This is a genomic window from Pseudomonas sp. ANT_H12B (genome assembly GCF_008369325.1).
Lineage (GTDB): Bacteria > Pseudomonadota > Gammaproteobacteria > Pseudomonadales > Pseudomonadaceae > Aquipseudomonas.
In genome coordinates this window covers 1-57,671 of sequence record NZ_VOBI01000026.1, presented here as the reverse complement: position 1 = coordinate 57,671, position 57,671 = coordinate 1, and the positions used below count along the sequence as shown (strand labels likewise).

Genomic DNA, 57,671 nt, shown 5'->3' with positions numbered 1-57,671 from the left:
TGATGGTACCGCTGCAGTTGGCGGTGGTATTGGCGGTGCACTGGGCAATGTGGTCGGCCAGCAAATGGGCGGCAGCACCGGGGCAGCGATTGGCGCAGGCGTTGGCGGCGCGGCAGGTAGCGCGGTCGGTGCAAATAAAGGCAGTCGCACAGAAGCGGCCATCGGCGGTGGTTTAGGGTCGGCGGGCGGTTCGGTGATCGGCAATAGCCTCGGCGGCTCAACCGGTTCAACCATTGGTGCAGGTCTGGGCGGTGCAGCCGGCGGTGCTGTGGGTAATAACCTGGGTACTGACAGCGGCAAATCCCATTCCGGTGGCGGCCACAAACATAAGCATAAAAACAAGCACAGGAACAAAGGTCACTGATTCGACATCGAGTCCCACCAGAAACCCGGCCAAGCGCCGGGTTTTTCGTATCTGCGTGTAGGACTCCGGAACGTTTGGTCACAGGCCGGCTCGAACTTCGTACACCCCTGAATGTTGTGAGGCATGCCATGACTCCTGAAACCGAAGGCAAGGAAGAAAAAGGCCCGAGCGGCCTGCCGTTCATTAACGATCCTGGCAACGAAGACCCAGGCTCGCTGATGGATGACGCAACAGTGCCGCTCAACGATGCCGATGACGCAGGCGATGTGGGCCAAACCGAATTTGAAGACGAAGTTGATGAAGACGACGATTGATCCGGAGTGACCGATCGTCCCTTTGATCGAACGCCCGGCGTCCGCCAAACCTCGAAACTTCAGGGCCTGCTTTTCAGGCCCCTCCAGAGGTGGTTTATGAACACTGACCCGAAAGACTCCGACATCGACGAAACCCCTGAATATCCGTTGCCTTCACCGACCGACTCACTGAGTCGCGACCAACGTCCACCTGATGATGACGCCGGTGTAGAGCAAGTGCCAAACGACGATGTAAGGCGCACTGATACGGATGTTGAAGCACTCCCGGATGATCCGGATATTGCCGGAAATGATGGTTCTGACGAACCCAGTTGATTCATGGCCAGTGGCGCATCGCCGCTTGTCGAATGAGCGGCACCTTCAAAAAGCGATCACTGCCAGAAATCAGGTAAGCAGCCTTTAAAGGAGATGCACCATGATCAGGTCAACATTTACGACCCTGACATTGGTCGGCTTTTTGTCGGTCAGTTCAATGGCGGCGTTTGCTCAGTCTTCCGGTAACGATGCGCCGGTCGACAAGGGCGGCATGCCTCCTTCCTCTGAAATGAATGCGGATTCCGCGGACGGGAATGCGCTGCCGCCAGGCACGATTAATCGCGGCAATGGCGGTGATGCGAACGGGAGTAGCACCAGCCCGGGGGCGGGGAGCGGGTCAATGAGTGGTGGGAGTTCGATGGGGAGCGGTTCTGGGAGTGGGTCTGGAGGATCCGGTAGTTCTGGTGATTCCGGGATGAATGGAAGTGGTGGGAGTTCGGGAGGCGAGACGAGTGGTTCGGGTGGGTAACCTCCTCGTTACTGATGATTCAAAGCCCGGCTTCTCGCTGGGGCCACCAAACTGATTTGGCTTGGACTGCGCAATATCACTGCAAACGGGGGCTCTGCGGCCCATGACTGGAAAAGTGCGATGAATCAGTTCGCGATTCTGTACGGAGATCGATTTATCAGGCCTACCTGGTAAAAGCACGGCCTGCCTGCCGGCAGGCCGTTAAGGGCCCGAACACAAAAAATCTGACAGTCCCTACTGTCTCCCAAGGGCTCAAACCCTGCCTCAAAAATCTCCCACGACTCTCTTGAGTCTCCGCGGTACAAATACCGATTATGTTGTTTTGGAGATGGAACATCGGGCGTTCCCTCGTCAATCCTGACACCTACCGCCGGATCCTCATCCCCAAACGACGGCCTCTTACACCCATCCCCTCCCGGACACTCACTCAACCCCAACGGATCAACCCACCCCGTCGGACTCCGCGCGTACCGATATCCGTTTAACCCACCGGCCAGCTTGATCGGATCTTGCGTCAGATACCGTCCGACGTCCGGATTGTAGTAGCGATGCCGGTTGTAATGCAGGCCCGTTTCCGCATCGAAATACTGCCCCTGAAACCTCAAGGGTTGATCAAGCACCTGATGAGTGTCGCGATTGAGGCGGGTCAGGCGGCCGTACGCTGTGTATTGCGCAGCCCAGACGATGTCGCCGCTGTAGTCGGTGAGTTCTTGCGGTGTGCCGAGGTGGTTGAGTTGGTAGTAGAACGGGAACGCCTGGCGTGGGCCTTTGCCGTCGAGCATGGCTAGCGGGCAGAAGGTGCCGGGTTCGTAGACGTAGCTGCGGTAATGCTCGCGACTGCTTTCAGCGACGAGGTGGTCGCCCTGCCAGAAAAACTCGGTGATTTTACCGTCGACGGTTTTGCTGATGCGGCGGCCGAAGGCGTCGTAGCGGTAGGTTGCCTGGCTGCCGTTGGGCAGGGTGACGCCGATCAGTCGATGCTGGCAGTCGTAACGGTACTCTGTGACGAGTTTTTGCGCGGTGCCGCGGCGTTCGCGGATGAGGTTGCCGAAGGCGTCGTAATCGTAGTGGCGGTCGCCTTGCACGAGCAGGCGATTGCCTTTGACGGTGGCGGGGCCTGGACGGTCCTGCATCAACAGGTTGCCCGCTGGGTCGTGGGCGAAGCTTTCCGGTTGGTGATCGCGGGAGTGGCGGACGCGGATCAGGTGGTCGAGTGGGTCGTATTGATAGCTGCGTTGGCCATGTCGCGTGTCGGAAATGGCGTCGAGGTTGCCGTTGGCGCTGTAGGCATAGTCGCGGCGATACAGCGGTTGTTGCTTTTGGCTGACGGCGTGGGCCTTCAGGCGGCCCTGTTCGTCGTATTGGTAATCGCTGAGCAGCAGACCCTGCTGACGGTTTTGTTCGCGACCGGCCTGGAATGTATGCGACGTCAGTCGGGTGCCATTGAGGTCGATGGCCGTCAGCGTGCCGCCCTTGGCGCGGTGATAATCGAGTTTGCTGCCGTCCGGCAGGCCCATGCGGCTGAGGTGACCACAGGCGTCGTAGCCATAGCGCAGGGTGGCCCAACTCTGATGCTCGGTGATCAACCGGTCCTGTTGGTCGTACTCGAATCCCAGCGGATGGTCGTGACCGTCGTCAACACTGAGCAGTCGACCGAGTTGGTCGTACCGGTATTGCACCTTGAAGCCATCGGGCAGGGATTTGACCAGCAACCGCCCAGCCGAATCCCGCTGATAACCCGTAATTAACTGCGAGCCGTCGTCGCCGAACTCGATTTTCTCCAGCAGGCGACCCTTGAGATCGTAGGCGTACGCGATGCGTCGTCCATCGAAGCCGGTTTCCTGTCGGATCAATCCATTGGCGGTGTAGTCCAGCCGATATTTTTCGCCGGATTCGTTTTCAATCTCGGTCAGCAATAGCTGGGCATTGTCGTAGCGATAACGCAGTTGGGTGCCGTCAGGATTGATCCGGCGACTGACCAGGTGCAGGTCTTCGGCGTACTCATAACGGGTGATGCGGCCCAGCTCATCACGTTCGGCGGTGATTTTTCCGTAGGCGTTGTAGCTGAAAGCGCGGCTGGCACCGGTAGCAACCGTCGTCTGGATCAGTCGGCCGACGGCATCCCACTGATAGTGAGTGACCGCACCGTGTTCGTCCTGACGGGTAATCTGTCGGCCCAAGGCGTCGTAGGAAAAGCGGCGCTGACCACCATCAGGCAAGGTTTCTTCGAGCAGTTGTCCCAAGGCGTTCCAGCCGAAGACATGCCGGCAGTTGTCCGGGTAGCGGATCGACAGTAGTCGTCCTTGGGCATCGTGGTGGTAATGGGTTGCGTGACCGTCGAGATCAGTGACCTCAGTCACATCTCCCTGAACATTGCGCTGATATTTCCACACCGCTTTACCGCGATACCGTGCATGCAGGAAACCATTTCTGTACTCGTAGGAAGTCGGTTCACCTTCGGACGGAATCAGCGCGATCAGCCGCCCGATCTCGTCGTATCGGTATTGAGTAATCGCCCCTAACGGGTCCTGTTCGGCAATCAGCCGGCCTTTGTCGTCGTAGGCCTTGAGGTGTTCGGCCCCATCAGGTTCGACCTGGCGCATCAGCCGCGCCTGATCGTCGTGCTCGTAAACCTCTTCGCTGCCGTCGGCGTTTTTAACCACCACACCGCCGTTGTCGTCCCAGACATAGCATGTATCCATTTGCGAAAAACTCGCCCAGTGCCGCACGCATCGGGCAGCCTTGCCGGACCTTTCCCATTCCCAGAAGAAACTCGCCCCACCGGCCAGTTGCCGCTGCAGGATCACCTGCTGCTCGTCGTAGTCGTACCGTTCGCTTTCGTTGGCGGCGTTGGTCGCTTCAATCAAGCGATGACAGGCGTCATAGCGGTAGGCAACCAGTGTCTGTTCGGTACGCCAGGCGTCTTCGAGAGTGTCGGCGGGATGAAAGCTCTGATACTCGACGGCGACAATGTGCCGGCGCTCATAGCGCAACAGCAAGGAACGTCCGGCGCCATTGTCGAGGCGCTTGATCCTGTCAGAAGAGTCGCGCTGCACGGTCAGTCGGTTGCCATAGGCATCGCTGATCGCCGTCAGTCGCCCTGTACGAAAGTGGTAAAACCGTGCTGTTTCACCCGTCAGTGCAAGGACCAGCTCCTCGGGTTGATCGCCCAGATATATCGCCGCTCGGGACAGACTGTTGTGAATCGTAGGGCGCTCGACACTCGGTAGGGGAAAGGTCGTACGGCGGTTTTCGTGATCGGTCCAGACGACCTGCGTTTCATCGATATCCAGCCGATGGGCGAGGGAGTGACTCCAGCCGAATCCGAGTCCGCAATCGATCTGCGCCGCGCTGGTGCGGTAGAGCCGGGCAAAGTCGAATGGCAAAATCCCGTCCAGCGAACCATCGGTCAGGGTCAGTAGCTCTTCGCCGGTGACCATCGACACCGGGCAACCGTTGGTGGCGGTTCTGTCTGCCGAATCGGCACTGTCGCCGTTCGGGTTTTTCGCCGGAGTAGAGACATCATCGTAATGTTCCTGCCTGCTAATCCTGGTCATGGCCGCGGATTTGTCGCGAGCGATCGCGACCGGGTTCTTCACCAGAACCGCAGGAAAGACACCGGCGGTAATCTGCAACGGCACGACAGGCGCAGGTTTCAACAGGACATTTCGAGCGCTGACCACGAGCGGTTTGAGCGCGCCAGCGTGGCCTGTAAAGTCGGACTTCGCCGTACGCTCGGCCAGTCGCATACTCGCGGCTGCCAGCCAGTCTCGCGCCCGATCAGACTTGATCTTGACCAGCACTTTGGCGCTTATGCCGAGTTTTACACCTAGAGGAGCGGTGAAGCTCGCCAGCAGGAATCCGATCAATACACCTGTGCGAATTTCCGCCACGACTTCAGCGACGTACTGCGGCGGCAACATCCGCAGCCAACTGGTGAACGCCGCAAGATGTAAGAACATCAACGGCTCGTCGCTCAGCATCAGCAACACATTGGCGATGGCTTCAGCCGAAGCGTTCAGCAACGTCTCAAGTTCGCCTTGGGTCAGGTATTCAAGGAGCTTTTCGCTATTGGCTTGCAGGTCCGCCACCAGGGCATAGATCTGCCTCACGTCATCCCACAAACTGTTCAGCGAATTCTCGAGGCCGCGCCAGTCAGCCTGTTGCAGCATGCCGTGGCGTTTGATGAATCCTGCCTCGCAGAACCCTGCCCACGACGGCTCGAACTCGGTGGTCCACTCGTTACGCAGCCAACCTTCAAGTTCACCGATCACGCCCTGATAGGAGGCATAGAGCGTTTTGACGTGATCAGCGCCAACATTGGGGAAAAAGGTGATGCGGTAACGCAGACTGCGCTGGCAATCGAGAATTTCCAGGATGCCGCCGGGGCCGATGTCACGGTAGATCGGCTCGCCAAACTCCTGTTGGCCTGCAACCTCGGAAATCAGAGGCTCAAGCATCACCGGTGTATCGCCAATCGGAACGAAACGCGCGGTGTCGAACATATGCACCAGCGTCAAAGAACCGCTGACCGGGCACGTGGCGACTATTGAACTGACCGGAGTCGTGGAGTTTTTTGGTGCGCTGAGGCGAACTTCGTTACCGACCTTGAACACCTGCTCGACATCCAGCGCCCGCCCGGTCCAGAAGCTTTCGGCCCAGGACTCGTAGTCGTTCAGACAAAGCCGAAAATCACCGAGCAGTGCTTCGACGTCCGGCTGATCAGGGTTCATGGCGGCGACCACCAGCATCCCGATGGTGTTGTTCAAGGCCAGGACCTTGTCAGGTACGAACATTCGCAGTCTCTCGCACGGATCAATTTGGAACGGGAGACTGTGCGGGGGATCAACGGGGAAAGAAGTCGGGAAAGGAGGTAATTGGTGTAGGGATAATCGCTAAATCATGTTGAACACATCGGCAGAGGTTTTTGTATCTGCCGGGCATTGACCGTTGATCTATGCCAGCCGCGCTCGTTATGCTGCTGAAACCTTTAATCGATCGCGGATCCGGCCGAACCTGAGCCGCCTGGGATGTCATTAGAAAACGGATCAGATGTGATGAATGCACCGCTGGATGGGCTCGGCCCGATCAAGGCCGTGATTTTCGATATGGACGGCTTGCTGCTGGACACTGAGGGCATTTACACCGAAGTCACGTCCATCATTGCCGCGCGTTATGGCCGGACCTTCGACTGGAGCGTCAAACAGAACATCATCGGCCGTGGCGCGGGTGATCTGGCGCGTTATGTGGTCAAGGCGCTGGACCTGCCGATTACCGCCGAAGAGTTTCTGGTGATCCGCGAGCCGCTGATGCGTGAGCGTTTTCCTGCCGCACTGGCGATGCCTGGTGCAGAGGAACTGGTTCGGCACCTGAAAGCCAGCAACATACCGATCGCGGTGGGCACCAGTTCTTCGCGTCAGTCGTTCGGCCAGAAAACCACCTTGCACGGTGACTGGTTTGCGCTGTTCGACTTCATCGTTACGGCCGATGATCCTGAAGTGGGTGCGGCCAAACCGGCGCCGGATATTTTCCTCACAGCGGCTCGACGTCTGGGTGTCGCGCCCGAGGATTGCCTGGTATTCGAAGATTCGCCATTTGGTGTCACGGCGGCGAAAGCGGCGGGCATGACGGCGATTGCAATCCCGGACGCGGCGATGGCCGACGAAAAGTACGCACACGCCGATGGCATTCTTCGTACGCTCAAAGCATTTATACCGAGCGCTTGTGGTTTGCCAGCGCTCGAATGGGCTTGATACAGAAAATGTGGGAGCGAGCCTGCTCGCGAAGGCGGTGTGTCAGGCGACATTGATGTCAACTGAACTAGCGCTTTCGCGAGCAGGCTCGCTCCTACATTTGGATGACGTCTAACTATCAAGCGCCGAAGCCACCGTCGATGGTCAGGCTGGCACCGGTGATATAGCCGGCTTCCGGGCCGACGAGGTAGGCGACGAAGCTCGCGATTTCTTCGGCTTTACCATAGCGACCCACGGCCATCAGCGGGATCAGGCTTTCGGCAAAGTCGCCACTGGCCGGGTTCATGTCGGTGTCGACCGGGCCCGGTTGCACGTTGTTGATGGTGATGCCGCGTGGACCGAGGTCGCGGGCCAAACCTTTGGTCAGGCCTACCAGCGCCGATTTGCTCATGGCGTACGGGCCACCACCGGCGAAGGGCATGCGGTCGGCGTTGGTGCTGCCGATGTTGATGATGCGACCACCTTCGGTCATGTGTCTGGCGGCGGCCTGGGTGGCGATGAACACACTTCGCACGTTGATCGCGAGGGTCTGGTCGAAGTCTTCGAGTTTGAATTCTTCCAGTGGTGCAACGGCCAGTACGCCGGCATTGTTGACCAGGATATCCAAGCGCCCAAAGGTTTCTACCGTGGTGGCCACGGCGTTGCGAATGGCCTCGGCATCAGCGCTGTCAGCCTTGATGGCGAGCGCTTTGCCGCCGTTACCGGTGATGCTGTTCTGCAATTCTTCGGCTTTGGCTGTGGAGCTGACGTAGGTGAAGGCGACCGTCGCGCCTTCAGCGGCCAGGCGTTTGACAATGGCTGCGCCGATACCGCGGGATCCGCCCTGAATCAAAGCCACTTTGCCGCTGAGGTTCTGAGTAGTCATATCGATCTCCAAAGTTCCGAGGCGGGATGCGTCGGTTGATAGAGCCTAGTATCGATTCGGAAGACCGATGTTGCCTAGATCATGGTCAAAACTACCCTGCTGTGGGGTCTATTTGACCGGGCTGTCGTGGTTGAAAATACCCTGATAATTTCAATCTGTTGATAAATAGCCAGTTAAGGGTTGGCATGAATAATGACTTACATAAGTTCAAGCGTTCCTTCAGCGAAACCGATTGAAATCGTCTTTCGCTGATGGCCATACAGCACCAACAGGGGCGATTCTTATGTTAGAAGTTTTCGGTGGCAATCTTGAACAAAGTGCCGAATGTTTTTCGGCGCTTCTGGTCGAATCGCGCTGCTCGATCAACGCGGACTGTGCTCGTTCAGGTACGAAAGGCCGTTGGTCGATGGCCGGTTTGTTGTGCTCGGGCATAGTTGCCAGCGTGCTGACGATGCTTGATGTATGCAGTGTTTAATATTGTGTGCGTTAATCGCGTGTCGATAATAATTATATGTGTGCCTTCGTTTTGTTCTTGCGTGAGTTGTTGATCTTGGGTGTGCGCCGTCATTAGCCCTCTGCGGCTGGGTTCTGCGTGGACTGAGGATCAATTTTGCCGCGAAACTTCCTGCGATTGAGCACCCTGTATGGTCAAAGTCACTTCAATTCCCTGTGTGCAACACACCCTGCTAGAAGATGTTCTGGCCGTGCTGGTCGGAACGCTGATGGTTTCGTTCGGGATCATGCTGCTACGCCAGGCGGGTGCACTCACCGGCGGAACGGCAGGGGTGGCCTTTCTCATCCACTACGCGTCGGGTGTTTCATTCGGCACTGCCTTCTTCTGCATCAACCTGCCGTTCTATTACCTCGCCATTCGGCGCATGGGTTGGGCGTTCACCCTCAAGACTTTTTGTGCCGTCGCCTTGGTCTCGATATTCACTGACCTGCATTTGCGTTTTATCCATATCGATCAACTCCAGCCGATCTATGCCACTTTGTTCGGCAACCTGATCATGGGGCTGGGGTTCATTGTGTTGTTCAGGCATAAGGCGAGCCTGGGAGGGGTCAACATCCTCGCACTCTACCTGCAGGACCGATTCGGTATCCGTGCAGGTAAACTGCAATTGATCGTGGACGTTGTGGTCATATTCGCTTCGCTGTACGTAGTCAGTGTGCCAGCGCTGATCATTTCAATAGCAGGAGCGGTGGTGTTGAACCTGATCATTGCGATGAATCATCGGCCCAACCGCTACGCAGCGTGAGCAAACTCAGCGCCCCAGCCGCCCCGGCCAACCAATGATCTTCTTCGGCCGTGGCGTCGCATACGTCCGCACCTTGGAAGTCGACAGCCCCAACCGCACCAACGATTCGGCAATGGTCACCGCCGCCGTCACGCCATCCACCACCGGCACGCCGGTGCGCTGACGAATCTGCTCGTCCAGCCCGGCCATCCCGCCGCAGCCCAGGCAAATCACTTCGGCTTTATCTTCAAGCACCGCCAACTCCGCCTGACGCACGATTGCCTCAAGGGCACGCTGCGGATCGGATTCCAGCTCCAGCACCGCCAAGCCACTCGCTCGCACGGACGCGCAGCGGTCCCAGAGCCCGGACAGTTTGAGGCGGTCTTCAATCAGCGGTACGGTGCGGTCTAGCGTGGTGACCACCGAGTAGGCATGGCCGAGGAACATGGCAGTGCTGGCCGCCGCGTCGGTGATGTCCACCACCGGCACGTTGAGCAACTCCTGCAAACCTTCGCGGCCGTGCTCGCCGTAACCGGCCTGGATCACTGCATCGAAGGGTTGGTCGTAGGACATTACCCGGTCCATCACCGCGATGGCGGCCAGGTAGCTTTCGAAATTGCCTTCGATGGAGTCGGCACCGAAGTAGGGCGTCAGGCCGATGATTTCAGTCCCCGGCGCGGCCACGGCTTGAGCCGAACGTGCGATAGCCTGGGTGATGGATTCGGTGGTGTTGACGTTGACCACGAGAATTCGCATGGGAAGTCCTTAAATAGCGGGGTGGTTCTGCGGCCCGACGGTGCCGGGCCGTCATGGGTTAATGGCTGACGTTGTCGACCGCGATGGCTTCACCGCTGACATCCGCGTACCAGGGCTGCCGCTTGGCGATGATCAGGTAAAGCATCCCTGCGATCCCGGCGCCAATCAGCCAGGAGAAGGGTGATACGCTGTCGAAACCCGGTACCAGCGCCAGGACGATGGCGATCAACGCGGCAGGAATGAACGCCGCTACAGCGCGTAAATTGACCCCGCGGCTGTAGTAATAAGGACCGTTGGGGTCTTCGCTGTACAACTGCGGCACGTTGACCTGACCTTTTCGTACCAGCCAGTAGTCGACCATGATCACGCCGTACAACGGGCCAAGCAGGGCGCCGAGGCCGGACAGGAAGTACACGATCACCAACGGGCTGTTGTAGAGGTTCCACGGCAGGATCAGCACCGCGATGGTCGCGCTGATGAGGCCGGCGCGGCGGAAGGTCAGGTATTTCGGCGCCAGGTTGCTCAGCACGAAGGCCGGGGCGACGAAGTTGGCCATGATGTTCACCGCCACGGTGACGATCAGGAACGCCAGGCAGCCAAGTACCAGAAAGAAGGTGTTGGGGATTGAAGCGATGATTTCCGTCGGGCTTTCGATGATCCGTCCATTGATCTGAAATTGCGCGCCGCAGAGTAGGACGGTGATGCTGGCGAACACCAGAATATTTACCGGCAAGCCCCAGAAATTGCCGACCTTGATGGTTTTGCGGCACGGCGAAGAGCGGGCGAAGTCGCAGAAATTGAGGATCAGCGTGCCGTAGATCGACAGCCACAACGCACCACCGGCAAAGATGTTGCGCCACATCTCGCCGCCGGTCAGCGGTTCGCGGATCGACCAGGCGATGGTCGCGTTGGCCTGGAAGTACATCCACGCAGCGAGGGCGGCGACGGTCAGCAGAATCACCGGCCCGGCGAATGCTTCGTAGCGCCGGACCATTTCCATGCCATAGGCGAGGATCGCCAGTTGCACGAACCAGATCGCCACGAAACACACCCAACCCAGGCTCGACAAACCGAGGATCGAGTTGTGGTCGTAGTCGGCGAAGCCTGGATGAACGGCTGTCAGCAGTACACGAAAGACCACCGAGGCCAGGTACGTCTGAATTCCGAACCAGGCGATGGCGATAACGGCCCGGATCAGCGCAGGAATTTGCGCCCCGTGAATGCCGAAGCTGATGCGGCTGATCACCGGAAACGGCACGCCGGTCTTCTGGCCCATGTAACCGGAAAGGTTCATGAAGCAATACACCAGCGCCGCGCCGATCCCCAGGGACAGAAGAATCTGCCAGCCGCCCAGGCCCAAGGCATACAAGCCGATGGCGAAGGAATAGTTGGCGATGTTGTGCACGTCGTTGGTCCACAAGGCGAAGATGCTGTAGCGGCCCCAGCGTCGACCTTCGGCCTTGGTCGGGGCCAGGTCTTTGTTGTGCAGACGAGGGCTGAGCACTACGGGTGTTTGAAACGTTTGATCGTGAGTGGTGGGTGTGGGGTGAGAGGAGGGCAGATCCAGCGCGATGTTGTTATTGGAGAGGCTAGTACGCATTCCGGCAGGCTCCGAGCTTGGCGTCGCGATGACTGTGCATGAGCGTGGGCTCGACAAATCTTCGTCGCGGGCAATAAGCATCATTGGTTACGGGGCATCTGCAGCCTGTACGGGATAGGGCGCTTCAGGCTTGCGGATCTAAAGTGTGTGTATGTTTTGATTATGATTGTATACAAAACATGCATGCACTTAAGCCAGAACTATGCCAGTTCCCGATCTGTGAATATAAAGGCTAATTTCGTTTTTCTATCTGTTGTCGATAAGTAACTGAAATTAAGGTGATATAAATTGACCGATTAAACAGGTATTTATTTTCCAGCGGAATTTGCAGAAAGGATCAACTGAGGGAATCAGGAAAGGAGGATGTAACTTTTTGGGGCGCAGAAACAAGAAGTGCACACACAACTGGCACTTATGGTGACATTCGTGTGTACACATTTTGTAAGGCGTTCATCAAACCTGTGGGAGCGAGCTTGCTCGCGATAACGGTGTATCTGTCGACATGAATGTTGAATGTCAGTCCGCAATCGCGAGCAAGCTCGCTCCCACAGGGGATCTCCACAAGGCTGGAGGTTATGCCTTGGATTTGCTGATGATGTTACCCGCATGCAACCCGCATTCTTTCTGCGTTGCTTCTTCCCACCACCAGCGGCCTTCGCGCTCATGCTGGTTCGGCAACACCGGGCGGGTGCACGGCTCGCAGCCAATGCTGATGAACCCGCGTTCGTGCAGGCTGTTGTACGGCAGCTCGAGCATGCGGATGTAACCCCAGATCTCTTCACTGGTCATTTGTGCCAGCGGGTTGAATTTGTACAGGGTGCGTTCCGGGGTGGAAAACGCGGTGTCGATTTCCAGCACAGCAACGGCGCTGCGGGTGCCGGGGCTCTGGTCCCGACGCTGGCCGGTCGCCCAGGCGGTCACACTCGAAAGCTTGCGCCGCAACGGCTCGATCTTGCGGATGCCGCAGCATTCGCCATGGCCATCCTTGTAGAAGCTGAACAGACCCTTTTCCTTCACGAACGGTTCAAGTTTCGTGTAGTCCGGCGATACCAGTTCGATGTCGATCTTGTAGTGCTCGCGCACCTGATCGATGAAGCGGTACGTCTCGGGGTGCAAGCGGCCGGTGTCGAGGCTGAACACTTTGACGTTCTTGTTCAGCTTCCAGGCCATGTCCACCAGCACCACGTCTTCGGCGCCGCTGAAAGATATCCACAGGTCATCGCCGAACTCGGCGAACGCGAGTTTCAGGATGTCCTGGGCGGATTTATTGGCATAGGTCGTGGCGAGTTCCACGACGTCGAACGTTGGGCTCATCAGGGCGGCTTCCTACAGGTCGGTGGCGCTGGGCGCTCTATATGGGGCTGATGGTAACAAAATCCTGCAGCCGCTGGCGCGCCCTCTGCGTTGCACCCGCCAGTCTGAGTCGCTAGAGTTCGGCAATTCTTTTGCTCGCTCGACTCAATAATCAATACAAATGGGAGTGTCTTGTGGAAATTGCCTGTCTGGATCTTGAAGGTGTACTGGTCCCGGAAATCTGGATCGCCTTCGCTGAAAAAACCGGGATCGAATCCCTGAGGGCTACCACCCGGGACATCCCCGACTACGACGTGCTGATGAAGCAGCGCCTGCGGATTCTCGACGAGCACGGCTTGAAGCTCACCGACATCCAGGAAGTGATCGCTACCCTCAAGCCGCTGGACGGCGCCATCGAGTTCGTCAACTGGCTGCGCGAGCGCTTTCAGGTGGTGATTCTGTCCGACACGTTCTACGAGTTCTCGCAGCCGTTGATGCGTCAACTGGGCTTCCCGACCTTGCTCTGCCATCGTCTGATTACCGATGATGCCGGGCGGGTGACGAGCTATCAGTTGCGTCAGAAAGATCCCAAGCGTCAGTCGGTATTGGCCTTCAAGAGTCTTTACTATCGGGTGATTGCGGCGGGTGATTCCTACAACGACACCACGATGCTGGGCGAGGCGGATGCGGGGATTTTGTTCCATGCGCCGGACAATGTGATTCGCGAGTTTCCGCAATTTCCGGCGGTGCACAGCTTTGAGGACTTGAAGCAAGAGTTCATCAAGGCTTCGAATCGGGCGTTGAGTTTGTAACTACGCTAACTGATCGCGGAGCGTCCCGGGCTGCATTCCCACGCGGAGCGTGGGAACGATCAACGATGCTTTTAGAGGTTTTGCAGGGTATCGAGCAGTACCTTCACCTTGGTGATTGATTCCTGATACTCGGCCTGCCACTCCGAGTCTGCGACAATCCCGCCGCCACCCCAGCAACACACCTGCCCATCCTTGACCAACAAACTGCGAATGGCGATGGAGCTATCCATCTCGCCACGCACATCCAGATACAGCAACGAACCGCAGTACAACCCACGGCGCGTCGGCTCTAGCTCATCAATGATCTGCATCGCGCGGATCTTCGGGGCGCCGGTAATCGAACCACCGGGGAAGCTGCCTGCGATCAGGTCCAGCGCGTCCCGGTCATCCGCCAATTCCCCGGTAACGCAGCTCACCAGGTGGTGCACGTTCGGATAGCTTTCCAGGCTGAACAACTCCGGCACCTGCACCGAACCGACGCGGCACGTACGACCGAGGTCGTTGCGCAGCAGGTCGACGATCATCAGGTTTTCCGCGCGGTCCTTGGGGCTGGCCAGCAGTTCGGCGGCGTTCGCCGCATCTTCGGCGGCGGTGAGACCTCGAGGGCGGGTGCCTTTGATCGGGCGGGTTTCTACATGGCGCTTGCTGACTTTGACGAAACGTTCCGGCGACAGGCTCAGCACCGCGCCGCCGTCAGGCAGGCTCTGGAAACCGGAAAACGGCGTTGGACACGCCGCCCGCAGCGCGCAATAAGCGGCCCACGGATCGCCCTCGCATTGCGCGCGAAAACGCTGGGCAAAGTTGACCTGGTAGCAGTCGCCGGCCTGGATGTACTCCTGAACGCGTTCGAGCGCTTGGCGATAGTCATCAGCGCTCAGGTCGGCATTCATCGGGGCTTTCAACTTGAAAGGCTCGACCGCTTCAACGGCTGGCTGACTGAATAACGCGATCAGACGCTGACGCTCGCTGTCGATCAACGTCGGGTGAAACACCAATTGGCTGGTGGCCAGTTGGTGATCGCTGATCAGTGCCCAGTCGTACAGTCCGAAACGTGCGTCGGGCAATTGCAGGTCGTCTTGCGCCTGACTCGGCAGGTTTTCCAGATGCCGACCGAAGTCGTAGCTCAGGTAACCGATCAAGCCGCCAGCGAAGGGCAGGTCACAAGGAACAGTCGCTTCACCGAGTCGGGTCAGGTTATCGCGCAGGCGTTGCAGGAAATCGCTGCCACTTTCGTCAGGCAATACCGCCAGTTGCTCCAGCGGCCAGGCGCTGAGCATGTCATATCGCCCGCGTTCGGCACTCGGCCGCCCACTGTCGAGCAGCACGGCACCGGAGGCATGACGAATCGCCGCGAAGTACTCGGCGGGGTTGGCGCGATAGGGGAGCGGGTGTACGGAACAGATCAACATGGGCGGGGCAGATCAGCCATCGAGGCGGGGTGGCGATTGTAGTCTCCTCGGGGAATTGCTCCTAGAGGGGATGTCGGAGATTGGCAGATTGGCGGCCATTGATCGTTCCCACGCTCCGCGTGGGAATGCATCCCGTGACGCTCTGCGTCACAGGCGGACGCAGAGCGTCCGTGGCGGCGTTACCACGCGGAGCGTGGGAACGATCAATGCGGGGGGATCAGCCCTCAACCGCAGGAATATGCCCAAACATTTCCTGAACAAACTCAACCCGTTCCTGCACCGTCTCAACAACCCCGCGAGCCTTCAACTCTTCCAGCCGCGCTTCAACCGCATGGGTGCGCAACGTCAGCCCGCAATCATTGGCAATCTGAATGTTCAACCCAGGCCGGGCGTTGAGCTCAAGAATCAGCGGCCCTTTCTCCTGGTCCAGGACCATGTCGACACCGATATAACCCAGCCCGCACAGCTCATAACAGCCCGCGGCGAGTTTCATGAAACCATCCCAGTAGGGCAGTTGCACGCCATCCACCGCGTTGGTGGTGTCCGGGTGTTTGGTGATGATGTTGTTCAGCCACGTGCCGCGCAGGGTCAGGCCGGTGGCGAGGTCTACACCGACGCCGATGGCGCCCTGGTGCAGGTTGGCCTTGCCGCCGGACTGGCGGGTGGGCAGCCGCAGCATGGCCATGACCGGGTAGCCCATCAGCACGATAATCCGGATGTCCGGCACGCCTTCGTAACTGATGCTCTTGAAGATCTGGTCCGGGGTCACGCGGTACTCGATCAGCGCCCGATCCCGGTGACCGCCCAGGGAGTAGAGGCCGGTCAGGATGCTGGAGATATGGTGCTCGATTTCCTCATGGCTGATGATCTTGCCGGACACCGTGCGATAGCGGCCCTCAAAACGGTCGGCAATCACAATGATGCCGTCACCGCCAGCGCCCTGGGCCGGTTTGATCACGAAGTCGTTGCGCCCGCCGATGATGGCGTCGAGGTTGTCGATTTCTTTCTCGGTGGAGATCACGCCATACAGCTCTGGCACATGAATGCCGGCGGCAATGGCGCGCTCTTTGGTGATGATCTTGTCATCGACGATCGGGTACAGGCTGCGCTTGTTGTACTTGAGCACGTAGTCCGCGTTGCGCCGATTGATCCCCATGATGCCCCGGGCTTCCAGGGCCTTCCAGGTCTTCCAGAAGCCGAACATCAGACGTCAGCCTTCTTCAGGAAAGCCTTGAAACGCACCAGTTCGGTCAGGCGGTAGCCGCGATAACGTCCCATCGCCAGCATGAACCCCACCAGTATCAACAGGATCGCCGGGAAGGTGAACACGAAGTACACCAGCTCCGGCACGCTCATGATCAGGTGCGCCAGGGCCGCGGCGAACAGTGTACCGATCGCCACTTTCATGGCGTGGCCGGAACCGCGTTCTTCCCAGGTAATCGACAGGCGTTCGATGGTCATGGTCAGAATCACCATCGGGAACAGCGCCACCGACAACCCGCGTTCCAGACCGAGCTTATGGCTGAACAGGCTGATCGCCGCGATCAGTACCACCACGAACGTCAGCACCACCGACAGCCTCGGCAGCATTTGCAGCTTCAAGTGTTCAAGATAGGAGCGTAGCGACAGGCCCAGCGCCGTGATGACCGTAAACAGCATGATGCCGAAGCCGAGCTGGGTTTCCCGGAATGCCAGGGCGATCAGCACCGGGGTAAACGTACCGAGGGTCTGAATGCCGATCAGGTTGCGCAGGATCAGGATCACCAGCACGCCGATCGGGATCATCACCATGATCATGAAGGTCTGCTGGGTTTGCAGCGGCAGGCCGTACAGCGAGTATTCGAGGAAGTTGGCGTCGGTGTTTTCGTCGGTCAGCTTGGCCAGGCGAATCGCGTTCATTTCGCTGTTGTTCAGGCTGAAGGTCACGTTGGCTTTCTTGCCGCCATCGACGGTGATCAGGTTTTCGTCGCCGGTCCACCACAGCAGGCGGTCGGTCGGCAGGCCCTGTTCACCGGTTTCCGGGTTGAAGTACAGCCAGTCGGTGCCGTTGAAACTGCGCAGCCAGAGCTCCGGCATTTGCGGCTGGTCGGCTACCAGACGAATGGTGTGGACCTTTTCCACCGGCACGTGCGCGATGGACAGCACCAATTCGACGATTTTTGCCTTGTGCCCGGGGGACGGATCGCCGCCCAGCAGCAGTTTCACGTTGTCGTCGTTGAGATTGTTGACACGTTTGATGGCTTCGCCGATGAAGGTTTCGACGTCGGCCGAGTGCTGGCGGATCGGTGCGAGCAGGGCTTCGGCGGCGACTTTTTCCGCGCCTTCGACGGCGATGCTGTCGCGGAAGGTCGGCCCTTTGACCTTGGATTTCTCACCGGTGTAGCGCTTGGTCAATACCAGGCGGTAATAAAGCGTTTGATTGCCCTTGGCCCGACGTGCCGACCAGGTGACTTTGCGGTTGCCGTCGACACGGTTCACGGCCACGCCGTAGTTATTGGAAATGAAGCTCTCGTTGAGGCTGACGTAATCGCGGCTCAGCGGCGGCACGAACATCTGGATCTTGACCGGGTCCTTGGTACTGGCGACGAACTCGACTTTGGCGTCGATGTTCCACAAATCGTCGGTGGCGTCTTCGGTCACAGGGATGCCGAGCACGAAGATCTGATAGGCCGTGACTGAAATACCCAGCACCACCAAGATGGCGATCAGGAATTTCAGGTGGAGGGTAAGAGAGCGCATTGGAATTACTCTGCGGTATGTGCGTCGGTGGCGCAGGCGGGTTTGCCAGCAGCGTATTTAAGGCTGGGGTCGACCAGCGCATCGAAGCGTTTCAGCGCTTCGGAGCCGATCAGGAGCGGGTATTGGAAGGCGCTGCGGTCGGTCAAGTTCACTTCGATACTGCGTAAAGCCGAACCCATGCAGATATTCAGCTCGATCACCGGACGGGCGGTGTACTTCTTGCCTTCGTCCGGGTCGTAGTCGCCGGCCCGGCGTTTGATCTTGCTGACGCGGGCCAGTGGCCGTTCGATCGGGTGCGAGTGCGCAGCGTCGATGGCCAGATAGAAGCGCACCCAGGACTCGCCATTGCGTTTGAAGCGTTTGATGTCACGGGCGCTTAAAGAGGCGGTTTTCGCCCCGGTGTCGAGTTTGGCAGCAACTTCAAGGTCGATGCCGTTCAGGGAAGCGTATTCATTGAGGCCGTATACGGTCTTTTCCCCCGCCGCGGCGACACCGGGCAGGCAAAGTAAATAAAGGAATACGGGGAAGGGCTTGAGTCTCATAAATCCTGGTGCGCGGCGGTCCGTGTTTCGATTCAAGGCCCTGGCATCGCTGCGCAAGCTCCCTCGTATGCCTATCAACTGTTTATGACAAGCCGTGCAGATGTCACAGACAAATGCGGGCGGCATTCTAGCACGGTGGTTTTGTGGCGCCACCGCTGGCAGGCGGCTATAAACAATGATGCTGCGTCGTTATGGTGCAGTCGGTTATTAGACGATTGTCGACAATACCTAATTATCCTTTGACTAAAAGGCCTGTATTCGTTAGTTTTTTCGGCATCAGCTTTCAAGGTGTCGACAATATGCTGGATCAACTCGATCCCCCGGTCATTGCGCAAGACGATTCGGAGACGCTTTCCGAGAATGTCTTCCGGCGTATTCAGGCGGCCATCGTCAAGGGCGAGATCGCCCCGGGCAGCAAGATCTCCGAGCCGGAACTGGCGCGCACTTATGGCATCAGCCGCGGGCCGCTGCGTGAGGCGATCCACCGTCTGGAAGGCCAGCGCCTGCTGGTTCGCGTACCGCACGTCGGGGCGCGGGTGGTTTCGTTGAGCCATGCCGAGCTGCTGGAACTCTACGAAATCCGCGAATCCCTCGAAGGCATGGCCTGCCGTCTGGCGGCCGAGCGCATGACCCTCGAAGAAATCGACGAACTGCGCCGGGTCCTCGAAACCCATGAGCGCGACGCCGCGTTCCAGGCCGGTGTCGGTTACTACCAGCAGGAAGGCGATTTCGACTTTCATTACCGAATCATCCAGGGCAGCGGCAACCGCACCCTGACCCAGATGCTCTGCGGCGAGCTCTATCAATTGGTGCGCATGTACCGCATCCAGTTTTCCACCACGCCCAATCGTCCGCGTCAGGCGTTTGCCGAGCACCACCGAATTCTCGATGCCATCGCCGACCGTGACGGTGAACTGGCCGAGTTGTTGATGCGCCGCCACATCGGCGCCTCCAAACGCAATATCGCCCGTCACTATCAGGACGGCGCTAATAAGACAGCCACTGAACGAGGTGAGTCATGAGTTTGAACAAGAGCACTCCAGGCCAGCGTTTCCGCGATGCGGTCGCCAGCGAACATCCGCTGCAAGTGGTCGGCGCGATCAACGCCAACCACGCGCTGCTGGCCAAGCGCGCCGGTTTCAAGGCTATTTACCTGTCTGGTGGCGGGGTGGCTGCCGGCTCCCTCGGCGTGCCGGACCTGGGCATCACCGGCCTGGATGACGTGCTGACCGACGTGCGCCGCATTACCGACGTTTGCGACCTGCCGCTGTTGGTGGACGTGGACACCGGTTTCGGTTCCTCGGCGTTCAACGTGGCCCGTACCGTCAAGTCGATGATCAAGTTCGGCGCGGCGGCGATTCACATCGAAGACCAGGTCGGCGCCAAGCGCTGCGGTCACCGTCCTAATAAAGAGATCGTGTCCCTGCAGGAAATGGTCGATCGGATCAAGGCTGCTGTTGATGCGCGCACCGATGACAGCTTCGTGATCATGGCCCGTACCGACGCCCTCGCAGTGGAAGGTCTGGAATCCGCTTTGGATCGCGCCGCCGCGTGCATCGAGGCCGGCGCCGACATGATCTTCCCGGAAGCCATCACCGAACTGGACATGTACAAGCTGTTCGCCAGCCGCGTGAAAGCCCCGATTCTGGCCAACATCACCGAATTCGGCGCGACGCCGCTGTACACCACCGAGCAACTCGCCGCCGCCGATGTGTCCCTGGTGCTATACCCATTGTCCGCGTTCCGTGCCATGAACAAGGCTGCGGAAAACGTCTACACCGCGATCCGCCGCGACGGTACGCAACAGAACGTCATCGATACCATGCAGACCCGCATGGAGCTTTACGATCGCATCGACTACCACACCTTCGAGCAGAAGCTCGATGCGTTGTTTGCCGCGAAGAAGTAAGTCGCGACTCCTACAACTTGCAGATTCCCTAACAAATTCAAGATTGGAGACAGCAATGGCCGAAGCAAAAGTACTCAGTGGCGCCGGGCTCCGTGGCCAGGTTGCCGGGCAAACCGCACTGTCCACCGTGGGTCAGTCGGGCGCAGGCCTGACCTATCGCGGCTACGACGTTCGTGAACTGGCGGCTGACGCACAGTTCGAAGAAGTGGCCTACCTGCTGCTTTACGGTGAACTGCCGACCAACACCCAACTCGCCGCTTACATCAGCAAACTGAGCAAGCTGCGCGACCTGCCGCAAGCGCTGAAAGAAGTGCTGGAACGCATCCCCGCCGACGCCCACCCGATGGACGTGATGCGCACCGGTTGCTCGTTCCTGGGCAACATCGAACCGGAGAAAGACTTCTCCGAACAACACGACGTGACTGACCGTCTGCTGGCCGCGTTCCCGGCGATCATGTGCTACTGGTATCGCTTCAGCCATGACGGCAAGCGCATCAGCTGCGTGAGCGACGAACAATCCATCGGCGGCCACTTCCTGCACCTGCTGCACGACAAGAAGCCGAGCGAGTTGCACGTCAAAGTGATGAACGTTTCGCTGATCCTCTACGCGGAACACGAGTTCAACGCCTCGACGTTCACCGCACGGGTTTGCGCTTCGACCCTGTCGGACATGTATTCCTGCGTCACGGCGGCCATTGGTTCGCTGCGTGGTCCGCTGCATGGCGGCGCCAACGAAGCGGCAATGGAAATGATCGAGCGCTTCAGCTCGCCGGAAGAGGCGATCAAAGGCACCCTCGGCATGCTCGAGCGCAAGGACAAGATCATGGGCTTCGGTCACGCGATCTATAAGGACAACGACCCGCGCAACGAGGTGATCAAGGGCTGGTCGAAAAAACTTGCCGACGAAGTGGGTGACACGGTGCTGTTCCCGGTTTCCGAAGCCATCGACAAGACCATGTGGGAACAGAAGAAACTGTTCCCGAACGCCGACTTCTACCATGCGTCGACGTACCACTTCATGGGCATTCCGACCAAGTTGTTCACGCCGATTTTCGTCTGCTCGCGCCTGACCGGCTGGGCAGCGCATGTGTTTGAACAGCGTGCCAACAACCGCATCATCCGCCCGAGCGCCGAGTACGTCGGCGTCGAACAGCGCAAGTTCGTGCCAATCGAACAACGCTGACCGGGAGGGCACTGACGCTGGTTACTGAAGGAACCGGAAACCCTGTGGGAGCGAGCCTGCTCGCGATGACGGACTGACATTCAACATCAATGTCGACTGATACACCGCTATCGCGAGCAGGCTCGCTCCCACAGTGGAATGTGTTTACTTCAAGTCCGCGCCGGGTGCCCCACCTTCTGAAATTACCGTGACCGAGTCCTGACGATGAACACTGAATTCCGCAAACCGCTGCCCGGCAGCCATCTGGATTACTTCGACGTCCGTGCGGCTGTCGAAGCCATCCAGCCCGGCGCCTACGACACTCTGCCGTACACCTCCCGCGTGCTGGCGGAAAACCTGGTGCGTCGCTGCGACCCGGCCACGCTCATCGATTCCCTGAAGCAATTCATCGAGCGCAAGCGCGACCTCGACTTCCCGTGGTTCCCGGCACGTGTGGTGTGCCACGACATTCTCGGCCAGACCGCGCTGGTCGACCTCGCCGGCCTGCGCGACGCCATCGCCTTGCAAGGTGGCGACCCGGCGCAAGTGAATCCGGTGGTGCCGACGCAACTGATCGTCGACCACTCCCTGGCCGTCGAGCGCGGTGGCTTCGATCCGGAGGCGTTCGAGAAGAACCGCGCCATCGAAGACCGTCGCAACGAAGACCGTTTCCACTTCATCAACTGGACCAAGAAGGCGTTCAAGAACGTCGACGTGATCCCGCCGGGCAACGGCATCATGCACCAGATCAACCTGGAGAAAATGTCTCCGGTGATCCAGGTGCGCGACGGCGTGGCGTTCCCCGACACCTGCGTCGGCACCGACAGCCACACCCCGCACGTCGATGCACTGGGCGTGATCGCCATCGGTGTCGGCGGCCTGGAAGCGGAAAGCGTGATGCTTGGCCGTGCGTCGTGGATGCGACTGCCGGAAAGCGTTGGCGTCGAACTGACCGGCAAGCTGCAACCGGGCATCACCGCCACCGACATGGTGCTGGCGCTGACCGAGTTCCTGCGCAAACAGAAAGTCGTTGGCGCATGGCTGGAATTCTTCGGCGAAGGTGCATCAAAGCTGACCCTCGGCGACCGTGCGACCATCTCCAACATGGCCCCGGAATACGGCGCCACCGCGGCGATGTTCTACATCGACCAGCAAACCATCGACTATCTGAAACTCACCGGCCGTGAAGACGAGCAGGTGCAGTTGGTCGAGAGCTACGCCAAGCAGACCGGCCTCTGGGCTGACAGTTTGAAGAATGCACAATATGAGCGCGGGTTGACCTTCAACCTGTCTTCGGTAGTGCGCAACATGGCCGGCCCGAGCAACCCGCACGCTCGCGTTGCGACCTCGGATCTCGCCGCCCAAGGCATCTCCGGTCAGTGGACCGAAGTGCCCGGCCAGATGCCGGACGGCGCAGTGATCATCGCTGCGATTACCAGCTGCACCAACACCAGCAACCCGCGCAACGTCATCGCCGCCGGCCTGCTGGCGCGCAATGCCAACAAGCTCGGATTGACCCGCAAGCCTTGGGTCAAATCGTCCCTGGCACCGGGTTCGAAAACCGTCGCGTTGTACCTCGACGAGGCCGGCCTCACCAGCGAACTGGAGCAACTCGGTTTCGGCATCGTCGCCTTCGCCTGCACCACTTGCAACGGCATGTCCGGCGCGCTGGACCCGGTGATCCAGCAAGAGATCATCGACCGTGACCTGTACGCCACCGCTGTGCTGTCGGGCAACCGCAACTTCGACGGCCGGATTCACCCGTACGCCAAAAACGCCTTCCTCGCTTCGCCGCCGTTGGTGGTTGCTTACGCGATCGCCGGCACCATCCGTTTCGATATCGAAAAAGATGTGCTGGGTCTGGACACCGAGGGCAAGGAAATCCGCCTGAAAGACATCTGGCCGAGCGACGAAGAAATCGACGCAGTGGTCAAGGCATCGGTCAAACCTGAGCAGTTCCGTCAGGTCTACATCCCGATGTTCGCCATCCATGAAGACACTGGTCCGAAAGTCACGCCGCTGTACGACTGGCGCGAGATGAGCACCTACATCCGCCGTCCGCCGTACTGGGAAGGCGCGCTGGCCGGGGCTCGTCCGCTCAAGGGTATGCGCCCATTGGCAGTGCTGCCGGACAACATCACCACCGATCACTTGTCGCCATCGAACGCCATCATGCTCGACAGCGCCGCCGGCGAATACCTGGCGAAAATGGGCTTGCCGGAAGAGGACTTCAACTCTTACGCGACTCATAGGGGTGATCATTTGACTGCGCAGCGCGCAACCTTCGCCAACCCGAAACTGTTCAACGAAATGGTTCAGGAAAACGGCAAGGTCAAACAGGGTTCGCTGGCTCGCGTCGAGCCGGAAGGCAAAGTGATGCGCATGTGGGAAGCCATCGAAACCTACATGGAACGCAAGCAGCCGCTGATCATCATCGCCGGCGCCGACTACGGTCAGGGTTCGTCCCGCGACTGGGCGGCCAAAGGCGTGCGTCTGGCGGGTGTGGAAGCGATTGCAGCCGAAGGCTTCGAGCGCATTCACCGCACCAATCTGGTGGGCATGGGCGTGTTGCCGCTGGAGTTCAAACCGGGCACCGACCGCCACACCCTGGCCATCGATGGCAGCGAAACCTACGACGTGATCGGTGAGCGCACCCCGCGTGCCGAGCTGACGCTGGTGATCAACCGCAAGAACGGCGAACGCGTCGAAGTGCCAGTGACCTGCCGCCTCGACACCGCCGAAGAAGTGTCGATCTATGAAGCCGGCGGCGTGCTGCAACGCTTCGCTCAGGACTTCCTCGAAGAATCGGCGGTTGCCGTTTAACACACGCTGTGCGGGCACGGGACTTTAAGTCCCGTGTCTGCTTATAGGGAACACTATGGCTCACGCACCTCAAATCAAAATCGCCGCCACCTACATGCGCGGCGGCACCAGCAAAGGCGTGTTCTTCAGCCTGAAGGACCTGCCGGAAGCTGCACAGGTTCCAGGCCCGGCGCGCGATGCTTTGTTGCTGCGCGTGATTGGCAGTCCCGACCCGTACGACAAACAAATCGACGGCATGGGCGGCGCGACCTCCAGCACCAGCAAAACCGTGATCCTGTCGAAAAGCACCAAGGCCGATCACGACGTCGACTATTTATTCGGTCAGGTGTCCATCGACAAGCCTTTCGTCGATTGGAGCGGCAACTGCGGCAACCTGTCGGCGGCGGTCGGTTCGTTTGCCATCAGCAATGGTTTGGTGGACGCCAGCCGCATTCCGCAGAACGGCGTTGCCGTGGTTCGCGTGTGGCAGGCCAACATCGGCAAGACCATCATCGCCCACGTGCCAATCACCAACGGTGAAGTGCAGGAAACCGGCGATTTCGAACTCGACGGCGTGACCTTTCCGGCCGCTGAAGTGCAGGTCGAATTCATGGACCCGGCGGCGGACGAAGAGGGTGAAGGGGGTTCGATGTTCCCTACCGGCAACCTGGTGGATGATCTGGAAGTGCCCGGTGTCGGAACCTTCAAGGCGACCATGATCAATGCCGGCATCCCGACCATCTTCGTCAACGCTGAGGACATCGGTTACACCGGTACCGAGTTGCAAGGCGCGATCAACAGCGACCCGAAAGCGTTGCTGATGTTTGAAACCATTCGGGCTTACGGCGCATTGCGCATGGGCCTGATCAAGGATCTGGACGAAGCGGCCAAGCGTCAGCACACGCCTAAGGTTGCCTTTGTGGCCAAGCCTGCGGACTACGTTGCTTCGAGTGGCAAAGCGATTGCGGCGGGTGATGTCGATCTGCTGGTGCGGGCGCTGTCCATGGGCAAATTGCACCACGCGATGATGGGCACGGCGGCGGTGGCTATCGGTACGGCGGCGGCGATTTCCGGCACGCTGGTGAACCTCGCGGCGGGCGGCATCGAGCGCAATGCCGTGCGCTTCGGGCATCCGTCCGGCACGTTGCGCGTGGGTGCTGAAGCCAGCCAGGTGAACGGTGAATGGACCGTGAACAAAGCCATCATGAGCCGCAGTGCGCGGGTGTTGATGGAAGGGTTTGTTCGCGTGCCGGGCGATTCGTTCTAAACCACACGCCAAACCACTGTGGGAGCGAGCCTGCTCGCGATGACGGACTGACATCCAGCATTGATGTCGACTGAAACACCGCCATCGCGAGCAGGCTCGCTCCCACAGTTTTGATGGCATTACCAAAATAAGAGTCTTGTAACTGACTGAGATTTACCCTGAACCGAGGTCCCATCAACGAACCACTTCAAGAGTGAATCGAACATGAGCACCAACGTCGACCAGAACAACCGCCCCGACTACGACACGGTCCTGCAGGACATTGCCGACTACGTCCTCAATTTCAAGATCCAATCCGCCGAAGCCCTCGACACCGCGCGCAACTGCCTGATGGACACGTTGGGCTGTGGCCTGCTGGCCCTGCGCTTCCCCGAATGCACCAAACACCTGGGTCCCATGGTCGAAGGCACCGTCGTCCCGTTCGGCGCGCGCGTCCCAGGCACCCGTTATCGCCTCGACCCGGTCAAGGCTGCGTGGGACATCGGCTGCATCGTTCGCTGGCTCGACTACAACGACACCTGGCTCGCGGCCGAATGGGGCCATCCGTCCGATAATCTTGGCGGCATACTCGCGGTGGCCGACTATCTGTCGCAAAAACGCCTGGCCAACGGTGACGCACCGCTGACCCTTCGCGCCGTGCTCGAAGCCATGATCATGGCCCACGAGATTCAAGGCGTCATCGCGCTGGAAAATTCCTTCAATCGTGTAGGCCTCGATCACGTGATCCTGGTGAAAGTCGCCTCGACCGCTGTCACCGCCAAGCTCATGGGCGCCAATCGCGAGCAACTGCTGTCAGCGTTATCCCACGCTTTTGCCGACGGACAAGCGTTGCGCACTTACCGCCATGCACCGAATGCCGGGTCACGAAAATCCTGGGCCGCAGGCGACGCGTCCAGCCGTGGCGTGCGTTTGGCGGACATCGCAATGCGTGGCGAAATGGGCGTCCCCGGCGTATTGACCGCCAAACAATGGGGCTTCTACGACGTGTTGTTCAGCCACACCAACAACAATCTCGCGCTCAAGCCTGGAGACAAACGCACGTTCAGCTTCTCCCGGCCGTACGGCAGCTACGTGATGGAAAACGTACTGTTCAAGATCAGCTTCCCCGCCGAATTCCACGCGCAAACCGCTTGCGAAGCGGCAGTGGCCCTGCACCCGCAGGTCAGAAATCGTCTGCACGAAATCGCCAAAATCGTCATCACGACTCACCAATCGGCGATCCGCATCATCTCCAAGGTCGGCCCGCTGGCCAACGCCGCGGATCGTGATCACTGCATTCAGTACATGACCGCCGTGCCGCTGGCGTTCGGCAATCTGGTGGCCGAGCAGTACGAGGACGACTTCCACGCGGCGCATCCGATCATCGATGTGCTGCGCGAAAAAATGGTCATCGTCGAAGAGCCGCGCTACACCCGCGAATACCTGGAAGCCGACAAGCGCTCCATCGCCAATGCGATTCAGGTGTTCTTCAAGGATGGTTCCAGCACTGAGAACGTGGCGGTGGAATACCCGATCGGCCATCGTCGGCGCCGCACCGATGGCATCCCGTTGCTGGAAGACAAGTTCAAGGCCAACCTCGCGACGCGCTTCACCGTCCAGCGCAGCGCCGAGATTTTTGCCTTGTGCAAGGATCAGGCTGCGCTGGAAGCGACACCGGTGAATCGGTTTGTGGATTTGTTTGTGATCTGACGGCGTTCTGCGGGGTTGCCGTTCAGCCTTTGAACCACTTTCCCACTGGCAATTTGGTGATGGCAAACCCCGTTAGCAAAATGGCGGAATACACCATCAGTTCCCGGGACAGGGCTTGCCCTTCGTACCAGGCGCCGATGACGACCGCGAACACCGGGAAAATGATGAACACGAACGACAGAATGATCGGACTCAGCCGTTTGAGCAGCAAAAAGTAAACGATAAATCCACCCACCGACGCCACCAGTCCCAAATAGAGCAGGGCACTCCACGACCGCGCGGTAATGTCAGAGAACGCCGGCGCCTCAATGCTCAACCCCGCGCCAAACAGCATCAACCCGGCGATGCCGATCGGCAGTGTGTTGTAGGTGATCACACTGATAGTGCTGCCGTGCTTCTTGGTCACCACGTAACACAACGCATGCATCACGGCCGCGCAAAGGATCGCCAGCACTCCGAACAATTCGGCATGGTCCAGATGCAATCCCTGGCTGCGGATAATCATGAACAGACTGGCGAAGCCGATGGCGATGCCGAGTACTTGCGAGGGGTAGATTTTCTCTCGCAGGAACAGCGCAGAAAACATCAGGATGAACACCGGCATGCAGCTGAACAGCAGCGCCGTCAGACCGGACGAAACGTGCATCTCCCCGTAGTTGAGCAAGTAGTACGGCAGGCTGAAATACGACAGCGTGACGAACACAAAAAACCAGCGATTTTCCTTGGGAAACAGCAGTGGCTCGCGGCGCAACAGGGCGAAGCTGAGGAACAGCGGGAAGGCGATCAGGAACCTCAGGCCGGCGGCGGTCAGTGGCGGCACGCTTTCAACGGCAATTTTTATCCCCAGCCACGTCGTGCCCCAGCTCAGGCAAACGATCAGAAACAACATGCTGGTGACCAGTGCGGCCAACCAGGGTTTTCGAACGCTTGAAGACGTACTGATGGCGATGGACATGATCGAACTCCTGTCGTCTGAATTGACCTGTTCGTTGAATAGGTCTATTCCTGATTGAACCTGTTTACAGCACGCTATTCGGGACGTTAATGACTGTCAAAGTAAGTATTGCCATGGTGTCAATCCTGCGCGACGGCCTCGCCAATGGCTTGGGCGTGAAGTACAAACGCCTCGCCACTGCTGTGGAAAAAGGCATCGCCGAGGGTCTGATCGAGCCGGGCAGTAAATTGCCACCGCATCGATTACTGGCCGACAGCCTGGGCGTCACCATTGGCACCATCAGTCGCGCATATGGCGAACTGGAGCGTGTGGGATTAGTGGTCGCTCGTGTAGGAGACGGCACTTATGTGCGTCAGCGCGGGATGGAACGCCCGCGCGACGCTGGTTTTCGCAACGTCAGCGATGAGCCGCAGGCGTTTTTTGACATGAGCCGCAACCAACCGATACCGGGGCAGGAGGCGGTCTTTTTGAGCCAGAGCCTGCAAGCGTTGTCCCTTGATTCTGAATCCTTGCAGCACATCAGCGGCTACACCGCCGAGGCCGGATTGCTGCGCTACCGTACGGCTGGCGCTCACTGGCTGCGGCACAAAGAGTTCGCTCCGAACGCCGATCAGATCGTTTGCGTGGATGGCGGCCAGCACGGCCTGTTATGTGCCTTGATGGGGTTACTCAAGGCTGGCGATACCGTGGTGACCGAACACTTGACCTACCCGGGACTGATCAGCGTCGCACGCCTGCTGGGGATAAAACTCATCGGTGCGCCGATGGATGACGAAGGACTATTGCCGTCGGCGCTGGAGGACATTTGCCGTCAGCATCGTGTGTCCGCGCTGTATTGCACGCCGACGATCCAGAATCCTACGGCGGCGGTGATGTCGGTCGCACGACGCGAGGCGATCGCCGAATTGTGTCGGCAGCACAATTTATTGATTTTCGAAGACGAAGCCCATGCCGTATTGGCGCAACAGCGCCCGTTACCGCTCAGCCATTTGGCACCGGAGCGATCGGTGCTGATCGGCAGCCTGAGCAAGGCGGTATCGGCTGGCTTGCGGGTCGGGTATCTGCATGCGCCGCAACCGTTGGTCGGTCGCTTGAGCGCAGCCGTGCGCGGGACGTGCTGGATGGCCAGCCCGCTGGCGCTGGAGGTGGCGAGCCTGTGGATAGAAAACGGAATTGCCGAGCAGTTGCTGGGACAGCAGATTGTTGAGATCAGTCGGCGCAAGGCGTTGGTCAGTGGGTTGTTGGAGGGTTTGGCGTACAAAACCCATCCCAATAGCCCGCACTTCTGGATCGAAGTCCCCGAACCGTGGCGGGCGTCGCAGATTGCGGCGGAGCTCAAGGAGAATAATTATCTGATCGCTACCGTCGAGGCGTTTGCGGTCGGGCATGGGGCGGTGCCGCAGTTCATCAGGGCGAGTGTGTGTAATTCGGCGGGGGATGATCGGTTATTGCTTCAAGGGTTTGAAGCGTTGGCGGGGGCATTAACTGAAACCGTGTAATCGTTCTTCGCGAGCAGGCTCGCTCCCACAGGGGATTTCCGTCGTACACAAATGTCGTGTCCACTGAAGGTCCCTGTGGAAGCGGGCTTGCTCCGGGCGGCGTTCCGACGATAGCGGTGTGCCTGTCGCCAAAAAACTACTTGAACCGCCGCTCCACACCTTTCTCCACAAGGATCTTCGCCGAGATCTCTTCCACCGAAAAATGCGTGGAATTGATGTGCGGGATGTTCTCGCGACGAAACAGGTTCTCCACCTCGCGCACTTCGAATTCGCACTGGGCGTAGCTCGAATAGCGGCTGTTGGGTTTGCGTTCGTTGCGGATCGCGGTGAGGCGGTCCGGGTCGATGGTCAGGCCGAACAGTTTGTGCTGGTGGGCACGCAGGGTTGCTGGCAATTGCAGGCGTTCCATGTCGTCTTCGGTCAGCGGATAGTTGGCCGCGCGGATGCCGAATTGCATGGCCATGTACAGGCACGTCGGCGTCTTACCACAACGCGACACGCCCACTAGAATCAAGTCCGCCTTGTCGTAATAATGCGTGCGCGCACCGTCGTCGTTGTCGAGGGCGAAGTTGACCGCCTCGATGCGCTCCATGTAATTGGAGTTGCTGCCAATCGAGTGGGACTTGCCGACAGTGTAGGAAGAATGCTCGGTCAATTCCTGTTCGAGAGGGGCCAGGAAGGTCGAGAAAATGTCGATCATGAAACCATTGGACGTTGCGAGGATCTCACGGATGTCCTGGTTGACAATGGTGTCGAAGATGATCGGCCGAAAGCCGTCGGTTTCGGCGGCTTTGTTGATTTGTTGTACCATGGCCCGCGCTTTATCCGCGTTGTCGATGTATGGCCGCGTGAATTTGCTGAAGGTAATGTTTTCGAACTGCGCCAGGAGGCTTTGGCCGAGGGTCTCGGCTGTGATGCCGGTGCCGTCGGAAATAAAGAAAGCAGATCGTTTCATTTGCACCTTGGGCCTTAAGCTAGTTACGAATCTTGGATATGATAGGCGCGATTTGCCGGCCGCCAGTGGCCCGCATTCTCACTTATTTTCCAGGTCCAGGCCATACAGCTGGCAAACGCTCCTTAGAGCAGCCGGCTTCTGAGCTTTTCCAACACAGTTAGTGGAGAGATCACCTTGGTAGAGTACGTAGTTTCCCTCGATAAGCTCGGCGTCCATGATGTAGAGCACGTAGGGGGCAAGAACGCATCCCTGGGCGAGATGATCAGTAACCTTGCAGGTGCCGGTGTATCGGTGCCCGGTGGCTTCGCCACGACAGCTCAGGCTTATCGTGATTTTCTCGAGCTGAGCGGCCTGAACGATCAGATCCATGCCGCCCTCGACGCCCTGGACGTCGACGATGTCAATGCCCTGGCCAAGACCGGCGCCCAGATCCGTCAATGGATCATGGAAGCCGAATTCCCCGAGAAGCTCAACGCCGAGATCCGCACCGCGTTCGCCACGCTGTCGGCCGGCAACCCTGACATGGCCGTGGCCGTGCGCTCTTCCGCTACCGCCGAAGACCTGCCGGACGCTTCCTTTGCCGGTCAGCAGGAAACCTTCCTGAACATCCGTGGTGTCGAAAACGTCATTCGTGCCGCCAAAGAGGTGTTCGCTTCACTGTTCAACGACCGCGCGATCTCCTACCGCGTGCACCAGGGCTTCGACCACAAGCTGGTTGCCCTGTCGGCTGGCGTGCAGCGCATGGTCCGCTCCGAAACCGGCACCGCCGGCGTGATGTTCACCCTCGATACCGAATCGGGCTTCCGTGACGTGGTGTTCATCACCGGCGCCTACGGCCTGGGTGAAACCGTCGTACAAGGCGCGGTGAACCCGGATGAGTTCTACGTCCACAAAGGTACGCTGGAAGCCGGTCGTCCGGCGATCCTGCGTCGCAACCTGGGCAGCAAAGCCATCAAGATGATCTACGGCGAAGTCGCCACGGCCGGTAAATCGGTCAAGACCATCGACGTGGACAAGGCTGATCGCGCCCGTTTCTGCCTGAGCGACGCCGAAGTCAGCGAACTGGCCAAGCAAGCGATGATCATCGAAAAGCACTACAAGTGCCCGATGGACATCGAATGGGCCAAAGACGGCGACGACGGCAAGCTCTACATCGTTCAGGCCCGTCCTGAAACCGTGAAGAGCCGCACCCAGGCCAACGTCATGGAACGTTACCTGTTGAAAGAAACCGGCACCGTGCTGGTTGAAGGTCGCGCCATCGGCCAGCGCATCGGCGCCGGCAAGGTCCGCATCATCAAGGACGTGTCCGAGATGGACAAAGTCCAGCCAGGCGACGTTCTGGTCTCCGACATGACCGACCCGGACTGGGAACCGGTCATGAAGCGCGCCAGCGCCATCGTCACCAACCGTGGCGGTCGTACCTGCCACGCGGCGATCATCGCTCGCGAGCTGGGCATCCCGGCCGTGGTCGGTTGCGGCAACGCCACCCAGCTGTTGAAAGACGGCCAGGGCGTGACCGTTTCCTGCGCTGAAGGCGACACCGGTTACATCTTCGAAGGTGAGCTGGGCTTTGACATCAAGAAAAACTCCGTGGACGCCATGCCTGATCTGCCGTTCAAGATCATGATGAACGTCGGCAACCCGGATCGTGCATTCGACTTCGCGCAGCTGCCGAACGCCGGTGTGGGCCTGGCCCGCCTGGAATTCATCATCAACCGCATGATCGGCGTGCACCCCAAGGCGCTGTTGAACTACGCCGGGCTGCCGCAGGACATCAAGGACAGCGTCGACAAGCGCATTGCCGGCTACGACGATCCGGTCGGTTTCTACGTCGAGAAACTGGTTGAAGGCATCAGCACCCTGGCCGCTGCGTTTACGCCGAAAAAGGTCATCGTGCGGCTGTCGGACTTCAAGTCCAACGAATACGCGAACCTGATCGGCGGCAAGCTCTACGAGCCGGAAGAAGAGAACCCGATGCTGGGCTTCCGTGGCGCCTCGCGTTACATCAGCGAATCGTTCCGTGACTGCTTCGAACTCGAATGCCGTGCCCTCAAGCGCGTGCGCAACGAGATGGGCCTGACCAACGTCGAAATCATGGTGCCGTTCGTCCGTACGCTTGGCGAAGCCAGCCAGGTTATCGACCTGTTGGCAGAGAACGGTCTGAAGCGTGGCGAAAACGGTCTGCGCATCATCATGATGTGCGAACTGCCGTCCAACGCCATTCTGGCCGAAGAGTTCCTTGAGTTCTTCGACGGATTCTCCATCGGCTCCAACGACCTGACCCAGCTGACCTTGGGCCTGGACCGTGACTCCGGGATCATCGCTCACTTGTTCGACGAGCGTAATCCTGCGGTCAAGAAGCTGCTGGCGAACGCCATTGCCGCGTGCAACAAGGCTGGCAAGTACATCGGTATTTGCGGACAGGGTCCTTCGGACCACCCTGATCTGGCCAAGTGGCTGATGGAACAGGGCATCGAAAGCGTTTCGTTGAACCCCGATTCCGTACTGGAAACCTGGTTCTTCCTGGCTGAAGGTCAGGCTCCGGCCTGATAGGTGAGTGAAACCTTGGCCCTTGCAGTGGGCCGGGGTTTTTAGATTCAAGTAGGGCGGGCTCCTCTGGAAGCCGCCCTTTTTTGTGCAAGAGCATTATGCAAAGCAGCAGCAACCTATTTCCTGTCGCCCTGATCAGCGCCGAGCGGCGCGGTGATCTGAGCGAAGACGTCTATCGTTTGAAACCCGGCAACAGCCCTGACGGTACTGTCGAGCTGGCCGTGACACGCTTGGGCATGGCGGATGGCTCGGACACGCGCGGCGTTCCGGTCATTTTGCTGCATGGCAGCTTTTCAAATCGCCGGTTCTGGTTTTCCCCCAAGGGGCTGGGCTTGGGCGCCTATCTGACGCGTTTGGGATTCGATGTATGGGTTCCGGAAATGCGCGGTCATGGTCTGTCCCAGCGCAACCACGACTACCGCAAAAACCGTGTCAGCGACTACGCTCGATACGATCTGCCAGCCATTGGCGCGTTCGTGCGTGAACAAAGCGGTCAGGTTCCGCACTGGATCGGTCACTCGCTGGGTGGCATTACCCTGGCCGCGGCGTTGGGTGGCGAGTACATCGGCGAGCCTGTCGTGGCGTCTGCGGCGTTCTTTGGTGCGCAAGTCAGCCGCACCTACTGGCCGTTGAAAATTCCGCCGGTGGAGTGGAGCGGGCGCTTCATTCTCAAGCGTTTTGCCCAGCTGTCCGGTTCCCGGCTCAAGCGCGGCCCGGAGGACGAGCCGATTGGCCTGGCCCTGGAAAGCATGCGCTGGTACGGCCTGTTCGGGCGCTTTGGCGACGCCGACAAGGATTGGTGGGCCGGGTTGGCGGAGGTCAAGTCGCCAGTGCTGGCGGTCAGCGCAGCGGGCGACCATCAAGACCCGACATGGGCCTGTCGCAAGCTGTTCGATCAGGTGGGTAGCGAACACAAGCAATTCATCAACCTGGGTCGTGAGCAGGACTTTGGCGACAATTTCGGTCACGTGGAAATGCTCGTCAGCAAAGCCGCGCAGATTGAAGTCTGGCCATTGGTAGCCCGCTGGCTGGTGGATCAGCAGACGCCATTGCTGGGTGAAAAAGCGGATTTGGCCCAAGCGATCTCAGCCTGATGCTCTATCAAGGGCATTTCGCTATGATCTGCTTGCGGCTAAGATATGACGCATTGAGCTGTTCTGGTCATTTCAGTCACTGAGATATCGGTGATGTTCGTGCCTTTCTCTTTACAGGAGTTTCTCGATGAACCATTACCTCACGCCTGACCTGTGCGACGCCTATCCGGAGCTGGTGCAGGTGCTGGAACCGATGTTCAGCAATTTCGGCGGCCATGATTCCTTCGGCGGCGAAATCGTGACCATCAAGTGCTTCGAAGATAACTCGCTGGTCAAGGAACAAGTCGAGCTCAACGGTGAGGGCAAGGTGCTGGTGGTCGACGGTGGCGGCTCCTTGCGTCGCGCATTGCTGGGCGACCTGCTGGCCGAGAAAGCTGCGAAAAACGGTTGGGAAGGGCTGGTGATCTACGGTTGCATCCGCGACGTCGACGTCATCGCGCAAACCGACCTGGGTGTTCAGGCCCTGGCCAGCCATCCGATGAAAACCGACAAGCGCGGCATTGGCGATCTCAACGTTGCCGTGACCTTTGCGGGTGTGACGTTCCACCCCGGCCATTACATTTATGCGGACAACAACGGTGTGATCATCTCGCCAAGCCCGCTGAAGATGCCTGAATAAATAGCGGTTCAACAAAGGGATGAGGATGTTCGAGGAAGAAAACGCGCAGTGGGGGCTGGTGCATGCCCTGGTGCTGGATGGTAAAGGCGGTGCGCGTTCGATAGCCCGGACTGAACTCGATGACTTGCAGATGCAGCCCCATGAAAGCCTGTGGCTGCACTGGGATCGCAGTCACCCGCAAACCCGCACGTGGCTGCGCAAATCCAGTGGTCTGAGCGAATTCAGCTGTGACCTGCTGCTCGAAGAAAACACCCGTCCGCGTCTTTTACAGCTTTCCGACAGCGAACTGCTGCTATTTTTGCGTGGGGTCAACCTGAACCCGGGTGCCGAGCCGGAAGACATGGTGTCGGTGCGCATCTTCGCCTCGGCCCAGCGAGTGATTTCCCTGCGTTTGCGTCCGTTGCGCGCCACCGATGAGTTGCTGGTGCAACTCGGTGAAGGCAAAGGGCCGAAAACGGCCTCCGAACTCATCCTTTATATGGCTCAGTACCTCACCAATAAGGTGCAGGATCTAGTCAGCGGCCTCTCGGAAGTGGTCGATGAGGAAGAAGAAAAGCTGGATGCCGACGAACGGTATACACCCGAGCACGGAGCCGTTTTACAGATCCGCCGCAGGGCTGCTGCGTTGAAGCGGTTTCTCGCTCCGCAGCGGGAAATTTTCGGTCAGCTGACGCGGATAAAACTGCCCTGGTTCGTCGAAGATGATGGCGATTACTGGAACGAATTGAACAACAGCCTGACCCGGTACCTTGAGGAGCTGGAATTGACCCGGGAGCGGGTGGGCCTGGTCCTCGAGGCCGAAGATAGACGTTTGAGCGTGCGAATGAATCGCACGATGTACCGTTTCGGGATCATCACCGGGATCTTTTTGCCGATGAGTTTTCTGACCGGCCTGTTGGGTATCAACGTCGGCGGCATTCCGTTCTCGGAAAGTCCGTATGGCTTCCTGATTGCCTGCCTGATGATGATCTCGGTGGCACTCGGTCAGTGGTGGTTATTCCGACGTTTGCGCTGGGTCTGAAGATGAGCCATGTGACCAGACCAAATTTGATCGCGTCTTTCACAGACATCACGAGAGGTGCGTATGCACGATCCGTTTGAACAGTCTTTGCGTGACATGCTCAAGGCATCACCGTCCACTCGGGACGACGATGCGTGCCTTGGCCGTGTACTGAAAACCGCCAACCGCCAGGTCGGCGCCGGTGATCTGTTCAGCCTGCTGGGCCGCTGGTTGCCCGCGCTGATGATCGCCCTGAATAACGGATCGGCCCATGTCTCGCCGGTTTCCCGTCACCGTAAATCTACCGTTCGCACTGCTGATAAGGCTGATTGAATATGGAACTTGATCTCTGGACTCAGAGCCTCGTCACTGCAATGACTGCGTTATGGACCAAGGTTGCAAATTTCATCCCGAACCTGTTCGGCGCACTGGTTGTGCTGCTGTTGGGTTTTGTCGTGGCGAAACTTTTGGATACTTTGCTGTCCAAGTTGCTCGCCAAGCTGGGCCTTGATCGCCTGATGGGCGGCACCGGTCTGACCAAATTGCTGTCGCGCGCCGGTCTGCAAGTGCCGATCTCGACGCTGATCGGCAAGATCGTCTATTGGTTCGTTCTGCTGATATTTTTGGTTTCTGCCGCAGAATCCCTTGGACTTGAGCGAGTTTCAGCTACGCTGGATATGCTTGCGCTGTATTTGCCGAAAGTCTTCGGCGCCGCGCTGGTGCTGCTGGTGGGTGTTTTGCTCGCGCAACTGGCCAATGGGCTGGTGCGTGGTGCGGCGGAGGGTGTAGGGCTTGATTACGCCGCGGGCCTGGGGAGAATTGCCCAGGGCCTAGTGATTATCATCAGTATTTCGGTCGCAATCAGCCAGTTGGAGGTCAAAACTGACCTGCTTAACCATGTGATTGTCATCGTATTGATTACCGTTGGTCTGGCGGTTGCGCTGGCCATGGGGTTGGGAAGCCGGGAAATAGCCGGTCAGATTCTTGCGGGAATCTATGTGAGAGAGTTGTATCAGATTGGGCAACAAGTGCGTGTTGGCGAGGTCGAAGGTCAGATCGAAGAGATCGGCACGGTTAAAACCACATTGCTGACCGATGAGGGTGAGCTAGTCTCTCTCTCTAATCGGATCCTCCTGGAGCAGCATGTGAGTAGCCGTTAACCCGGCAAACCCTGCTAATGTATGCCGCCGCAAAATGTCCTGAAAGGATTGCGGCGGACATTGACCTGACTGTCGGCCCGACTTGTTTTGAATAAAGCTCAATCGCTCTCCACGCGCTACGACCCCCGCGAGCTCTCTGATGAGGAGTTGGTCGCGCGCTCGCATACCGAGCTGTTTCACGTAACGCGCGCCTATGAAGAACTGATGCGGCGTTACCAACGAACATTATTTAACGTCTGTGCGCGGTATCTTGGGAACGATCGTGATGCAGATGATGTCTGTCAGGAAGTGATGTTGAAGGTGTTGTATGGCTTGAAGAACTTCGAGGGGAAATCGAAGTTCAAGACATGGCTATATAGCATCACGTACAACGAATGCATCACGCAGTATCGGAAGGAACGGCGAAAGCGTCGCTTGATGGATGCTTTGAGTCTGGACCCCCTGGAGGAAGCGTCTGAAGAAAAGGCGCCGAAACCCGAGGACAAGGGTGGACTCGATCGCTGGCTGGTGTATGTGAACCCGATTGACCGTGAAATTCTGGTGCTACGCTTTGTCGCAGAGCTGGAGTTTCAGGAGATCGCAGACATCATGCACATGGGTTTGAGTGCTACAAAAATGCGTTACAAACGCGCTCTAGATAAATTGCGTGAGAAATTTGCAGGTATTGCTGAAACTTAGTTCGGCGCAAATATCTCTTACGTGTAGGCAAGTTCTGATAGACTTGCCGCCGAGTTGTCCCCCGGTTTGCGGGACTGCTTCACAATCACCAGATGGGGATTTAACGGATGAAACTGAAAAACACCTTGGGCTTGGCCATTGGTTCTCTTATTGCTGCCACTTCGTTCGGCGCTCTGGCACAAGGCCAAGGCGCAGTTGAAATCGAAGGCTTCGCCAAGAAAGAACAATTCGACAGCGCTCGTAACTTCAAGAACGACGGCAACCTGTTCGGTGGTTCGGTTGGTTACTTCCTGACCGACGACGTTGAACTGCGTCTGGCTTACGACGAAGTGCATAACGTTCGTTCCGACGACGGTCGTAACATCAAGGGCGCTAACACCGCTCTGGACGCTCTGTACCACTTCAACAACCCGGGCGACATGCTGCGTCCGTACGTTTCGGCTGGTTTCTCCGATCAAAGCATCGGTCAGAACGGCTCCGGCGGTCGTGACCGTTCCACCTTCGCCAACGTTGGCGGCGGTGCCAAGCTGTACTTCACCGAGAACTTCTACGCCCGTGCTGGCGTTGAAGCTCAATACAACATCGACCAGGGCGACACCGAGTGGGCTCCAAGCGTCGGTATCGGTGTGAACTTCGGTGGCGGCTCCAAGCCTGCTGCTGCTCCAGTTCCAGCACCAGCTGAAGTCTGCTCCGACAGCGACAACGATGGCGTGTGCGACAACGTTGACAAGTGCCCGGACACCCCAGCCAACGTAACTGTTGACGCTGATGGCTGCCCAGCAGTTGCTGAAGTTGTTCGTGTTGAGCTGGACGTGAAGTTCGACTTCGACAAGTCGGTAGTCAAGCCTAACAGCTACGGCGACATCAAAAACCTCGCTGACTTCATGAAGCAGTATCCATCCACCACCACTTCTGTTGAAGGTCACACTGACTCCGTCGGTCCTGACGCTTACAACCAGAAACTGTCCGAGCGTCGTGCAAACGCCGTTAAGCAAGTTCTGACCAACCAGTACGGTGTTGAATCGTCCCGCGTTCAGTCTGTTGGCTACGGCGAATCCCGCCCAGTTGCTGACAACGCAACTGACGCTGGTCGTGCTGTAAACCGTCGCGTAGAAGCGCAGGTTGAAGCTCAAGCTAAGTAATTAGCCCGCAGCTCTGAGAAAAGCCCGGCTTAGGCCGGGCTTTTCTTTGTCTGCGATTTGGTCAGGGCAGGGTTGGAGCGGGGGGAGAGTCAGGCTGACTGATTGAGCGCTGTCTCGGGCAAGCCATGTTCCAGAATGGACACTTTCGCACAGGCTGCCACGGCACCGATCACCAGGATCGCCGGGCTTTTGAGTTCGAAGCTGTAGGCATCTTCTTCCATTGCTGTCAGGTCGCTCCGACATTCCCGTTGGTGTGGCAGGGAAGCGTTTTCAATCATCGCCACCGGTGTCTCCGCCGTCATTCCTCCTGCGAGCAACTGCTCACGAATCTCGCTCAGTTTTGCGACACCCATATACACCACCAGCGTCGTGCCACTTTGGGCCAAGGCTTGCCAGTTCAGGCTGCTGCCATCTTGAGTGTGGGCGGTGACCAGCGTCACGCCACGCGCAACACCCCGCAGGGTCAACGGAATATCGCATTGCGTTGCACCGGCAAGCCCGGCAGTGATGCCGTTGACCAGTTCGACTTCAACTCCATGTTCACGCAGCCACTGCGCTTCTTCGCCGCCCCGGCCAAAAATGCACGGGTCGCCACCCTTGAGCCGCACCACGCATTTGCCGTGGCGGGAATAACGCAGCATCAGGCGATGAATGAACGCCTGAGGCGTGGAACGACAGCCGCCGCGCTTGCCCACAGGAATGATCCGCGCCTGCGGGCAATGCTCCAGCACCGCGTCGTTGACCAGGTCATCGATCAGCACCACATCCGCCTCTCTCAACGCCCGAACAGCTTTGAGGGTCAACAATTCCGGATCGCCAGGACCCGCACCCACCAGCCAGACTTTTGCGCTCATAGTGTTTTTCCTCACGAGGTGACGGCGACCGGCTGCGCAGTGACGGCCAGCAAACGCTTGATTTCCGGGGCACAGGAGCCGCATTGCGTGCCGCAACCCAATTCTTGTTTCAAACCCTGCAAGTCCAGGCCTCGACTGATACCGGCGCACACCGCGCTTTGGCTGACGTTCATGCAATTGCACAGGGTTTTGGTGCCGGACGAGGGAGTGCCCGCGTTACCCGGCGGTGCGCTCAGCGGCGCGAGCAACCAGCGCCGCAGTTGTTCATCGGCTCGACCTTCGAGCCACAGGCTTTGCAGCCAGTGCTGGGCAAGTGTTTCACCGGCCAGGCGAATGGCAGTGATCCGGCCATTCTCGATCCGTACGCGTTTGCCGATGGAGCGTCGTGGGTCGTCGTAGGCCAAAACAAGACCGTCATTGAGCGCCAGGCATTGATCGATATCACGCAGCAGTTTTGGATCTGGTGCGGCGGCGCTGGCAGCGCGTATGAGCAGCGCTGGGCGTTCGCGGCCGGCAAGGCTGAGGCTGACGTAGGAAAACGCCTCACACAGTGGTCGTAGCGTCTCAAAATGCTGTTGAATATCGCCCTCGACCAGTGCGAAAAGGTTCCATGGTAGTTCCACGGGTTCGAGGCGCACACCGCTGTGTTTGAGTTCCGGTTGTTTCGACAATGGGTCGAAAGCCGGTTGGGTGAGCGCATTTACCCCGCCCTTGAGGAAACGGTCCCCCCAATGCATGGGCAGAAAGGCTTGACCCGGGCGCACGCTGTCGTCGCTGCCGACGGCGACAATCACTGCCCCGCGGCGACTTTTCAGGCTGACCAGGTCGCCCGATTGCAGCCGATGCCGACGCAGTTCATCGGGGTGCAAACTCAACACCGCTTCGCTGACGTGGCCGAACAGTTGCGCGGCAGTGCCGGTGCGGCTCATTCCATGCCATTGATCGCGCAGGCGGCCGGTGATCAGGGTCAGCGGGAAGCGCGCATCGCGTTGTTCCTTGGCGGCGCGATACGGGTCAGCCACGAATTGCGCGCGTCCACTGGCCGTCGGGAAAATCCCGTCCAGATAGAGTCTGGCCGTGCCTTCGCTGGCGCCAGTGGGGAAGGGCCATTGCTGCGGGCCGAGGCGGTCGATCAGTGCATGACTGATGCCGGACAAGTCCAGATCACGTCCGCGCGTCAATTGCTTGTACTCGTCGAAGACCTGCGACGGGTTTTCAAAAGCGAACAGGCTGGTTTGTTCGGGACGCAGATATTTTTCCAGACGCTGTGCGAAATCCACCGTGATGGCCCAGTCCGAGCGGGTTTCACCGGGTGCGACGATGGCTCGACGAACGTGGGAAATGCGCCGTTCGGAGTTGGTCACCGTGCCGTCCTTTTCACCCCAGCTGGCGGCAGGCAGCAGCAGGTCAGCGAAGGCGGCGGTTTCGGTGGTGCGGAAGGCTTCCTGCAACACCACGAACGGACAGGCCTCAAGTGCTGCGCGCACGGCGGTTTGATCCGGCATTGATTGCGCGGGGTTGGTGCAAGCGATCCACAGCGCTTTGATTTTGCCGTTGCGCACCTGTTCGAACAGTTCAATGGCCGTAAGCCCGGTTTTCTCGGGGAGTTGCTCAACGCCCCAATAATCGGCCACTTGCGCACGGTGTTCGGCATTGGCGGCTTCGCGATGGCCTGGCAGCAGGTTCGACAGACTGCCGGTTTCCCGCCCGCCCATGGCATTCGGCTGACCGGTCAAGGAGAAAGGTCCTGCGCCGGGGCGGCCGATTTGCCCGGTGGCCAAGTGCAGGTTGATCAACGCACTGTTTTTTGCACTGCCGGCGGTGGACTGGTTCAACCCCATGCACCACAACGACAAAAAACTCGGTGAAGTGCCGACCCACTCGGCGCATTGCTGCAGTTGTTCAACGCCAATGCCACAGAGCTGCGAAACCATTTGCGGCGTGTAATCGCGCACCAGGTTTTTCAGTTCGGCCAGGCCTTCGGTGTGAGCCTTGATGAAGTCGCGGTCGACCCAGTTTTCCCACAGCAGCAGGTGCAAAATCCCATGGAATAACGCGACATCGGTGCCCGGCAGAATCGCCAGGTGCAGGTCAGCCAAATCGCAGGTGTCGGTACGACGTGGGTCGATGACGATGACTTTCATCTGCGGCCGGCGGGATTTGGCTTCCTCCAGGCGACGAAACAGTACCGGGTGGGCGTAGGCCATGTTACTGCCGACGATCATCACGCAGTCGCTCAACTCCAGGTCTTCGTAGCTGCACGGCGGTGCGTCGGCGCCCAGGCTGCGCTTGTAGCCGACCACGGCCGAAGACATACACAGCCGTGAATTGCTGTCGATGTTGTTGGTGCCCACCAGCGCTCGCGCCAGTTTGTTGAAACAGTAGTAATCCTCGGTCAGCAATTGCCCGGAGATATAGAACGCCACGCTGTCCGGGCCGTGTTCGGCAATGGTTTGGGCGAAGACGCTGGCGGCGTGATCGAGGGCGGTGTCCCAATCGGTGCGGCTGCGGGCCAGGCCTTTGCCCAGGCGCAACTCGGGATACAACGCCCGGGCCGCGAGATCGCCGGTCAAGTGCAATGTAGAGCCTTTGCTGCACAGTTTGCCGAAGTTGGCCGGGTGGGCCGGATCGCCGCTGACCCCGAGGATGCGCTCGCCGTCATGCTCGATCAGCACGCCGCAGCCGACCCCGCAGTAGCAGCAGGTGGAAGCGGTGATCTGGTTCATCAGCTTGCTTCCCGCAGGGCCAGCAACACCCGGCCATGCTCGACCCGTGCTGAATGATGGTGAGCGCAACCGATGTCCGGGGCCTGGGCTTCACCGGTTTCCAGGTCGATCTGCCAATTGTGCAGTGGGCAGGCGACCCGTTTGCCGTAGATCAGACCTTGGGACAGTGGCCCGCCCTTGTGCGGGCAGCGGTCATCGAGTGCGAAAACCTCATCGTCGCTGGTACGAAAAATCGCGATGTCGCCTTTTGGACCGGCGATGATCCGCGAGCCCAGGGCATTGATTTCTTCCAGTGCGCAGATATCCAGCCAGTTCATGCCGGCACCTCCAGATTCTTCACCGTGATGACGTCGAATTCTTTCTTCAGCAGCGGTTGTTCCAAGCGTTCCTGCCACGGGTCCTGTTCGAACGACAAGGAGAATTGCAAGCGATCGTTGAGCGCTTTGCGCCGCTCTGGGTCTTCCAGCACGGCTTTCTTGATGTGTTCCATGCCGACCCGTTGCAGGTAGTGCACGGTGCGTTCGAGATAAAAAGCTTCTTCGCGATAGAGCTGCAAGAACGCGCCGTTGTATTCACGCACTTCTTCGGCGGTCTTGAGCTTGACGAAGAATTCCGCGACTTCGGTTTTGATCCCGCCGTTGCCGCCGATGTACATCTCCCAGCCCGAGTCCACGCCGATAATTCCGACGTCCTTGATGCCCGCTTCCGAACAGTTGCGAGGGCAACCGGAGACGGCCAGTTTCACTTTGTGCGGCGACCACATGTTGAACAGGTCGTGCTCAAGCTCGATGCCCAGTTGCGTGGAGTTCTGGGTGCCGAAGCGGCAGAACTCGCTGCCGACGCAGGTTTTTACGGTGCGGATGGATTTGCCGTAGGCGTGGCCGGACGGCATGTCGAGGTCCTTCCAGACGCCCGGCAGGTCCTGCTTCTTGATGCCCAGCAAATCGATACGCTGGCCGCCGGTGACCTTGACCATCGGCACGTTGTATTTGTCGGCCACGTCGGCAATGCGCCGCAGTTCCGAAGGATTGGTCACACCGCCCCACATCCGTGGGACTACAGAGTAAGTGCCGTCTTTCTGAATGTTGGCATGGGCCCGTTCGTTGATCAGGCGCGATTGCGGATCGTCCTTGGCTTCGCCCGGCCAGGTGGAAATCAGGTAGTAGTTGAGCGCCGGGCGGCAGGTGGCACAGCCGTTCGGGGTGCGCCAGTTCAGGTAGCTCAGGGTGCCGGCGATGGTCAGTAGATGTTGTTCGCGGATGGCCTGGCGAATTTGGCCGTGGTTGAGGTCGCTGCAACCGCAGATGGCTTTTTCGCTTTTCGGTTTGACATCCGCCGCGCCGCCCACGGTGTTGATCAGGATCTGTTCCACCAACCCTGCGCAGGAGCCGCAAGAGCTGGCCGCCTTGGTGTGTTTCTTGACGTCGTCGACGCTGAACAACCCGTGTTCCTGAATCGCCTTGACGATCGTGCCTTTGCACACGCCGTTGCAGCCGCAGACTTCGGCGGTGTCGGCCATGCTCATGGCTTTGTCCTGGCCTTGATGTCCTACGTCGCCCAGGGCCAGCTCCATAGACGAAGAGCCACCGAACATCAGGTGATCGCGGATCTGCGCGATGTCGTGATTCTCACGGATCTGCCGGAAATACCAGCCACCGTCTGCCGTATCACCGTACAGACAGGCCCCGACCAGCACGTCATCCTTGATCACCAGTTTTTTGTAGACCCCGCCGATGGGGTCGGAGAGGGTGATGGTTTCGCTGCCTTCGCCGCCCATGAAGTCGCCAGCGGAAAACAGGTCGATGCCGGTGACTTTCAATTTGGTCGACGTTACCGAGCCCTTGTAGGTGGCGAAGCCCAGTTGGGCGAGGTGGTTGGCGCAGACCTTGGCCTGTTCGAACAGCGGCGCGACCAGGCCATAAGCGATACCGCGGTGGCTGGCGCATTCGCCAATCGCGTAGATGCGCGGGTCGTAGGTTTGCATCGTGTCGTTGACCAGAATCCCGCGGTTGCAGGGAATGCCTGATTTTTCCGCGAGTTCGGTGTTGGGGCGAATGCCGGCGGCCATCACCACCAGGTCGGCGGGGATGATGTCGCCGTTCTTGAACTCAACCGAGCCGACCCGGCCATTGCCAGCATCGTGCAGGGCCTGGGTTTGCTCGCAAAGACGAAAGTGCAGGCCGCGAGCCTCCAGTGCGGTTTGCAGCAACTGGCCGCTGGTTTTGTCCAGTTGCCGTTCCAGCAGCCATTCACCGATGTGCACCACCGTGACGTGCATGCCGCGCAGCATCAGGCCGTTGGCGGCTTCGAGGCCGAGCAGGCCACCACCGATCACGACCGCGTGCTTGTGGGTTTTCGCGGTGTCGATCATTGCCTGGGTGTCGGCGATGTCACGGTAGCCGATCACGCCGTGCAAAGTGTTGCCGGGGATTGGCAGGATGAACGGGGTCGAACCGGTGGCGATCAGCAGGCGGTCGTACTCTGCTTCGGTGCCGTCTTCGGCGATCACCCGGCGTTTCACCCGGTCGATCTGCACCACTTTGCGGTTGAGCAGCAGCTTGATGTTGTTTTCCAGGTACCAGTCCAGATCGTTCAGCACGATCTCTTCGAAGGTCTGTTCACCGGCCAGGACCGGCGAGAGAAGGATGCGGTTGTAATTGGTGTGGGGTTCAGCGCCGAAGACCGTGATGTCGTACAGCTCATTGCTCAGCTTGAGCAGCTCTTCCAGGGTGCGAACCCCCGCCATGCCGTTGCCGATCATCACCAGTTTTAGTTTTTTCATCAGATTCTCCGGGGAGCTCAGACCCGCCTCATCAGGGCTTTCAGGTCTTGCTCGACAAATTTTGCGCAAACAAAAAAAGGCGTCCCGCTAGTTGCCTAGCGAGGACGCCTTTGTCCTGGTCCCGTTCTCTCGGGCAGCGCATCCTTCATCGTTGAAGGCTGGGCTTTATGTATGGTGAGAGAGGTAATGCAGTGGTTGTGCCAAGTTCTTCCGGTACCCGGATTTACTGGAGTTGGTCGCGGTCTCAAACCGAGGTCAGTGATTTATTGCACCGAATCAACGCGCAATGCCCATTAATGGAGCGCCACAACCAGCAGCACCAGGTTCACCAGCAATGACACCAGCGCCAAGGTCCGCCAGACCTTCAACGGTTCGCGCTCCAGCAGCGGTCTGGGTCGCACGCTCAAACTGCGCCGCTCGCCCTGTTCCAGCAGCAATAACCATTCTTCGGCCGTTTCAAATCGCTGACCCGGATCCGCCGCAACGGCGCGTTCCAGGCTTTGCGCGATCCATTCCGGCAAGTCGGGTCGGTAGCGACTGGCGCTGACCGGTGCACCAAACCGTGGACGCTGAAACGCTTCGATCTCGCCGTAGGGATAGTGTCCGGTCAGCAGAAAATACAACGTCACGCCGACTGCATACAGATCCTGTTGCGGTGTCGGTGTGTCACCGCGAAAGGCTTCCGGCGCGATATAGCTGGGCGTTCCGGGCAGGGCAGAAGGCTGATCTTCGGACAGGCCGGGGCAGTAGGCGAGGCCGAAGTCCAGCAGGCGCAATTCGCCGTCATCGCTCAGCAGCAGATTCTCCGGTTTGATATCGCGATGCAGAATCTGCCGTCGATGCAGCATGCCCACGGCCCGCAGCAGACGTTCAGCCAAATCCAGCCATTGAGCCAGAGGCAGCGGTCCGACTTTTTCATACAGGTTTGCGAGCGTCGATCCCGAATATTCCCGCATCACGTAGTACAAATGCTGACGCTGACTGGCCGCGTGGACTTCAGGGAAGTGCCGCCCGGCCACGCGCTTGAGAAACCATTCTTCGGACAACAACGCCTGCCCGGCCAAATGATCGTCGCGCAGCGCGCCGGGCAAGGTTTTCAGCAGCCAGGGCTGTTGTTGCCCATCGCGAACCCGATAGAGCAATGATTGCTGGCTCTGACCGAGTATCCCTTCGACCTGCCAGCCCTCGAAGGTCTGGCCCGGTTTCAATACGGGCGGCAGCGGCCATTGCTGCAAATGAATCAATGCATCACCGATACTCGTTTCACCCAGGGCATCGACCCGCACCAGCAAGGCGCTGGCGTTGTCCTGACTGCCGGCCAGATGCGCCGCGTTGACCAGGGTTTGGGCTGCGCTGTTCAGATCCGGTTGGTCGCGCAGAATTGCCGCAATCGCAGTGTCACCCAGCACGGCCCAAATGCCGTCGCTGAGCAGTACGAAACTTTCGTTCAAGCGCAGTTCGCCATCGAGAAAATCCAGCACCAGATGCTGATCGAGCCCAAGTGCCCGTTTGAGCACATGTTGCATGCCCGGCTGGTCCCAGACGTGATCCTCGCTGACCCGTTGCAAGGTGTCGGCGTGCCAGCGATAAACCCGGCAATCGCCTACATGGGCCAAGGTAAATCGCCTACCGCGCATGACCAAAGCACTGACAGTGGTGAGCAATGGTTGCCCACCGCCATTGGCCTGCAACCAGCGATTTTGCGCCAACAGCAGACGATCCAATGCCTGCGCCACACCCCAGGTTTCCGGCGTGGCGTAGTAGTCGAGCGCCAGTGCCTGCAAGGTCGAACGGGCCGCGAGACCGCCATCGGCGCATTGGCTGACGCCGTCGGCGATGGCGAACAAGTAACCCTTGCTCGCCGCCAGCGCCGGGGCCGGAGTGACCAGGCGCAGGGCGTCCTGATTCTCCTCGCGAGGGCCGATGGCGCTCGCTTCGGCAAAGCTCAGTTGCAGGCTCATTCAACCCTCACACCCGGGCAGCGGTGACCGCCGCCGAACCCCAAGTGGTTCTCCAACGACGTTTTACGCCGTGCAGACCGAACCAGGCGAGGACACCGAGGCTGGCGAACAACCACAGCGCCAACTGATAGCTGCCAGTGCTTTGCTTGATTGCGCCCATGCCTGCCGCGAGGGCGAAACCGCCAATGCCGCCGGCCATGCCGATCAGTCCGGTCATTACCCCGATCTCCCGACGAAAACGCTGCGGAACCAACTGGAATACCGCGCCGTTGCCCGCACCCAAACCGAGCATGGTGCACACGAAAAGTGCCAATGCCGCGTAGGAACTCGGCAAGTTGAAACCGACCGCGGCGATGCAGATCGCGGCCACGGTGTACATCACGAGCAGCGTGCGGATACCGCCGAAACGGTCAGCCAGTGCACCGCCCAGTGGACGCATCAGGCTGCCACCGAACACGCAGGCTGCGGTGTAGTAACCGGCAGTGACCGGGCTCAGGCCATATTGATCGTTAAAGTAGCCGGGCAGGGCGCTGGCCAGGCCGATGAAGCCACCGAAGGTCACGCTGTAGAAAAACATGAACCACCAGCTGTCGCGGTCGCCCAAGGCTTTGAAGTAGTCAGACACCGACTTGGCTTTTGGCCGCTCAGGCGCGTTTTTGGCCAACCAGGCGAAGACGATGAGGGTCAGAATCAGCGGGATCAGGGCGAAGCCGAACACGTTGCTCCAGCCAAATGCGGCAGCGAGCACCGGGGCGATCAGTGCAGCGAGCACCGTGCCCGAGTTACCGGCACCGGCGATGCCCATGGCTTTGCCTTGATGCTGCGGCGGATACCATTGCGACGCCAGGGGCAGGGCGACGGCGAAGGATGCGCCGGCCATGCCGAGGAACAGGCCCAGCAACAACGCTTGCTCGTAGCTGTGGATGCCGTGTTTCCAGGCGACGAACAGGGCGCAGATGACAATCACCTGGCCAATCAGACCGGCAGTTTTTGGCGACAGGCGATCAGCCAGCAAGCCCATTACAAAGCGCAATACCGCCCCGGCTAGAATCGGCGTGGCCACCACCAGTCCGCGCTGTTGGGTGGTCAGGTGTAAATCGGCGGCGATTTGCACCGCCAGTGGGCCGAGCAGGTACCAGACCATGAAGCTCAGGTCGAAATAGAGGAAGGCCGCGAACAATGTCGGGGTATGGCCGGATTTCCAGAAGCTTGAATTCATCGCGCACCTCAGCTGTTTGTAGTCTCGAGAAGGAGTCATGAGCTTGCAGGTGGGGCGCCGCATCGGCCGCACCACCGGCCCCGGTCTCTGGGGCCAAAACAAAAAAACGCCGCCACCCGATTCGCCATGGGCAAATGAGGTGAGCGACGTCTTTGTCGTAGGTGGGGCAACCGCCGTTGGTTACCTGTAGTGATTACTTTGCGAGATATGTGCCACATTCACACTGATCGTTCCCACGCTCAGGTGGGAATGCCGCCATGGACGCTCTGCGTCCGGTTCGTTGGGGGAGTCAGTCGAGCAGCTCACTCATGGCAATGATCTGCTCCGCCACCTGGATCAGCTTCTGCTGGCGGCTCATGGCCTGGCGGCGCATGAGGGTGTAGGCCTCTTCTTCGTTGCAGTCTTTCATTTTCATCAGCAGCCCTTTGGCCAGCTCGATGCGCTTGCGCTCCGCCAGTTGCTGGTCGCGGGCGGTGAGTTGGGCGCGCAAGGCCTGGTCGCTTTCAAAGCGCGCCATGGCCACGTCGAGAATCGGCTGCAAGCGTTGTGCGTGAATGCCTTCGACGATGTAGGCACTGACCCCGGACTTGATCGCCTGGCGCATCACGTCGGGGTCGTGCTCGTCGGTAAACATCACAATGGGCCGTGGCTGATCACGGCTGACCAGCACCACTTGCTCCATGACATCACGGCTCGGTGACTCGGTATCGATCAGGATCACGTCCGGACGCACCGTTTCGACGCGTGCGGGCAGGTCGATGGTCAGGCCGGATTCATCGATCACCTCGAACCCGGCTTCGGTCAGGGCGGCTTTCAGGCGACCGACTTTCTTCGCGGTGTCGTTGATCAGCAGGATACGCAACATAGTCGTGGTCTCCTGTCAGCGGCTGGCGAATCGGTGCGAGCTGTCGCTCATGGCGTGCAGTTTGAAACTATGGGCGTAACCGGCCGGGTCCGAGCCGTCCCAGACCTTGCCGTCGATCAATTGGCTGCTGCGCATTTGCTGACTCCCGGCGGCTATACCGACTGCGGTAGCGGCCTCACGGAATAAGTCTAGTTGTTGGACCTGCCGGGCTACCGCGAGGTAGTCCGGGTCGTCGCGCAACAAACCCCAGCGGCGGAACTGGGTCATGAACCACATGCCATCGGACAGATACGGAAGATTGACCTCGCCGTCGCCATGGAAACGTAGCGCGTGCGGGTCTTGCCAGCGATTGCCGAGACCGTCGGCGTAGTCACCGAGCAACCTAGGCTCGATGCAGTCGAGCGGCGCGTCGAGGAATTCGGGGGCACTCAACAGTTTCGCGGTGCTGCGGCGGTTTTCGGTGCTTTGTTCAATGAAGCGGCTGGCTTCGAGGACCGCCATCACCAAGGCACGAGCGGTGTTCGGGTATTGCTCGACAAAGGCGCGGGTGCAGCCGAGGACTTTTTCCGGGTGATCGGGCCAGATGGTCTGGGTTGTGGCCATGGTGAAACCCAGGTTCTGCTGCACCGCGCTGGCAGACCACGGCTCGCCGACGCAGAAGCCGTCGATACGCCCCGCTTGCAGGTGCACGACCATTTGCGGCGGCGGCACCACCACGCTGTCGACATCGTGCAACGGATGAATCCCCTGACTGGCGAGCCAGTAATACAGCCACATGGCGTGAGTACCGGTAGGAAATGTCTGGGCGAAGGTCAGTTTTGGGCGACTTTGGTGCACGTGCAGGTGAAGTGCTTCAGGACTGGTCACGCCCACGCCTTGCAAACCGTGGGAGAGGTTGATGCTCTGGCCGTTCTGGTTCAGGCCCATGAGCACGGCCATGTCGGTGGGGGGCACTCCGCCGATGCCCAAATGCACGGCGTAGATCAAGCCGTACAGGCTATGGGCAGCGTCGAGCTCGCCGCTGACCAGTTTGTCGCGCAAATTGGCCCAGGACGATTGGCGCTTGAGGTTCAGGGTCAGGCCATAAGGTTGGGCGAAGCCCTGCGTGGCGGCGACCACCACCGAGGCGCAGTCACTCAGGGCCATGAAGCCGAGGTTGATTTCGGTCTTTTCCGGGGCATCGCTGCCGTTGACCCAGGCCAGTGGGCCCGCTGTGGTTTCATTCATGGCTAAACACCTTCCAAAAAAAGCGTCGTCCCTGGCCCTCGCGCGAGCAAAGCCGGGTGACGACGCCTTTGTCTTTCGACTCATCCCGCCGTTGGCATGAGTGCTGATGCCTATGTTGGTGCAAGGCATATGCCATCGCAGGCTGATTTTGTCTCGCACCTCGCCTGCAACCCCGATGCCCGGCTATAATCGCCGCCACTTTTCGTAGCCCAGAGTCAAACCCGCCCATGTACACCCTGGCCCGTCAGCTGTTGTTCAAACTTTCCCCGGAAACCTCCCACGATCTGTCCCTGGACCTGATCGGCGCGGGCGGGCGTTTGGGCCTCAACGGCTTGCTGTGCAAGGCGCCGGCAAAAATGCCGGTGCACGTCATGGGCCTGGACTTCCCGAACCCGGTCGGTCTGGCGGCTGGTCTGGACAAGAACGGCGCAGCCATCGACGGTTTTGCGCAACTGGGTTTTGGTTTTGTCGAAATCGGCACCATCACCCCGCGTCCTCAGCCGGGCAACCCGAAGCCACGGATTTTCCGTCTGCCGGAAGCCGAGGCGATCATCAACCGCATGGGCTTCAACAACCTCGGCGTCGATCACCTGCTGGATCGAGTGGCGGCGGCCAAGTTCAAGGGCGTGCTGGGCATCAACATCGGCAAGAACTTCGATACACCGGTTGAGCGTGCAGTCGACGATTACCTGATCTGCCTCGACAAGGTCTACGCCCACGCCAGCTACGTAACGGTCAACGTCAGTTCGCCGAATACCCCGGGCCTGCGCAGCCTGCAGTTCGGCGACTCGCTCAAGCAACTGCTCGCCGATCTGGCCACGCGCCGGGCGGAACTGGCGCTGCGTCACGGTAAACACGTGCCGCTGGCGATCAAGATCGCACCGGACATGACTGATGAAGAAACCGCTCAAGTGGCGCAAGCGCTGATCGAAACCGGCATGGACGCGGTGATCGCCACCAACACCACCCTGAGTCGCGTGGGCGTCGAAGGTATGGAGCATGGTGACGAGGCGGGTGGCTTGTCCGGCGCACCGGTTCGCGACAAGAGCACCCACACCGTGAAGGTACTGGCGGCAGAGTTGGCGGGTCGTTTGCCGATCATTGCCGTGGGCGGCATTACCGAAGGCAAGCATGCGGCTGAGAAAATCGCCGCGGGTGCGAGCCTGGTGCAGATCTACTCCGGCTTCATCTATAAAGGCCCGTCGCTGATTCGTGAATCCGTAGACGCAATAGCAGCCCTGCGCTGATTTGTAGCAGGGGAATGTGTGGGGAGCAGGCATAAAAAAGGGCTCCTCGAAGGAGCCCTTGGGCCGGAGCCCGCCGCCCGGATGGGGCGTGCGTGGTAAGTCGTTACGTAATCAGATTGTCGTGTCGGAGTGTGTGCCCTGTGTTAGCCGACGGCGTGAAGTTCGTTGAGTCTATGGATTCCCGCAGTGCCGGTCATACCGTCCCAGTTGTCGCCGCGTCCTTCTCGCCAGCCGTTAATCCAGGCTTGACGTACCGACGGTAGAGTAAATGGGCAAAGCTCACGGGATTTGCCACCAACGCCATATTGATATCCGCGCAAAAATGCTCTTTCCAACGGATCACGCTTAAGTCTTCTCATAGGGTGTTGCCCTCACTTGTTGACTGTATTTATCGCGTCGACCTCAATTGAGGTCTGGCAGAAAAAACTTCTGCCGTTGGGGCTCGCTGTCGGCGTCGCGAGCCAAGGTGTTGGCGCCGTTGCGACGTCAACCTGTATTGACTTCTAACCAATGCGTCACATCGAGGGAATGATCGTTTTGTCATAAGGACGTAACCATTCAGGTGGTATGGCCATAAGTAACACGATGTTTGCCCGTGTTTATTGGCCAAACCCCGGTATGATCGGCCCTGCACTGGATGATGGTATTAATCCTTTATTGAGAATATCTCGCGTTGCGCTGAGGCATTATTCGACGAAGGGTCGACTTATGACATTTTGTTGCATCAACTTTTTTATCTGCCCATGCATCTAAGCTCTTCTAACCTGAGCAGCAAGGGTGGGACGGCACACTTTCGTGCCACGCGGGCGCTCTTTTAGAAAAGCGCCTGATTGAAAACCGGGCCGGCAATGCGTTGCCGGTCCACTCAGCTAAAGGCTTTGAAATTCCAATGTCCGACCAATTCGAAATCTTCCTCACTTGCCCCAAAGGCCTTGAAGGCCTGCTCATCGAGGAAGCCGTCGGGCTTGGCCTTGAAGAAGCGCGTGAGCACACCTCCGCCGTGCGCGGCATGGCCACCATGGAAACCGCTTATCGCCTGTGCCTGTGGTCGCGTTTGGCGAACCGGGTGCTGCTGGTGCTCAAGCGTTTCCCGATGAAGGACGCCGAAGACCTCTACCACGGTGTGCTCGATATCGAGTGGCAAGACCACATGCTCAATGACGGCACACTGGCCGTGGAGTTCAGCGGTCACGGCTCGGGCATCGACAACACCCATTTCGGTGCCTTGAAAGTTAAAGACGCCATCGTCGACAAACTGCGCACTCCGCAGGGCGATCGTCCGTCCATCGACAAGCTCAACCCGGACCTGCGCATTCACCTGCGTCTGGATCGCGGTGAAGCGATTCTGTCCCTCGACCTGTCCGGCCACAGCCTGCACCAGCGCGGCTATCGCTTGCAGCAAGGGGCGGCGCCGCTGAAGGAAAACCTCGCGGCCGCAATCCTCATCCGTTCCGGCTGGCCACGCATCGCTGCCGACGGCGGCGCCCTGGCTGACCCGATGTGCGGTGTCGGTACGTTCTTGGTCGAAGCGGCAATGATCGCCGCCGACATGGCGCCGAACCTGCGTCGCGAGCAGTGGGGCTTCACGGCGTGGCTCGGTCACGTCCCGGCGCTGTGGAAAAAACTGCACGAAGAAGCCACCGCCCGCGCCGCTGCCGGTCTGGCCAAGCCACCGCTGTGGATTCGCGGTTACGAAGCTGACCCGCGACTGATTCAACCCGGTCGCAACAACGTCGAACGTGCCGGCTTGAGCGAGTGGATCAAGATCTACCAGGGCGAAGTCGCGACCTTCGAGCCGCGTCCGGACCAGAACCAGAAAGGCCTGGTGATCTGCAACCCTCCGTACGGCGAGCGTCTGGGCGACGAGGCGAGCCTGCTTTACCTCTACCAGAACCTTGGCGAGCGTCTGCGTCAGGCCTGCCTGAACTGGGAGGCCGCGGTATTCACCGGCGCCCCGGACCTGGGCAAGCGCATGGGCATCCGCAGCCACAAACAGTATTCGTTCTGGAACGGCGCCTTGCCGTGCAAATTGCTGCTGATCAAAGTCACGCCGGACCAGTTCGTCACTGGCGAGCGCCGCACCCCGGAACAGCGTCAGATCGAGCGTGAGCAGGCCGAAGTCGAAGTCGAAGGCAACGACGTGGTGCCGGGCAAGTACGAGAAGTACAACAAGAACGGCAACCCGATCAAACCGGCACCGGTGGTGATTGAGCAGCCGCGATTGAGCGAAGGCGGGCAGATGTTCGCCAACCGCCTGCAAAAGAACCTCAAGGCCCTCGGCAAGTGGGTCAAGCGTGAAGGCATTGACTGCTACCGCGTCTACGATGCCGACATGCCGGAATACTCCATGGCCATCGACCTGTATCAGGATTGGGTCCACGTCCAGGAATACGCCGCGCCGAAATCCATCGATCCGGAAAAAGCGTCGGCGCGAATGTTCGATGCCCTGGCGGCCATCCCGCAGGCCTTGAACATCGACAAAAACCGCGTGGTGGTCAAACGTCGCGAGCGCCAGAGCGGCACCAAGCAGTACGAACGCCAGGCTGCTCAGGGCAAGTTCGTCGAGGTCAACGAAGGTGGCGTCAAGCTGCTGGTGAACCTCACCGACTACCTCGACACCGGGCTGTTCCTCGACCACCGGCCGATGCGCATGCGCATCCAGAAAGAGGCCGAGGGCAAGCGCTTCCTCAACCTGTATAGCTACACCGCAACCGCCAGTGTTCACGCAGCCAAGGGCGGCGCGCGCAGCACTACCAGCGTCGACCTGTCGAAAACCTATCTGGACTGGGCGCGTCGTAACCTCTCGCTGAACGGTTTCTCTGACAAGAACCGCTTGGAACAGGGCGATGTGATGGTCTGGCTGGATGCCTGCCGTGACGAGTTCGACCTGATTTTCATCGATCCGCCGACCTTCTCCAACTCCAAGCGCATGGAGGGGATCTTCGACGTGCAGCGTGATCAGGTGCAACTGATCGACCTGGCCATGGCGCGTCTGGCGCCGGGTGGGGTGCTGTACTTCTCCAACAACTTCCGCAAGTTCGTGCTTGAGGAAAATCTTGCCGAGCGTTACGCGGTCGAAGAAATCACCGCGCAGACCATCGACCCGGACTTTGCCCGTAACGGCAAGATCCACCGTGCCTGGAAAATCACGGCTCGTTGACAGTTAATTTGATTGGATCCACAGAGCCTTGATTTTTAAAGGCTCTTGGCTTCTTTCTGTGCTGGTTAAATTAGTGGCTAATAGCTATAACTCAACTCATGGCCAATGGGCTTTCCCGCACCTGGCGTTTTGAGTTGCGTCTATGTCGTTGTACGCCGTGCGCCCGAAGATCCTGGGTTTTATCAGTGAAGATGTCTCGGCCTGGCTGGTCGCGCTGCTGGTATTGCTCGTCGGCGGGATTCTCACGGGATTGTTGGCCTGGTCGACGCTGAATCTGTTTCACCATCAATTGCGGCAACGTTTCCAACTGCTGGCCAGTGAACGTTACAGCCGTATCGAAGAACGCTTCGAAGATCAGGAGCAGCGCCTCGATGGGCTGCGCCGGCTCTTTGCCAATTCCAATTCGGTTTCCCGCAGGGAATTCGACGGTTACACCGCACCTCTGTTGCACCGAACCCAGGCGTACTCGTTCGCACGGCGGGTTACGGGCGCCGAGCGAGCCGAGTTTGAACGCAAGGTGCGTGAAGAAGGTTTGCCCGATTTCACCCTTCGTGAGCTCAATGCCGACGGCGTGCTGCAACTGGCTGCCGAACGAGATGAGTACGTGGTGGTGCTCTATAGCCAGACACAAAGCAAACTCGGCTCGCCGCTGGGCTACGACTTGTTGGCCCAGCCCTTGCGTCGTTCCACGCTTGAACGGGCTGACCGGCATGGCGGCATGGCGGTGTCGCAACCGATGCACCTGGTGAGTATCGAGCCAGCCTATGCGCGAGGTGTGCTGCTGGTCGCGCCGGTCATGCTGCGCAATAGTCCGAGTGCGGCCGCAACGAAACCATACGGTTATGTGATGGCGGTGATCAGCATGCGTCAGTTGCTGGCGGACGGGTTGCCGGAGGCGCGCCGTGACTACCTTTCGGTGCGCATCCTCGACTTATCCACAGATGATCAGCACGAAGTGCTTTATGAGTCCCCCAACACGCCGGCCCCCAGTGAGTTGGCCACGACGCGGCTGCTGCGGCTTGCCGACCATGACTATCAAGTCGATATCCAGCCCAGTAAAGCCTTCCTGCAAGCCAACCACTCTTCGGTGACCAGCCTGGTGGTGATGGGCGGTTTGCTCAGCCTGTTGCTCAGTGCCTTGCTCTATGTGTTGGTCAGCCAGCGTCAACGGGCGGTCAAGATGGTAGAACAGCGGACTAAAGAGCTCCGCGCCCGTGAGCAGGAGTTGCGCGGCACCCATGGCCAGTTGCGCGGCGTATTGAATGCCGCGACCCAAGTGGCAATCATCGCCACGGATTTACGCGGGATCATCAGCACCTTCAATGCCGGCGCCGAGCAGATGCTCGGTTATGCCAGCGCGGAAGTAGTCGGCCATATGACTCTGGAAAACCTGCACCTGCCCCGTGAGCTTGTGGCGCGTTCGGCGGAGTTGAGCGCACGTTATGGCAAACCGATTCCCACTTGTCAGGCGATGTTGGTCGAGGGCGGCGAGGAAGGCGGTCATGAAGCCCGGGAGTGGACGCTGGTCCGTAGCGATGGCAGCCATTTGGCAGTGAACATGCTGGCAACCCCGATACTCGAGGAACAAGGCCTGTGGGTCGGGCATCTGGCGATCTGTATCGACATCACCGAGCGCAAACGGGTCCACGAGGCCTTGGCGGCACGGGACCTGTTGCTGAAGAAACTCAGCGCCCATGTGCCCGGCGGGATCTACCAGTTCAAGATGGAATTCGACGGGCGCTTCAGTGTGATCTACGCCAGCGACGGTATTCGCGAGATCTACGAGCTCGAACCGGACGTGCTGTTGTTCAACGCCGAAGTGATTTTCACGCGGATCCATCCCCAGGACACCACCCGAGTCCGTGCGTCGATCCGGGCGTCGGCGGACACCCTCAGCCCCTGGCGCGAGGAATACCGCGTTCAGCTGCCTTTGCGCGGCCTGCGCTGGGTTCGTGGCGAGGCGACGCCGGAGGAGCTGCCCGGTGGCGGGGTGCTCTGGCACGGCTACATCTCGGACATTTCCGACCTGAAAAGGGTGGAAGAAGAGCTGCGGGCACTGTCGGTGACGGACTCCTTGACCGGGATTCATAACCGTCGCTATTTCCAGGAACGCCTGGCCACCGAAATGGCCCGGGTCGAGCGCGGTGGCGGCGAGTTGTCGGTGATCATGCTCGATATCGACCATTTCAAGCGCATCAATGACCAGCATGGCCACGCGGTGGGGGATCGGGTGTTGCGGGCGGTGTGCGAGTGCATCGGCCATCGGCTGCGGCGCACCGACGTGTTCTGTCGCCTGGGCGGCGAGGAGTTCATGGTGCTTTGCCCGGATATCAACGGCGAGCATGCCCATGCCCTGGCCTTGCAGTTATGGCAAGCGTTACGCAGCTCACCGATCGAAGACGTCGGGACAGTGACCGCGAGTTTCGGGATTGCCAGTTGGCGAGTCGGAGAGGGCGCGGATGCACTGTTGCTGCGAGCGGACTCAGGCGTTTACGCGGCGAAGCAGGCGGGACGGGATCGGGTTGAAGCGGAGATGAACTAAGCCTGGCGGGATGATCGTTCCCACGCGGAGTGAACTGACCCCCAAAGGTTGAACACAACCTTTGGGGGTGTCATGGGTAAGTACACAGAGCAAGTAAAACTGGCAGCAGTGCAGGACTACTGTTCCGGTAGCGCGGGT

45 protein-coding genes and 1 pseudogene (1 of these 46 running past the window's edge) are annotated in these 57,671 nt (G+C 59.2%); 26 read left to right on the top strand and 20 right to left on the bottom strand.

Features of this window, described 5'->3' with window-relative positions; all coding sequences use genetic code 11:
- The 4 genes and pseudogenes from FQ185_RS27760 to FQ185_RS27740 form a co-directional block, all read left to right on the top strand.
- A protein-coding gene (locus tag FQ185_RS27760; protein ID WP_149420220.1) for a glycine zipper domain-containing protein crosses the window boundary here: on the top strand, positions 1-364 show its 3' portion. Its footprint begins 65 nt before the window's first position; 364 of the gene's 429 nt are visible here — the last part of the coding sequence; its start codon lies beyond the left edge, outside the window; the stop codon is at positions 362-364.
- A gap of 128 nt (positions 365-492) precedes the next feature.
- Positions 493-678 carry a hypothetical protein gene (locus tag FQ185_RS27755; protein WP_149420219.1) on the top strand — a complete coding sequence of 62 codons (186 nt, stop codon included), beginning with the start codon at positions 493-495 and terminating at the stop codon, positions 676-678.
- Positions 679-774: 96 nt separating this feature from the next.
- On the top strand, positions 775-993 hold the full coding sequence (locus tag FQ185_RS27750; protein ID WP_149420218.1) for a hypothetical protein: 219 nt from the start codon (positions 775-777) through the stop codon (positions 991-993).
- 511 nt (positions 994-1,504) lie between these two features.
- Positions 1,505-1,636: pseudogene (locus FQ185_RS27740) on the top strand (IS256 family transposase); the annotation flags it as partial.
- Here the strand turns inward: FQ185_RS27740 and FQ185_RS27735 are convergent.
- Entirely contained in the window at positions 1,588-6,258 is a 4,671-nt protein-coding gene (locus FQ185_RS27735) for an RHS repeat-associated core domain-containing protein (protein WP_256730513.1), read from the bottom strand. The pseudogene FQ185_RS27740 and the gene FQ185_RS27735 overlap by 49 nt on opposite strands.
- Positions 6,259-6,519: 261 nt before the next feature.
- Here FQ185_RS27735 and FQ185_RS27730 point away from each other — a divergent pair, with 261 nt between their 5' ends.
- On the top strand, positions 6,520-7,215 hold the full coding sequence (locus tag FQ185_RS27730) for an HAD-IA family hydrolase (protein ID WP_149420216.1): 696 nt from the start codon (positions 6,520-6,522) through the stop codon (positions 7,213-7,215).
- Positions 7,216-7,333: 118 nt separating this feature from the next.
- Here FQ185_RS27730 and FQ185_RS27720 read toward each other — a convergent pair whose 3' ends face one another.
- Positions 7,334-8,080 (bottom strand): 3-oxoacyl-ACP reductase family protein, encoded by a 747-nt coding sequence (locus FQ185_RS27720; RefSeq protein ID WP_149420215.1) that lies wholly within the window; start codon positions 8,078-8,080, stop codon positions 7,334-7,336.
- 283 nt (positions 8,081-8,363) lie between these two features.
- On the opposite strand from FQ185_RS27720, the gene FQ185_RS27715 reads away from it, so the two are divergent.
- Both FQ185_RS27715 and FQ185_RS27710 read left to right on the top strand, forming a co-directional pair.
- A complete protein-coding gene (locus FQ185_RS27715; RefSeq protein WP_149420214.1) occupies positions 8,364-8,555 on the top strand; it encodes a hypothetical protein in 192 nt (63 codons plus the stop codon).
- 169 nt (positions 8,556-8,724) lie between these two features.
- Positions 8,725-9,339, top strand: a complete 615-nt coding sequence (locus FQ185_RS27710; RefSeq protein WP_149420213.1) for a YitT family protein — start codon at positions 8,725-8,727, stop codon at positions 9,337-9,339.
- Positions 9,340-9,345: 6 nt separating this feature from the next.
- Here the strand turns inward: FQ185_RS27710 and FQ185_RS27705 are convergent, their stop codons facing one another.
- The 3 genes from FQ185_RS27705 to FQ185_RS27690 all read right to left on the bottom strand — a co-directional run bounded on the left by FQ185_RS27705 (position 9,346) and on the right by FQ185_RS27690 (position 12,988).
- A complete protein-coding gene (locus FQ185_RS27705) occupies positions 9,346-10,074 on the bottom strand; it encodes an aspartate/glutamate racemase family protein (protein WP_149420212.1) in 729 nt (242 codons plus the stop codon).
- Positions 10,075-10,132: 58 nt separating this feature from the next.
- A complete protein-coding gene (locus tag FQ185_RS27700; protein ID WP_149420211.1) occupies positions 10,133-11,674 on the bottom strand; it encodes an NCS1 family nucleobase:cation symporter-1 in 1,542 nt (513 codons plus the stop codon).
- 573 nt (positions 11,675-12,247) lie between these two features.
- On the bottom strand, positions 12,248-12,988 hold the full coding sequence (locus tag FQ185_RS27690; RefSeq protein WP_149420209.1) for a phosphoadenylyl-sulfate reductase: 741 nt from the start codon (positions 12,986-12,988) through the stop codon (positions 12,248-12,250).
- Between the two features lie 173 nt (positions 12,989-13,161).
- Between FQ185_RS27690 and thrH the strand changes: the two genes are divergently transcribed.
- Positions 13,162-13,779 (top strand): bifunctional phosphoserine phosphatase/homoserine phosphotransferase ThrH, encoded by a 618-nt coding sequence (gene thrH / locus FQ185_RS27685; protein WP_149420208.1) that lies wholly within the window; start codon positions 13,162-13,164, stop codon positions 13,777-13,779.
- A 71-nt stretch (positions 13,780-13,850) separates the two neighbouring features.
- On the opposite strand, the gene pabB is transcribed toward thrH, so the two are convergent.
- The 4 genes from pabB to FQ185_RS27665 all read right to left on the bottom strand — a co-directional run bounded on the left by pabB (position 13,851) and on the right by FQ185_RS27665 (position 18,469).
- Positions 13,851-15,188, bottom strand: coding sequence for an aminodeoxychorismate synthase component I (gene pabB, locus FQ185_RS27680; RefSeq protein WP_149420207.1), 1,338 nt, complete (start codon positions 15,186-15,188; stop codon positions 13,851-13,853).
- A gap of 217 nt (positions 15,189-15,405) precedes the next feature.
- Positions 15,406-16,392 (bottom strand): alpha-L-glutamate ligase-like protein, encoded by a 987-nt coding sequence (locus FQ185_RS27675; RefSeq protein ID WP_149420206.1) that lies wholly within the window; start codon positions 16,390-16,392, stop codon positions 15,406-15,408.
- On the bottom strand, positions 16,392-17,927 hold the full coding sequence (locus FQ185_RS27670; protein ID WP_149420205.1) for an inactive transglutaminase family protein: 1,536 nt from the start codon (positions 17,925-17,927) through the stop codon (positions 16,392-16,394). Before FQ185_RS27670 ends, FQ185_RS27675 begins: the two co-directional genes overlap by 1 nt.
- A gap of 5 nt (positions 17,928-17,932) precedes the next feature.
- Positions 17,933-18,469: an ATP-dependent zinc protease gene (locus FQ185_RS27665; protein ID WP_149420204.1), complete on the bottom strand. Its 537-nt coding sequence runs from the start codon at positions 18,467-18,469 to the stop codon at positions 17,933-17,935.
- A gap of 302 nt (positions 18,470-18,771) precedes the next feature.
- Between FQ185_RS27665 and FQ185_RS27660 the strand changes: the two genes are divergently transcribed.
- The 6 genes from FQ185_RS27660 to prpD all read left to right on the top strand — a co-directional run bounded on the left by FQ185_RS27660 (position 18,772) and on the right by prpD (position 27,298).
- Positions 18,772-19,491 carry a GntR family transcriptional regulator gene (locus tag FQ185_RS27660; protein ID WP_178113616.1) on the top strand — a complete coding sequence of 240 codons (720 nt, stop codon included), beginning with the start codon at positions 18,772-18,774 and terminating at the stop codon, positions 19,489-19,491.
- Positions 19,488-20,378 carry a methylisocitrate lyase gene (prpB, locus tag FQ185_RS27655; protein WP_149420202.1) on the top strand — a complete coding sequence of 297 codons (891 nt, stop codon included), beginning with the start codon at positions 19,488-19,490 and terminating at the stop codon, positions 20,376-20,378. Before FQ185_RS27660 ends, prpB begins: the two co-directional genes overlap by 4 nt.
- Positions 20,379-20,433: 55 nt before the next feature.
- Positions 20,434-21,561 (top strand): 2-methylcitrate synthase, encoded by a 1,128-nt coding sequence (gene prpC / locus FQ185_RS27650; RefSeq protein WP_149420201.1) that lies wholly within the window; start codon positions 20,434-20,436, stop codon positions 21,559-21,561.
- Positions 21,562-21,765: 204 nt separating this feature from the next.
- Complete coding sequence (gene acnD, locus FQ185_RS27645) at positions 21,766-24,363, top strand: Fe/S-dependent 2-methylisocitrate dehydratase AcnD (protein WP_149420200.1); 2,598 nt, start codon at positions 21,766-21,768, stop codon at positions 24,361-24,363.
- A 55-nt stretch (positions 24,364-24,418) separates the two neighbouring features.
- Positions 24,419-25,609: a 2-methylaconitate cis-trans isomerase PrpF gene (gene prpF, locus FQ185_RS27640; protein WP_149420199.1), complete on the top strand. Its 1,191-nt coding sequence runs from the start codon at positions 24,419-24,421 to the stop codon at positions 25,607-25,609.
- A 204-nt stretch (positions 25,610-25,813) separates the two neighbouring features.
- The gene (prpD, locus tag FQ185_RS27630) at positions 25,814-27,298 is read left to right on the top strand and encodes a 2-methylcitrate dehydratase (RefSeq protein WP_149420197.1); all 1,485 of its coding nucleotides are present in this window, start codon (positions 25,814-25,816) and stop codon (positions 27,296-27,298) included.
- A gap of 22 nt (positions 27,299-27,320) precedes the next feature.
- Here prpD and FQ185_RS27625 read toward each other — a convergent pair whose 3' ends face one another.
- Entirely contained in the window at positions 27,321-28,208 is an 888-nt protein-coding gene (locus FQ185_RS27625) for a DMT family transporter (RefSeq protein WP_178113615.1), read from the bottom strand.
- Between the two features lie 134 nt (positions 28,209-28,342).
- Between FQ185_RS27625 and FQ185_RS27620 the strand changes: the two genes are divergently transcribed.
- Positions 28,343-29,752: a PLP-dependent aminotransferase family protein gene (locus FQ185_RS27620; protein ID WP_149420195.1), complete on the top strand. Its 1,410-nt coding sequence runs from the start codon at positions 28,343-28,345 to the stop codon at positions 29,750-29,752.
- A 136-nt stretch (positions 29,753-29,888) separates the two neighbouring features.
- Here the strand turns inward: FQ185_RS27620 and FQ185_RS27615 are convergent, their stop codons facing one another.
- On the bottom strand, positions 29,889-30,707 hold the full coding sequence (locus FQ185_RS27615) for a pyruvate, water dikinase regulatory protein (RefSeq protein ID WP_074875012.1): 819 nt from the start codon (positions 30,705-30,707) through the stop codon (positions 29,889-29,891).
- 174 nt (positions 30,708-30,881) lie between these two features.
- On the opposite strand from FQ185_RS27615, the gene ppsA reads away from it, so the two are divergent.
- The 8 genes from ppsA to FQ185_RS27575 all read left to right on the top strand — a co-directional run bounded on the left by ppsA (position 30,882) and on the right by FQ185_RS27575 (position 38,950).
- Positions 30,882-33,257: a phosphoenolpyruvate synthase gene (ppsA, locus tag FQ185_RS27610; RefSeq protein ID WP_149420194.1), complete on the top strand. Its 2,376-nt coding sequence runs from the start codon at positions 30,882-30,884 to the stop codon at positions 33,255-33,257.
- Positions 33,258-33,355: 98 nt separating this feature from the next.
- Entirely contained in the window at positions 33,356-34,351 is a 996-nt protein-coding gene (locus FQ185_RS27605; RefSeq protein WP_149420193.1) for an alpha/beta fold hydrolase, read from the top strand.
- Positions 34,352-34,478: 127 nt separating this feature from the next.
- On the top strand, positions 34,479-34,970 hold the full coding sequence (gene rraA, locus FQ185_RS27600) for a ribonuclease E activity regulator RraA (RefSeq protein ID WP_149420192.1): 492 nt from the start codon (positions 34,479-34,481) through the stop codon (positions 34,968-34,970).
- 25 nt (positions 34,971-34,995) lie between these two features.
- Positions 34,996-35,991 carry a zinc transporter ZntB gene (locus tag FQ185_RS27595; RefSeq protein ID WP_149420191.1) on the top strand — a complete coding sequence of 332 codons (996 nt, stop codon included), beginning with the start codon at positions 34,996-34,998 and terminating at the stop codon, positions 35,989-35,991.
- Between the two features lie 63 nt (positions 35,992-36,054).
- Positions 36,055-36,303, top strand: coding sequence for a CrfX protein (locus FQ185_RS27590; protein WP_149420190.1), 249 nt, complete (start codon positions 36,055-36,057; stop codon positions 36,301-36,303).
- A gap of 2 nt (positions 36,304-36,305) precedes the next feature.
- Positions 36,306-37,130, top strand: a complete 825-nt coding sequence (locus tag FQ185_RS27585; protein WP_149420189.1) for a mechanosensitive ion channel domain-containing protein — start codon at positions 36,306-36,308, stop codon at positions 37,128-37,130.
- 87 nt (positions 37,131-37,217) lie between these two features.
- Positions 37,218-37,808, top strand: coding sequence for an RNA polymerase sigma factor SigX (gene sigX / locus FQ185_RS27580; RefSeq protein WP_008146300.1), 591 nt, complete (start codon positions 37,218-37,220; stop codon positions 37,806-37,808).
- Between the two features lie 107 nt (positions 37,809-37,915).
- Complete coding sequence (locus FQ185_RS27575) at positions 37,916-38,950, top strand: OmpA family protein (RefSeq protein ID WP_149420188.1); 1,035 nt, start codon at positions 37,916-37,918, stop codon at positions 38,948-38,950.
- Positions 38,951-39,039: 89 nt separating this feature from the next.
- Here FQ185_RS27575 and cobA read toward each other — a convergent pair whose 3' ends face one another.
- The 8 genes from cobA to FQ185_RS27535 all read right to left on the bottom strand — a co-directional run bounded on the left by cobA (position 39,040) and on the right by FQ185_RS27535 (position 50,584).
- Positions 39,040-39,804, bottom strand: coding sequence for a uroporphyrinogen-III C-methyltransferase (gene cobA, locus FQ185_RS27570; RefSeq protein WP_149420187.1), 765 nt, complete (start codon positions 39,802-39,804; stop codon positions 39,040-39,042).
- Between the two features lie 11 nt (positions 39,805-39,815).
- Positions 39,816-42,530, bottom strand: coding sequence for a nitrate reductase (locus FQ185_RS27565; protein ID WP_178113614.1), 2,715 nt, complete (start codon positions 42,528-42,530; stop codon positions 39,816-39,818).
- Entirely contained in the window at positions 42,530-42,847 is a 318-nt protein-coding gene (nirD, locus tag FQ185_RS27560) for a nitrite reductase small subunit NirD (RefSeq protein WP_149420186.1), read from the bottom strand. The genes FQ185_RS27565 and nirD overlap by 1 nt, the downstream gene beginning before the upstream one ends.
- The gene (nirB, locus tag FQ185_RS27555) at positions 42,844-45,312 is read right to left on the bottom strand and encodes a nitrite reductase large subunit NirB (RefSeq protein WP_149420185.1); all 2,469 of its coding nucleotides are present in this window, start codon (positions 45,310-45,312) and stop codon (positions 42,844-42,846) included. The genes nirD and nirB overlap by 4 nt, the downstream gene beginning before the upstream one ends.
- Positions 45,313-45,605: 293 nt before the next feature.
- Positions 45,606-47,273: a bifunctional protein-serine/threonine kinase/phosphatase gene (locus FQ185_RS27550; RefSeq protein ID WP_149420184.1), complete on the bottom strand. Its 1,668-nt coding sequence runs from the start codon at positions 47,271-47,273 to the stop codon at positions 45,606-45,608.
- 7 nt (positions 47,274-47,280) lie between these two features.
- Positions 47,281-48,492 carry a NarK/NasA family nitrate transporter gene (locus tag FQ185_RS27545; protein ID WP_149420183.1) on the bottom strand — a complete coding sequence of 404 codons (1,212 nt, stop codon included), beginning with the start codon at positions 48,490-48,492 and terminating at the stop codon, positions 47,281-47,283.
- Positions 48,493-48,781: 289 nt separating this feature from the next.
- Complete coding sequence (locus FQ185_RS27540) at positions 48,782-49,357, bottom strand: ANTAR domain-containing response regulator (protein WP_149420182.1); 576 nt, start codon at positions 49,355-49,357, stop codon at positions 48,782-48,784.
- A 15-nt stretch (positions 49,358-49,372) separates the two neighbouring features.
- Positions 49,373-50,584 (bottom strand): CmpA/NrtA family ABC transporter substrate-binding protein, encoded by a 1,212-nt coding sequence (locus tag FQ185_RS27535; RefSeq protein ID WP_149420181.1) that lies wholly within the window; start codon positions 50,582-50,584, stop codon positions 49,373-49,375.
- Between the two features lie 227 nt (positions 50,585-50,811).
- On the opposite strand from FQ185_RS27535, the gene FQ185_RS27530 reads away from it, so the two are divergent.
- On the top strand, positions 50,812-51,831 hold the full coding sequence (locus FQ185_RS27530; RefSeq protein WP_149420180.1) for a quinone-dependent dihydroorotate dehydrogenase: 1,020 nt from the start codon (positions 50,812-50,814) through the stop codon (positions 51,829-51,831).
- A 143-nt stretch (positions 51,832-51,974) separates the two neighbouring features.
- On the opposite strand, the gene rmf is transcribed toward FQ185_RS27530, so the two are convergent.
- Complete coding sequence (rmf, locus tag FQ185_RS27525; protein ID WP_003223300.1) at positions 51,975-52,190, bottom strand: ribosome modulation factor; 216 nt, start codon at positions 52,188-52,190, stop codon at positions 51,975-51,977.
- A gap of 530 nt (positions 52,191-52,720) precedes the next feature.
- Between rmf and rlmKL the strand changes: the two genes are divergently transcribed.
- Together rlmKL and FQ185_RS27515 are read left to right on the top strand one after the other, a co-directional pair.
- Positions 52,721-54,991: a bifunctional 23S rRNA (guanine(2069)-N(7))-methyltransferase RlmK/23S rRNA (guanine(2445)-N(2))-methyltransferase RlmL gene (gene rlmKL, locus FQ185_RS27520; RefSeq protein ID WP_149420179.1), complete on the top strand. Its 2,271-nt coding sequence runs from the start codon at positions 52,721-52,723 to the stop codon at positions 54,989-54,991.
- A gap of 142 nt (positions 54,992-55,133) precedes the next feature.
- Complete coding sequence (locus tag FQ185_RS27515; protein ID WP_149420178.1) at positions 55,134-57,533, top strand: GGDEF domain-containing protein; 2,400 nt, start codon at positions 55,134-55,136, stop codon at positions 57,531-57,533.
- Positions 57,534-57,671: the final 138 nt, after the last annotated feature.

What these genes read in the sequence shown, in the direction of transcription:
- FQ185_RS27755 (WP_149420219.1), top strand. Translation starts at nt 493, where the DNA reads ATGACTCCTGAAACCGAAGGCAAGGAAGAAAAAGGCCCGAGCGGCCTG.
- FQ185_RS27750 (WP_149420218.1), top strand. Translation starts at nt 775, where the DNA reads ATGAACACTGACCCGAAAGACTCCGACATCGACGAAACCCCTGAATAT.
- FQ185_RS27735 (WP_256730513.1), bottom strand. Translation starts at nt 6,258, where the DNA reads ATGTTCGTACCTGACAAGGTCCTGGCCTTGAACAACACCATCGGGATG.
- FQ185_RS27730 (WP_149420216.1), top strand. Translation starts at nt 6,520, where the DNA reads ATGAATGCACCGCTGGATGGGCTCGGCCCGATCAAGGCCGTGATTTTC.
- FQ185_RS27720 (WP_149420215.1), bottom strand. Translation starts at nt 8,080, where the DNA reads ATGACTACTCAGAACCTCAGCGGCAAAGTGGCTTTGATTCAGGGCGGA.
- FQ185_RS27715 (WP_149420214.1), top strand. Translation starts at nt 8,364, where the DNA reads ATGTTAGAAGTTTTCGGTGGCAATCTTGAACAAAGTGCCGAATGTTTT.
- FQ185_RS27710 (WP_149420213.1), top strand. Translation starts at nt 8,725, where the DNA reads ATGGTCAAAGTCACTTCAATTCCCTGTGTGCAACACACCCTGCTAGAA.
- FQ185_RS27705 (WP_149420212.1), bottom strand. Translation starts at nt 10,074, where the DNA reads ATGCGAATTCTCGTGGTCAACGTCAACACCACCGAATCCATCACCCAG.
- FQ185_RS27700 (WP_149420211.1), bottom strand. Translation starts at nt 11,674, where the DNA reads ATGCGTACTAGCCTCTCCAATAACAACATCGCGCTGGATCTGCCCTCC.
- FQ185_RS27690 (WP_149420209.1), bottom strand. Translation starts at nt 12,988, where the DNA reads ATGAGCCCAACGTTCGACGTCGTGGAACTCGCCACGACCTATGCCAAT.
- pabB (WP_149420207.1), bottom strand. Translation starts at nt 15,188, where the DNA reads ATGTTGATCTGTTCCGTACACCCGCTCCCCTATCGCGCCAACCCCGCC.
- FQ185_RS27675 (WP_149420206.1), bottom strand. Translation starts at nt 16,392, where the DNA reads ATGTTCGGCTTCTGGAAGACCTGGAAGGCCCTGGAAGCCCGGGGCATC.
- FQ185_RS27670 (WP_149420205.1), bottom strand. Translation starts at nt 17,927, where the DNA reads ATGCGCTCTCTTACCCTCCACCTGAAATTCCTGATCGCCATCTTGGTG.
- FQ185_RS27665 (WP_149420204.1), bottom strand. Translation starts at nt 18,469, where the DNA reads ATGAGACTCAAGCCCTTCCCCGTATTCCTTTATTTACTTTGCCTGCCC.
- prpB (WP_149420202.1), top strand. Translation starts at nt 19,488, where the DNA reads ATGAGTTTGAACAAGAGCACTCCAGGCCAGCGTTTCCGCGATGCGGTC.
- prpC (WP_149420201.1), top strand. Translation starts at nt 20,434, where the DNA reads ATGGCCGAAGCAAAAGTACTCAGTGGCGCCGGGCTCCGTGGCCAGGTT.
- acnD (WP_149420200.1), top strand. Translation starts at nt 21,766, where the DNA reads ATGAACACTGAATTCCGCAAACCGCTGCCCGGCAGCCATCTGGATTAC.
- prpF (WP_149420199.1), top strand. Translation starts at nt 24,419, where the DNA reads ATGGCTCACGCACCTCAAATCAAAATCGCCGCCACCTACATGCGCGGC.
- prpD (WP_149420197.1), top strand. Translation starts at nt 25,814, where the DNA reads ATGAGCACCAACGTCGACCAGAACAACCGCCCCGACTACGACACGGTC.
- FQ185_RS27620 (WP_149420195.1), top strand. Translation starts at nt 28,343, where the DNA reads ATGACTGTCAAAGTAAGTATTGCCATGGTGTCAATCCTGCGCGACGGC.
- FQ185_RS27615 (WP_074875012.1), bottom strand. Translation starts at nt 30,707, where the DNA reads ATGAAACGATCTGCTTTCTTTATTTCCGACGGCACCGGCATCACAGCC.
- FQ185_RS27605 (WP_149420193.1), top strand. Translation starts at nt 33,356, where the DNA reads ATGCAAAGCAGCAGCAACCTATTTCCTGTCGCCCTGATCAGCGCCGAG.
- rraA (WP_149420192.1), top strand. Translation starts at nt 34,479, where the DNA reads ATGAACCATTACCTCACGCCTGACCTGTGCGACGCCTATCCGGAGCTG.
- FQ185_RS27595 (WP_149420191.1), top strand. Translation starts at nt 34,996, where the DNA reads ATGTTCGAGGAAGAAAACGCGCAGTGGGGGCTGGTGCATGCCCTGGTG.
- FQ185_RS27590 (WP_149420190.1), top strand. Translation starts at nt 36,055, where the DNA reads ATGCACGATCCGTTTGAACAGTCTTTGCGTGACATGCTCAAGGCATCA.
- FQ185_RS27585 (WP_149420189.1), top strand. Translation starts at nt 36,306, where the DNA reads ATGGAACTTGATCTCTGGACTCAGAGCCTCGTCACTGCAATGACTGCG.
- FQ185_RS27575 (WP_149420188.1), top strand. Translation starts at nt 37,916, where the DNA reads ATGAAACTGAAAAACACCTTGGGCTTGGCCATTGGTTCTCTTATTGCT.
- cobA (WP_149420187.1), bottom strand. Translation starts at nt 39,804, where the DNA reads ATGAGCGCAAAAGTCTGGCTGGTGGGTGCGGGTCCTGGCGATCCGGAA.
- FQ185_RS27565 (WP_178113614.1), bottom strand. Translation starts at nt 42,530, where the DNA reads ATGAACCAGATCACCGCTTCCACCTGCTGCTACTGCGGGGTCGGCTGC.
- nirD (WP_149420186.1), bottom strand. Translation starts at nt 42,847, where the DNA reads ATGAACTGGCTGGATATCTGCGCACTGGAAGAAATCAATGCCCTGGGC.
- nirB (WP_149420185.1), bottom strand. Translation starts at nt 45,312, where the DNA reads ATGAAAAAACTAAAACTGGTGATGATCGGCAACGGCATGGCGGGGGTT.
- FQ185_RS27550 (WP_149420184.1), bottom strand. Translation starts at nt 47,273, where the DNA reads ATGAGCCTGCAACTGAGCTTTGCCGAAGCGAGCGCCATCGGCCCTCGC.
- FQ185_RS27545 (WP_149420183.1), bottom strand. Translation starts at nt 48,492, where the DNA reads ATGAATTCAAGCTTCTGGAAATCCGGCCATACCCCGACATTGTTCGCG.
- FQ185_RS27540 (WP_149420182.1), bottom strand. Translation starts at nt 49,357, where the DNA reads ATGTTGCGTATCCTGCTGATCAACGACACCGCGAAGAAAGTCGGTCGC.
- FQ185_RS27535 (WP_149420181.1), bottom strand. Translation starts at nt 50,584, where the DNA reads ATGAATGAAACCACAGCGGGCCCACTGGCCTGGGTCAACGGCAGCGAT.
- FQ185_RS27530 (WP_149420180.1), top strand. Translation starts at nt 50,812, where the DNA reads ATGTACACCCTGGCCCGTCAGCTGTTGTTCAAACTTTCCCCGGAAACC.
- rmf (WP_003223300.1), bottom strand. Translation starts at nt 52,190, where the DNA reads ATGAGAAGACTTAAGCGTGATCCGTTGGAAAGAGCATTTTTGCGCGGA.
- rlmKL (WP_149420179.1), top strand. Translation starts at nt 52,721, where the DNA reads ATGTCCGACCAATTCGAAATCTTCCTCACTTGCCCCAAAGGCCTTGAA.
- FQ185_RS27515 (WP_149420178.1), top strand. Translation starts at nt 55,134, where the DNA reads ATGTCGTTGTACGCCGTGCGCCCGAAGATCCTGGGTTTTATCAGTGAA.